This is a genomic window from Paenibacillus periandrae (assembly GCF_022458865.1).
Classification (GTDB): domain Bacteria; phylum Bacillota; class Bacilli; order Paenibacillales; family NBRC-103111; genus Paenibacillus_S; species Paenibacillus_S periandrae.
The window spans coordinates 1-57,671 of the sequence record NZ_JAJNMU010000005.1; the positions used below are offsets into that span (position 1 = coordinate 1).

The 57,671-nt window shown below is 47.9% G+C and carries 48 protein-coding genes, 1 rRNA gene, 1 other RNA gene, 1 pseudogene and 1 riboswitch (1 of these 52 running past the window's edge); of the genes and pseudogenes, 19 read left to right on the forward strand and 32 right to left on the reverse strand.

The genetic code is table 11. The features are described from left to right. The 17 genes and pseudogenes from LRL21_RS09055 to rpoE all read right to left on the reverse strand — a co-directional run. Nucleotides 1-130: ribosomal RNA gene (locus tag LRL21_RS09055) — 16S ribosomal RNA — on the reverse strand; the annotation flags it as partial. A 260-nt stretch (nucleotides 131-390) separates the two neighbouring features. Further along, nucleotides 391-660, reverse strand: a complete 270-nt coding sequence (locus tag LRL21_RS09060) for a pro-sigmaK processing inhibitor BofA family protein (RefSeq protein ID WP_076237243.1) — start codon at nucleotides 658-660, stop codon at nucleotides 391-393. Nucleotides 661-751: 91 nt separating this feature from the next. Further along, nucleotides 752-1,036: a DUF2508 family protein gene (locus tag LRL21_RS09065; RefSeq protein ID WP_240415456.1), complete on the reverse strand. Its 285-nt coding sequence runs from the start codon at nucleotides 1,034-1,036 to the stop codon at nucleotides 752-754. 225 nt (nucleotides 1,037-1,261) lie between these two features. Further along, nucleotides 1,262-1,858 (reverse strand): recombination mediator RecR, encoded by a 597-nt coding sequence (recR, locus tag LRL21_RS09070; protein WP_240415457.1) that lies wholly within the window; start codon nucleotides 1,856-1,858, stop codon nucleotides 1,262-1,264. 97 nt (nucleotides 1,859-1,955) lie between these two features. Further along, complete coding sequence (locus tag LRL21_RS09075; protein ID WP_076237237.1) at nucleotides 1,956-2,267, reverse strand: YbaB/EbfC family nucleoid-associated protein; 312 nt, start codon at nucleotides 2,265-2,267, stop codon at nucleotides 1,956-1,958. Nucleotides 2,268-2,341: 74 nt separating this feature from the next. Further along, complete coding sequence (gene dnaX, locus LRL21_RS09080; RefSeq protein ID WP_240415458.1) at nucleotides 2,342-4,132, reverse strand: DNA polymerase III subunit gamma/tau; 1,791 nt, start codon at nucleotides 4,130-4,132, stop codon at nucleotides 2,342-2,344. Between the two features lie 65 nt (nucleotides 4,133-4,197). Next, nucleotides 4,198-5,259, reverse strand: coding sequence for an ATP-binding protein (locus LRL21_RS09085; RefSeq protein ID WP_240415459.1), 1,062 nt, complete (start codon nucleotides 5,257-5,259; stop codon nucleotides 4,198-4,200). A gap of 168 nt (nucleotides 5,260-5,427) precedes the next feature. Next, nucleotides 5,428-5,691: signal recognition particle sRNA large type (ffs, locus tag LRL21_RS09090), an RNA gene on the reverse strand. Nucleotides 5,692-5,735: 44 nt separating this feature from the next. Further along, nucleotides 5,736-6,134, reverse strand: coding sequence for a hypothetical protein (locus LRL21_RS09095; protein ID WP_240415460.1), 399 nt, complete (start codon nucleotides 6,132-6,134; stop codon nucleotides 5,736-5,738). Nucleotides 6,135-6,228: 94 nt separating this feature from the next. Continuing rightward, nucleotides 6,229-6,426 carry a 50S ribosomal protein L31 gene (gene rpmE / locus LRL21_RS09100; RefSeq protein WP_240415461.1) on the reverse strand — a complete coding sequence of 66 codons (198 nt, stop codon included), beginning with the start codon at nucleotides 6,424-6,426 and terminating at the stop codon, nucleotides 6,229-6,231. A 76-nt stretch (nucleotides 6,427-6,502) separates the two neighbouring features. Beyond that, nucleotides 6,503-7,777, reverse strand: coding sequence for a radical SAM family protein (locus tag LRL21_RS09105; protein WP_240415462.1), 1,275 nt, complete (start codon nucleotides 7,775-7,777; stop codon nucleotides 6,503-6,505). A gap of 301 nt (nucleotides 7,778-8,078) precedes the next feature. Beyond that, nucleotides 8,079-9,425 (reverse strand): annotated as a pseudogene (rho, locus tag LRL21_RS09110) (transcription termination factor Rho); the annotation flags it as partial. 82 nt (nucleotides 9,426-9,507) lie between these two features. Further along, nucleotides 9,508-10,761 carry a UDP-N-acetylglucosamine 1-carboxyvinyltransferase gene (locus LRL21_RS09115; protein ID WP_240415463.1) on the reverse strand — a complete coding sequence of 418 codons (1,254 nt, stop codon included), beginning with the start codon at nucleotides 10,759-10,761 and terminating at the stop codon, nucleotides 9,508-9,510. A gap of 126 nt (nucleotides 10,762-10,887) precedes the next feature. Continuing rightward, nucleotides 10,888-11,742 carry a class II fructose-1,6-bisphosphate aldolase gene (fba, locus tag LRL21_RS09120; protein ID WP_240415464.1) on the reverse strand — a complete coding sequence of 285 codons (855 nt, stop codon included), beginning with the start codon at nucleotides 11,740-11,742 and terminating at the stop codon, nucleotides 10,888-10,890. Nucleotides 11,743-11,886: 144 nt separating this feature from the next. Further along, the gene (locus LRL21_RS09125) at nucleotides 11,887-12,276 is read right to left on the reverse strand and encodes a response regulator (RefSeq protein ID WP_240415465.1); all 390 of its coding nucleotides are present in this window, start codon (nucleotides 12,274-12,276) and stop codon (nucleotides 11,887-11,889) included. 250 nt (nucleotides 12,277-12,526) lie between these two features. Further along, the gene (locus LRL21_RS09130; protein ID WP_240415466.1) at nucleotides 12,527-14,131 is read right to left on the reverse strand and encodes a CTP synthase; all 1,605 of its coding nucleotides are present in this window, start codon (nucleotides 14,129-14,131) and stop codon (nucleotides 12,527-12,529) included. Nucleotides 14,132-14,520: 389 nt separating this feature from the next. Beyond that, on the reverse strand, nucleotides 14,521-15,111 hold the full coding sequence (rpoE, locus tag LRL21_RS09135) for a DNA-directed RNA polymerase subunit delta (RefSeq protein WP_240415467.1): 591 nt from the start codon (nucleotides 15,109-15,111) through the stop codon (nucleotides 14,521-14,523). A 366-nt stretch (nucleotides 15,112-15,477) separates the two neighbouring features. Between rpoE and LRL21_RS09140 the strand changes: the two genes are divergently transcribed. After that, nucleotides 15,478-16,656, forward strand: a complete 1,179-nt coding sequence (locus LRL21_RS09140; protein ID WP_240415468.1) for a S8 family peptidase — start codon at nucleotides 15,478-15,480, stop codon at nucleotides 16,654-16,656. A gap of 1 nt (nucleotide 16,657) precedes the next feature. On the opposite strand, the gene LRL21_RS09145 is transcribed toward LRL21_RS09140, so the two are convergent. Continuing rightward, the gene (locus tag LRL21_RS09145) at nucleotides 16,658-17,074 is read right to left on the reverse strand and encodes a YwiB family protein (protein WP_240415469.1); all 417 of its coding nucleotides are present in this window, start codon (nucleotides 17,072-17,074) and stop codon (nucleotides 16,658-16,660) included. 653 nt (nucleotides 17,075-17,727) lie between these two features. Here LRL21_RS09145 and LRL21_RS09150 point away from each other — a divergent pair. Both LRL21_RS09150 and LRL21_RS09155 read left to right on the forward strand, forming a co-directional pair. After that, nucleotides 17,728-18,558, forward strand: a complete 831-nt coding sequence (locus LRL21_RS09150) for an AraC family transcriptional regulator (protein WP_240415470.1) — start codon at nucleotides 17,728-17,730, stop codon at nucleotides 18,556-18,558. A gap of 162 nt (nucleotides 18,559-18,720) precedes the next feature. After that, the gene (locus LRL21_RS09155; RefSeq protein ID WP_240415471.1) at nucleotides 18,721-19,551 is read left to right on the forward strand and encodes a metallophosphoesterase; all 831 of its coding nucleotides are present in this window, start codon (nucleotides 18,721-18,723) and stop codon (nucleotides 19,549-19,551) included. A 151-nt stretch (nucleotides 19,552-19,702) separates the two neighbouring features. On the opposite strand, the gene speB is transcribed toward LRL21_RS09155, so the two are convergent. Further along, nucleotides 19,703-20,572 (reverse strand): agmatinase, encoded by an 870-nt coding sequence (speB, locus tag LRL21_RS09160; RefSeq protein ID WP_240415472.1) that lies wholly within the window; start codon nucleotides 20,570-20,572, stop codon nucleotides 19,703-19,705. A gap of 94 nt (nucleotides 20,573-20,666) precedes the next feature. Then, nucleotides 20,667-21,494, reverse strand: coding sequence for a polyamine aminopropyltransferase (gene speE, locus LRL21_RS09165; RefSeq protein ID WP_240415473.1), 828 nt, complete (start codon nucleotides 21,492-21,494; stop codon nucleotides 20,667-20,669). Between the two features lie 255 nt (nucleotides 21,495-21,749). On the opposite strand from speE, the gene LRL21_RS09170 reads away from it, so the two are divergent. Beyond that, a complete protein-coding gene (locus LRL21_RS09170) occupies nucleotides 21,750-23,834 on the forward strand; it encodes a transglycosylase domain-containing protein (RefSeq protein WP_420832433.1) in 2,085 nt (694 codons plus the stop codon). On the opposite strand, the gene LRL21_RS09175 is transcribed toward LRL21_RS09170, so the two are convergent. Beyond that, nucleotides 23,779-24,645 (reverse strand): alpha/beta fold hydrolase, encoded by an 867-nt coding sequence (locus LRL21_RS09175; protein WP_240415475.1) that lies wholly within the window; start codon nucleotides 24,643-24,645, stop codon nucleotides 23,779-23,781. The genes LRL21_RS09170 and LRL21_RS09175 overlap by 56 nt on opposite strands. A 214-nt stretch (nucleotides 24,646-24,859) precedes the next feature. Between LRL21_RS09175 and LRL21_RS09180 the strand changes: the two genes are divergently transcribed. After that, nucleotides 24,860-25,690 (forward strand): dienelactone hydrolase family protein, encoded by an 831-nt coding sequence (locus tag LRL21_RS09180; protein ID WP_240415476.1) that lies wholly within the window; start codon nucleotides 24,860-24,862, stop codon nucleotides 25,688-25,690. 136 nt (nucleotides 25,691-25,826) lie between these two features. Next, nucleotides 25,827-26,342: a hypothetical protein gene (locus LRL21_RS09185; protein ID WP_240415477.1), complete on the forward strand. Its 516-nt coding sequence runs from the start codon at nucleotides 25,827-25,829 to the stop codon at nucleotides 26,340-26,342. A 3-nt stretch (nucleotides 26,343-26,345) separates the two neighbouring features. On the opposite strand, the gene LRL21_RS09190 is transcribed toward LRL21_RS09185, so the two are convergent. The 3 genes from LRL21_RS09190 to LRL21_RS09200 all read right to left on the reverse strand — a co-directional run bounded on the left by LRL21_RS09190 (nucleotide 26,346) and on the right by LRL21_RS09200 (nucleotide 29,833). Continuing rightward, complete coding sequence (locus LRL21_RS09190; protein WP_240415478.1) at nucleotides 26,346-27,554, reverse strand: MFS transporter; 1,209 nt, start codon at nucleotides 27,552-27,554, stop codon at nucleotides 26,346-26,348. Nucleotides 27,555-27,810: 256 nt separating this feature from the next. Further along, complete coding sequence (locus LRL21_RS09195; protein ID WP_240415479.1) at nucleotides 27,811-28,830, reverse strand: aldo/keto reductase; 1,020 nt, start codon at nucleotides 28,828-28,830, stop codon at nucleotides 27,811-27,813. Between the two features lie 175 nt (nucleotides 28,831-29,005). Further along, complete coding sequence (locus tag LRL21_RS09200) at nucleotides 29,006-29,833, reverse strand: sugar phosphate isomerase/epimerase family protein (RefSeq protein WP_240415480.1); 828 nt, start codon at nucleotides 29,831-29,833, stop codon at nucleotides 29,006-29,008. 187 nt (nucleotides 29,834-30,020) lie between these two features. On the opposite strand from LRL21_RS09200, the gene LRL21_RS09205 reads away from it, so the two are divergent. Then, the gene (locus LRL21_RS09205; protein WP_338044598.1) at nucleotides 30,021-30,443 is read left to right on the forward strand and encodes an organic hydroperoxide resistance protein; all 423 of its coding nucleotides are present in this window, start codon (nucleotides 30,021-30,023) and stop codon (nucleotides 30,441-30,443) included. A 157-nt stretch (nucleotides 30,444-30,600) separates the two neighbouring features. On the opposite strand, the gene odhB is transcribed toward LRL21_RS09205, so the two are convergent. Together odhB and LRL21_RS09215 are read right to left on the reverse strand one after the other, a co-directional pair. After that, nucleotides 30,601-31,917, reverse strand: coding sequence for a 2-oxoglutarate dehydrogenase complex dihydrolipoyllysine-residue succinyltransferase (gene odhB, locus LRL21_RS09210; RefSeq protein ID WP_240415481.1), 1,317 nt, complete (start codon nucleotides 31,915-31,917; stop codon nucleotides 30,601-30,603). A gap of 76 nt (nucleotides 31,918-31,993) precedes the next feature. Continuing rightward, a complete protein-coding gene (locus LRL21_RS09215) occupies nucleotides 31,994-34,900 on the reverse strand; it encodes a 2-oxoglutarate dehydrogenase E1 component (RefSeq protein ID WP_240415482.1) in 2,907 nt (968 codons plus the stop codon). Between the two features lie 328 nt (nucleotides 34,901-35,228). Between LRL21_RS09215 and LRL21_RS09220 the strand changes: the two genes are divergently transcribed. Then, complete coding sequence (locus LRL21_RS09220; protein WP_240415483.1) at nucleotides 35,229-35,900, forward strand: SanA/YdcF family protein; 672 nt, start codon at nucleotides 35,229-35,231, stop codon at nucleotides 35,898-35,900. Between the two features lie 236 nt (nucleotides 35,901-36,136). Here the strand turns inward: LRL21_RS09220 and LRL21_RS09225 are convergent, their stop codons facing one another. Then, on the reverse strand, nucleotides 36,137-36,673 hold the full coding sequence (locus LRL21_RS09225; protein ID WP_240415484.1) for a YwhD family protein: 537 nt from the start codon (nucleotides 36,671-36,673) through the stop codon (nucleotides 36,137-36,139). Nucleotides 36,674-36,788: 115 nt separating this feature from the next. Between LRL21_RS09225 and LRL21_RS09230 the strand changes: the two genes are divergently transcribed. From LRL21_RS09230 to LRL21_RS09250, 5 genes are all read left to right on the forward strand, one after another. Then, complete coding sequence (locus LRL21_RS09230) at nucleotides 36,789-38,825, forward strand: M1 family metallopeptidase (RefSeq protein WP_240415485.1); 2,037 nt, start codon at nucleotides 36,789-36,791, stop codon at nucleotides 38,823-38,825. A gap of 13 nt (nucleotides 38,826-38,838) precedes the next feature. Next, nucleotides 38,839-39,654: a hypothetical protein gene (locus tag LRL21_RS09235; protein ID WP_240415486.1), complete on the forward strand. Its 816-nt coding sequence runs from the start codon at nucleotides 38,839-38,841 to the stop codon at nucleotides 39,652-39,654. A 383-nt stretch (nucleotides 39,655-40,037) separates the two neighbouring features. Further along, nucleotides 40,038-40,174: riboswitch (cyclic di-AMP (ydaO/yuaA leader) on the forward strand. 3 nt (nucleotides 40,175-40,177) lie between these two features. After that, the gene (locus LRL21_RS09240) at nucleotides 40,178-40,648 is read left to right on the forward strand and encodes a C40 family peptidase (RefSeq protein ID WP_240415487.1); all 471 of its coding nucleotides are present in this window, start codon (nucleotides 40,178-40,180) and stop codon (nucleotides 40,646-40,648) included. A 255-nt stretch (nucleotides 40,649-40,903) separates the two neighbouring features. Next, nucleotides 40,904-42,283 (forward strand): cryptochrome/photolyase family protein, encoded by a 1,380-nt coding sequence (locus LRL21_RS09245; protein ID WP_240415488.1) that lies wholly within the window; start codon nucleotides 40,904-40,906, stop codon nucleotides 42,281-42,283. 223 nt (nucleotides 42,284-42,506) lie between these two features. Beyond that, nucleotides 42,507-43,655, forward strand: coding sequence for a response regulator (locus LRL21_RS09250; RefSeq protein ID WP_240415489.1), 1,149 nt, complete (start codon nucleotides 42,507-42,509; stop codon nucleotides 43,653-43,655). Nucleotides 43,656-43,684: 29 nt separating this feature from the next. Here LRL21_RS09250 and LRL21_RS09255 read toward each other — a convergent pair whose 3' ends face one another. Next, the gene (locus LRL21_RS09255; protein WP_240415490.1) at nucleotides 43,685-46,786 is read right to left on the reverse strand and encodes a hybrid sensor histidine kinase/response regulator; all 3,102 of its coding nucleotides are present in this window, start codon (nucleotides 46,784-46,786) and stop codon (nucleotides 43,685-43,687) included. Nucleotides 46,787-47,103: 317 nt separating this feature from the next. Between LRL21_RS09255 and LRL21_RS09260 the strand changes: the two genes are divergently transcribed. Genes LRL21_RS09260 through LRL21_RS09270 form a run of 3 tightly spaced genes read left to right on the forward strand, consistent with a single transcriptional unit; the run spans nucleotide 47,104 to nucleotide 50,027 of the window. Next, on the forward strand, nucleotides 47,104-47,796 hold the full coding sequence (locus tag LRL21_RS09260; protein ID WP_240415491.1) for a response regulator transcription factor: 693 nt from the start codon (nucleotides 47,104-47,106) through the stop codon (nucleotides 47,794-47,796). After that, nucleotides 47,774-48,745 (forward strand): hypothetical protein, encoded by a 972-nt coding sequence (locus LRL21_RS09265; protein ID WP_240415492.1) that lies wholly within the window; start codon nucleotides 47,774-47,776, stop codon nucleotides 48,743-48,745. Before LRL21_RS09260 ends, LRL21_RS09265 begins: the two co-directional genes overlap by 23 nt. A gap of 46 nt (nucleotides 48,746-48,791) precedes the next feature. Continuing rightward, the gene (locus LRL21_RS09270) at nucleotides 48,792-50,027 is read left to right on the forward strand and encodes a HAMP domain-containing sensor histidine kinase (RefSeq protein WP_240415493.1); all 1,236 of its coding nucleotides are present in this window, start codon (nucleotides 48,792-48,794) and stop codon (nucleotides 50,025-50,027) included. 163 nt (nucleotides 50,028-50,190) lie between these two features. Here the strand turns inward: LRL21_RS09270 and LRL21_RS09275 are convergent, their stop codons facing one another. Then, nucleotides 50,191-51,027, reverse strand: a complete 837-nt coding sequence (locus tag LRL21_RS09275; protein WP_240415494.1) for a sulfurtransferase — start codon at nucleotides 51,025-51,027, stop codon at nucleotides 50,191-50,193. Nucleotides 51,028-51,209: 182 nt separating this feature from the next. Between LRL21_RS09275 and LRL21_RS09280 the strand changes: the two genes are divergently transcribed. Continuing rightward, complete coding sequence (locus tag LRL21_RS09280) at nucleotides 51,210-51,707, forward strand: GNAT family N-acetyltransferase (protein WP_240415495.1); 498 nt, start codon at nucleotides 51,210-51,212, stop codon at nucleotides 51,705-51,707. 46 nt (nucleotides 51,708-51,753) lie between these two features. Here LRL21_RS09280 and LRL21_RS09285 read toward each other — a convergent pair whose 3' ends face one another. Both LRL21_RS09285 and LRL21_RS09290 read right to left on the reverse strand, forming a co-directional pair. Beyond that, on the reverse strand, nucleotides 51,754-52,065 hold the full coding sequence (locus LRL21_RS09285) for a 4a-hydroxytetrahydrobiopterin dehydratase (RefSeq protein WP_240415496.1): 312 nt from the start codon (nucleotides 52,063-52,065) through the stop codon (nucleotides 51,754-51,756). 14 nt (nucleotides 52,066-52,079) lie between these two features. Then, a complete protein-coding gene (locus tag LRL21_RS09290; protein ID WP_240415497.1) occupies nucleotides 52,080-52,373 on the reverse strand; it encodes a hypothetical protein in 294 nt (97 codons plus the stop codon). A gap of 157 nt (nucleotides 52,374-52,530) precedes the next feature. Between LRL21_RS09290 and LRL21_RS09295 the strand changes: the two genes are divergently transcribed. Both LRL21_RS09295 and LRL21_RS09300 read left to right on the forward strand, forming a co-directional pair. Beyond that, nucleotides 52,531-54,156: an SWIM zinc finger family protein gene (locus LRL21_RS09295; protein WP_240415498.1), complete on the forward strand. Its 1,626-nt coding sequence runs from the start codon at nucleotides 52,531-52,533 to the stop codon at nucleotides 54,154-54,156. After that, nucleotides 54,153-57,245, forward strand: a complete 3,093-nt coding sequence (locus LRL21_RS09300; RefSeq protein WP_275900672.1) for a DEAD/DEAH box helicase — start codon at nucleotides 54,153-54,155, stop codon at nucleotides 57,243-57,245. Before LRL21_RS09295 ends, LRL21_RS09300 begins: the two co-directional genes overlap by 4 nt. Before the next feature lie 79 nt (nucleotides 57,246-57,324). On the opposite strand, the gene LRL21_RS09305 is transcribed toward LRL21_RS09300, so the two are convergent. Further along, on the reverse strand, nucleotides 57,325-57,671 hold the end of the coding sequence (locus LRL21_RS09305) for an EAL domain-containing protein (protein ID WP_240415500.1). It continues 844 nt past the right edge of the window; 347 of the gene's 1,191 nt are visible here — the last part of the coding sequence; its start codon lies off the right edge, out of view — the gene reads right to left on this strand; it ends in the stop codon at nucleotides 57,325-57,327.

Genomic DNA, 57,671 nt, shown 5'->3' on the forward strand with positions numbered 1-57,671 from the left:
GCAGGCAGGTTGCCTACGTGTTACTCACCCGTCCGCCGCTAACTGTTCCCGAAGGAACAATCCGCTCGACTTGCATGTATTAGGCACGCCGCCAGCGTTCGTCCTGAGCCAGGATCAAACTCTCCATGAAGGTAGAACTTTGATTTGTACTCATTCCTTGCTGACGAGAATTTACATTCTCTTGTACTGCTATTTACTCACTCGTTGATTCAGTTTTCAAAGGACAATTGCTACAAAAATCATTCATTTATAGCCTGCATTTATTACTTTAGCACGTTGCCGCTTTAATCGTTTTTCTTTTAGCGGCGACTTCTTTAATATAACACAACTTCAAAGATTAATGCAAGTCTTTTTTGAAAATAAAAATACTTACGATTTCCAACCACATTCTCACACAATCCACAGCTTTAAAGCAACCAACATAAGAAGTCCAGGTATCCCCAAAACACTTATTGTTCCTACAGTTACTGGGTTAATAGGCACTTCCAGCTGTGTATAGCCTTCAAGCAGATTTACAATATACAATAAAAAAGCAGCTAATGCAACATTGAAACAAAGATATCCAAGCCATTGGAAAGCTTGTCTATATCGAAATAAGATAATCATCAGTAAAATGACTGAAATACTAAGTATCCCCCACAATAAATACAGCTTTGTCATGTACTTTATTTCCCCCTCCCAAAGCTTTGCGCAACCAGCCGCTATATAAACGCCGCTCGAGCAAGCTATAGCATTTGCAAATCACATATCCTCATTTAAATGTTGCAACCTTATTATTCATGTTGCGTACATCCCATGCAGACAGATTCATCCTCTTGGCTTGTTTAAACAGCATGTCCAATCGCTTCTGAGAAGCTTCCAGGGCATATATCGCATAATCAATTTGATCATGTTCAATCACGATATCCAGACGATGCTGAGCCGTAAGCCATTCCAAGCGCGCCTTCTCGATTTCCTGCAGCAATTGTATCTTTTCACTGTTAAGAAGCTCCATATCCTTCCGTTGTTCACGAGTCACACGATCCCATATTCCCATGCGTTCCGTTCCCTCCTTAAGGCTACATATACAAGATATACAAGAGTTAAGAACCTGCCCAACAGCTTCTCAGTTGCTATTTAATATGTTTGTCCAATACTCTATAACTATGGATTCGTTAGCATTAATAGAACTATGGACAATATAAAAAAGCCTTGCAGGAAGGATCTGCAAGACTTTCGTTGTAACATTCTTTTATTATTAATACTCGCTTTCAACACAAGCTTATATTTCACGACGCCCTTCAAGCGATTTGGTCAGCGTTACTTCATCTGCGTATTCCAAATCTCCTCCTACAGGAAGCCCGTGAGCAATTCGGGTAACTTTGAGCCCAAAGGAACGCACTAATCTAGACAAATACATAGCTGTTGCTTCGCCTTCAATATTGGGATTGGTGGCCAGAATAAGCTCCTGAACCTGTTCATCACCCAAACGTTTCAACAAATCAGCTATACGAAGCTCATCCGGACCAATACCTTCCATTGGGGAAATAGCACCATGAAGAACGTGGTAGTAACCATTAAACTCCCTCGTTCTTTCCATAGCAACTAAGTCCTTAGGCTCCTGAACGACGCAGATAATGGATTGATCTCTGCTCTTGTCCTGACAAATGCGGCATGGATCCATATCCGTAATGTTACAGCATACCGAGCAGTAGTGCAGGTTTCTTTTGACATTGACTAAAGCTTTGGCAAATTCGATGCAATCCTCTTCCTTCATGCGCAGCACATGAAAAGCATGTCGTGCCGCTGTCTTGGGTCCAATACCCGGCAATCGGGAAAAGGCATCGATAAGTTTCGCTAGCGGTTCGGGATAAAACAAAGGGGTAGCTCCTTATAGAGCCTGATCATAAAAACAGGACGCTTCATAGAGAAACGCCTGTAAGATCACGCTCTTATAGTATGATCGGACTCGAGGACTAGAATAAACCTGGAATGTTTACGCCACCGGTTAAACGACCCATTTCTTTGTTAGCCAGCTCTTCAGCTTTGGTCATAGCATCGTTAATGGCAGTCAATACAAGATCCTGCAGCATTTCAACATCATCTGGATCAACAGCCTCGGGTTTAATCAAGATGGAGGTTACTTTCTTTTGGCCGTTCACGACAACCGTGACAACGCCACCACCTGCTGTTCCTTCAACTGATTTAAGAGCCAACTCCTCTTGAGTTTTCAGCATTTGCTCTTGCATTTTTTTTACTTGCTTCATCATTTGATTCATATTATTCATTCGATTCAGCTCCTCGGTCATGTAGGTGTCATTGTGTACCTCAAATGAGGTACCGTACCTTAATTAATTGCTCATCAGTCCGACTTGATCTCTACGAGATCGGCACCAAACAGTTTGATGGCCTCGTCGATCCATTGTTCATTGGCAGGAGCAGCAGGCTCCCCCTCAGGAATAAGCTTAAGCTCTTCTTTACTTCTGACTACATTCTTCGATTCATCTGAAGCAGCGTTCCAATCCTTAAGCATTATGGTAACCAGCTTCAGTGGTCTACCCATTACTTCAGCCATTACCTGTTCAATCATCGGTTTGTTAGCTGGCTTTTCGGTCGTCTCCCGATGCATGGCGCTTTTAAAAGCAACCAGTACGTTATCATTATGCAGCGAGACCGGCTCTCCGTCTACGAGCCAGGCATGAATCGTTATTTTCTGCTCTTTAACGCGGGACAATACTTGACCCCACTTTTGAAGCACGTTCTTGCATTCCGGTTCTTCCCTGCCAAGCAAATAGCCATCCAGCTTCTCAACGCTTTTCTTCATGGCTGCGGGATTGGAGGAGGTTCGCATGCCAGTTCCCGAAGGGCTACCGCCGCTGTTCGAACTGGCTGCTGACGACCCAACTCCCTGCTTCAACAGCTGGGCCAACTGCTCTTCAAGACGTTGAATCCGACTGGTTAGCTGGGTTACCAGCCCATCGGACGCACGATCTCTGGTTGCCGACTCTCCAGCCGCCGGCAATGCACCGGTGGTCGACTCCAAAGCTGCAGCTACGCCTGAATCGGCTGCCGATACACTGCAAAGCTTCATCAAGGCAACCTCAAGCAGTGTCTGCGGCTGAACGGAGTACTTCATTTCTGTCTGATAATAATTAAGCGAGTCGATCATGGCAATGAGCTCCTGCGACGTAAACGCCGCTGCCACGGAGACAAACGCTTTGACATCATGGATACGATCCGTGACAGCCTGTGAGTCAGGAACCAGCTTAACCATCAACAAATCGCGGAAGTAATAGAGCAGATTCTCCATACATTTATCCGCGCTTTTACCCTCTTGCATAAAATCCTCAATTAGTTGCAATACAGCCGGTACATCCCGGCGCTTGATGGCTTCAACCAATATTTGAAATTGATCTGAGGCCATTCCTCCGGTAATCGATACCACGTCTTCATACGTAACGCGTTTCCCCGAAAATGCCATAATTTGATCCAGCATGCTTAAGGCATCCCGCATCCCGCCATCAGACAAACGGGCAATGAAACGGAGGGCTTTTTCCTCAGCCTCTATTTGTTCTTCTTGACACACCAGATGAAGACGTTCAGCCTGTTCATCCAGCGAGACACGCCGAAAATCAAACCGTTGACAGCGGGAAATAATCGTCGCCGGCAGCTTATGAGGCTCAGTAGTAGCAAGAATGAACATCACATGCGGAGGCGGTTCCTCTAAGGTTTTGAGGAGCGCATTAAAGGCCTCAGTTGTCAGCATGTGTACTTCATCGATAATATACACCTTTTGGCGAACTTCGGTAGGTGCATATTTCACTTTGTCACGAATATCGCGGATCTCTTCTACCCCCCGATTCGAGGCGGCATCAATTTCCACTACATCCATCACAGCACCTTCCGTAATACGGATACAATTGGCACATTGGTTGCATGGCTCTTCAGCAGGACCACTCAGGCAGTTAACGGCTTTGGCCAATATTTTGGCAGCACTCGTTTTCCCCGTTCCTCGTGGACCGTTAAACAAATAAGCGTGTGTAACCCGCCCTTCGCGCAGCGAATTTTGAAGTGTTTGTACGATATGCTTCTGACCTACAATATCTCGGAAAGCCTGCGGTCTCCACGTTCGGTATAAAGCGATATGTGCCATAGCGTCAGCTCCAATAATGGTTCATCCTCTATAGTATACTACACTTGCCCGCGCGAATGAAGTACTTACGGGTACGGGATTCCTACCGTAAACGTAGTACCAAAGCCTTTGGAGGAAACACGGATATGTCCACCTACATCATGTATAATACGCTGACACACAGACAAACCCAGGCCGGTACCTTCATCCTTGGTCGTAAAAAAGGGATCAAAAATCTTATCAATAACAAACATTGGAATGCCGGGCCCTGAATCATGGATATCGATGCTAACAATGCGCTCCTCTACATCCACTCTTTCTGTCAACACCAGCTGTCCGCCATCCACCATGGCCTCGATGCCATTTTTGCATATGTTCAAAAAAACTTGTTTTAACAGCTCACGATCCGCTATTACCTGCGGCAGCTCTTCTGCAGCATCATATCTAACAATGACTCTATGCAGCACAGCTTCATTATTAATGATCGGCAGCATTTCCTTAATAACCTGAGAAATATCAAGCGATTGATATGTTACATTCTTCGGCTTGCTTAAAAGCAGAAATTCACTGACCAGTTCATTAATCCGGTTGATTTCACCGAGCATAATATCGGCAAATCCGCTCTCACGTTCCATTCCCTGAATTTGAAGTGTTTTGCGAAGCATCTGAAGAAATCCCTTAATCGATGTTAATGGATTACGAATTTCATGGGCCGTACCTGCCGCAATCTGCCCAATCATTGCCAACCGGTCACTTCTACGTACCTGCTCTTCCAATGAGCGCAGATTAGTGACATCTTTAAAAATGATATAGGCCCCGACAATTTGGTTCTGCTCATTACGAAGCACATTAGAATCCAGCAGCAGCTCGTATCGGTCTTGATTGTTAGTCCACGACAGCGCATGATTACGCACGACCATACCTTCCAATATATTACGATGCACTAAACGGTGCTCCGCTGGAAGCTCGACAAATATACTATCCATCGATTGGTTCATAACCTCTTCTTTTTTCAACCCTAATACACGGCATGCCATGTCACTAATATCCACCAATTCAAAATCGGTGTTTATTACAAAGACCCCCATATTGATATCCTTTAAAAAAGTGCCTGCAAACTGTTGTAATAAATTGAGTTCATGCTGCATCGCTCCACCCCTTACTACCAAACCAAGTTAACTTTAGTATACAATTCTCCTAAATATTTCATTTTCCTTCTAAAAACACAAAAAAACACTATGAAGCAACCTATTACAATGGCTGTTCATAATGCTCGTATGTTCGTACACCTTATTGGTTACATAAATTGAATATAACCGTGCACCTACTTTGATATTACGATCCAAGCGGAATTTTTAGTCTCGACTCAAGCCAGGCCACCCTTCGGCACATGAAACATCCCGCTTACGGCTGCTTCCTTCCGAACCTGACCGGATTCACAGGCATCCATTGCGAAGGACCCAGCTCTCAACACCGATTCTAAAACCCAAACCTCACATCGCAATACCGCATGTAGGCGATCAACCCCGCTGTAGCGGATTGCGGGTTACAGGGCACCGCTGCCTCCCCGTCTAGCACGGCAAACATAAGTATAGTCGATTCATTACAAAATAGCAACCCGTCTTTATTTTCGGGTAACCGTAACCTTCATCGTGTATCTTGGCATCGCTTTGGTTAATTTGTCTTGCGCATCTCGCGCCACAGCAGCCGTTTCCTCAGCTGAAAGTTCTGCCGGAACATGAATATTGACGGTAGCTACAGGTCCATTAATTCGAATATTGGAATCAATTACATGAGGTACCTGATCAATCGTTGCCTGCATCAGATTCGTGTCTTCCCCATACGTATGATAGGTTGGACTCATTGGCATGTTCGGATTCACGTCACTGATTCCAAGCAGCCCATCCTGAGCGTACGATTGCGCCTTGGGGCCCGCGTTTTGCTTCTGACAAGACGCAAGTGCGACAGGCATAACGAGCAGAGCACCTGTCAATACCCATGTAAATAAATAAGATTTGGACATAAAAACACCTCCTGCAGCATGATCTAAAAGCTTTCGCTCTTAGGTTTGCCACAGGAGGTGGGTTTATGCAATAAAATAGTGGAAATAGGCCAGATTATACGCCGTATTTCTTTTTGAATTTATCAACACGTCCGCCAGCATCGATAAACTTTTGTTTACCGGTAAAGAAAGGATGGCAGGAAGAGCAAATTTCCGTACGAAGATTAGCTTTAACCGAACCTGTTTCAATAACATTGCCGCAAGCACAAGAAATTGTTGTGTTGTGGTAAGTTGGATGGATAGCTTCTTTCATTTCTTTCACCTCTTTTGCCCTGAAACACCATGTGAATCAGAGTTCTAATTGAACACATGAGCAGATTATAGCATGACTAACGAGACTGATGCAAGTACCTTCTTTGTTTCAATGATTCAGGCAAATGTGTATAGGAGCCTAAAATCACATCCGGAAGCTCTTGTTCAAAAATCTCCAGCATTTGCTTCATACCAAATAGTTCACCCTGTGCCTTGGGGATCAGCTGTAAATAGCTTTCAGGATCAATATTTAAGTTGCGCAGCTGAATCAGCTTCAAATCGGTACGACGTACGAATTCGATCATCGCTTCAATTTCTTCCTCACGATCCGTAACTCCCGGGAAAATCAAATAGTTAATTGAAGTGATTACACCTTTATCGGCAGCATAGCGCAGCGATTTTTCCACATTTTTGAGTGAATAGCCGCGCGGCTTATAATAAGCATTATAGTGATCATCCAACGCGCTGATCGTGCTGACCCTCATCAGATTCAAGCCTGCATCCACAATACCCCGAATATGATCCGTTAGTCCGGCGTTGGTATTGATGTTAATATAACCGGCGTCCGTCTGCTGGCGAACCCGTTTGATCGCTTCAATAATGGTAGGCGCCTGGGTAGAAGGTTCCCCTTCACAGCCTTGTCCGAAGCTCACGATGTTATCAGGTGTCTTTAAGTGCTGGAGCATAACCTGTACGACTTCATCGACAGTCGGTTTGAAGTTCATGCGTGTCTGAGGCGCAAGAAAGCCGCTATCATCAGGTTGCTCCGATATACAGCCAAAGCAACCGGCATTACAGGAAAAGGAAACCGGAATTGACCCTTCCAAACGGTTTAAAAATGTATTCGATGCGGTCAGGCATTCATATTCCAACGCACATTTGGACAGATGCTGGAATACCCGATTGTCACCGTATTGCTGCAAAAACTGCTGTACCTGAACTTCCAGCTCCGCCGGATCACAGTTACGCGGATTCCACGGTTCGGGATCGTCTGTCGCATGCGCGGCTACATAAAACCCACCATCTTTCCATACAACGGCTGTATAACCGAATAAAGGAAGCAGCTTACTGGCATCCGACTTCACATAGCTTGGAATTAGCAGGCGTGTAAAACCTTGGGGTAACAGCGCCCCAACCGCCTGTACGTCGCCGGGAACAACCTGCATGTCTCCGGACTTCACATTAATCCCAATCGGCTTAGTAAAAGGCAAGCTAACCATGGTTGCCCCTTCAGGCAATGGAATTAACTCATCTTCCATAATATCAGTGACCATATCGCCGCTGCGGCCAAGCGCAATATAATCGGGATGGTCAAATAAGTTCCCGTCGAGGTCGGCGTAAACTAAATTCATAGCATTGTACTCCTAACCTGTTGAATTACGACGCAGAATTCTTCACACGTTTGGTAGTTGTACTCGGCGTTGGGGACAAGGTATCCTCACTGCTGGAAGACAACGGAGCCGAACCTGCTGTAGAACTGCTGGTGCTGGCGGATGACTTGCTAGCTGACGAAGCCGCACTGCTTCTGCCAGACGATGGCTTGCTTATTGCTGATGAGGTTCTGCTGGAGGTTGTCGGCTTGCTTGCTGCGGATGAAGTGCTGCTGGTTGATGGCGGCTTACTTACTGCAGAAGAAGTATTCATACTTCCATTGGATGATGGCTTGCTTACCGCGGAAGAGGCAGAGCCGTTAGCCAAAGGCTTATTTACAGACGACGAGGAATTACTGCTAACCGGTGGTTTGCTAGAACCATTACCCAGTTTTTCCAGTGTATCCAGGAACTCCTGATTCGTTTTGGAATCAACCAGCTTCTTGATAAAAGCTTCTACATATTCATGAGATTCATTCATGCTCTTGCGAATAGCCCATACTTTATCCAGCACATCTTTGCTCAGGAGCATTTCTTCACGCCGTGTACCTGAACGCCGCATATCGATCGAAGGGAAAATACGACGCTCGGCTAGTTTGCGATCCAGATGCAGCTCTAAGTTACCTGTACCTTTAAATTCTTCATAAATGACATCATCCATACGGGAGCCGGTCTCAACGAGTGCCGTTGCCAGAATCGTCAGGCTGCCGCCCTCCTCAATGTTACGCGCAGCACCGAAGAAACGTTTTGGGCGATGAAAAGCACCCGGGTCAATACCGCCCGACAAGGTACGGCCAGATGGTGGAACTACTAAATTGTAAGCACGAGCCAGACGTGTAATACTATCCATCAAAATGACGACATCTTTTTTGTGTTCAACTAAACGCATAGCCCGTTCAAGCACAAGCTCAGCGACTTTGATGTGATTCTCAGGAAGCTCGTCAAAAGTGGAGGCAATAACTTCGCCCTTAACCGAACGCTGCATATCCGTTACTTCTTCCGGGCGCTCATCAATAAGAAGCACAAACAGCTCGATTTCCGGATGATTGGTTGAAATGCTGTTGGCGATTTCCTTCAGCAGCAAAGTTTTACCGGCCTTCGGAGGTGCTACGATCAATCCGCGCTGACCCAGTCCTACAGGTGCCAGCAAATCCATAAGGCGAGTCGACAGGTGCGTCGGAGAAGTTTCCAACAAAATCTTCTTTTCCGGATACAAAGGAGTCAGTGCAGGGAAATGAAGACGCTCAGCTGCCGTTACAGGGTCTTCCCCATTGACGGCCTCAACCTGGAGCAAGCCGAAATAACGTTCGTTTTCCTTTGGAGGTCTGCATTTGCCAGATACGAGGTCACCGCTTCTTAAATCAAATTTACGAATCTGCGAAGCGGAAATATAAATATCCTCTGTACTGGGCAAATAGTTGATAGGACGTAAAAAACCGAAGCCGTCAGACAAAATTTCGAGTACGCCCTGCATGAACATCAGACCGCTTTTTTCTGCCTGTGCCCGTAAAATAGCAAATATGAGTTCTTTCTTTTTCAAAGTGCCATAGGAAGGAATTTGATGTTTTTTTGCTAACTGATACAATTCAGTCAGTTTCTGCGCTTCTAATTGCGCTAGAGGTATATCCATGATCTCAGCCACCAAACTATTAAATTTGTACTTTTGTGAAACTTATTCTAGCATTACCCAAAAAAGTAGAGGCTATACGATACTAATCCTGCTCACGCCAAACCTCTGCGCCCAAGCTTGATAGATTGCTGACCAAATGATCATAACCACGATCGATATATTCGACGCCCGTTATTTCAGTGACGCCATCAGGAACTGTCAGTGCTGCAATCACAAGTGCAGCTCCTGCACGCAAATCAGTTGCTTTCACTTTGGCTGCGCTAAGCTGACCGCCATCGATAACTGCCGAACGCCCTTCAACCTTGATTTTAGCACCCATTCGTGTTAACTCCGGAACATGCTTGAAGCGATTGCTGTATACATAATCACTCAAAATACTGGTACCCTTTGTTTGTGTCAGGAGGCTTGTCATCGGCGATTGCAAATCAGTTGCAAACCCCGGATATACAAGCGCTGTAACATCCACACTCTCATACTCGGGCTTACCGATCACACGTATGGATTCGTCCATTTCCTGAATCTCCACACCCATCTCCTGCAATTTGGCGGTAACAGCTTCCAAATGCTTAGGAATGACATTGTCCACAACAACATCCCCACGCGTTGCAGCTGAAAGGATCATATACGTCCCAGCTTGAATTCTATCAGGAATAATCGAGTGACGACAGCCATGCATGGAATCCACACCCTCAATACGGATGGTTTCGGTTCCCGCTCCTTTGATTCTCGCACCCATGGAATTTAATAGTGTAGCTACATCTATAATTTCAGGCTCTTTTGCCGCATTTTCAATCAAAGTGACGCCTTTGGCCCGAGAAGCAGCCAGCATAATATTAATTGTAGCTCCAACACTAACTACATCTAGATAAATTTTCGCTCCGCGGAGCTCTTTGGCTTGAATGCGTAAAGACCCATTTTCGGTACTTACACGCGCCCCTAATGCTTCAAAACCTTTAATATGCTGATCAATCGGACGCGGCTCAAAATTACAGCCCCCAGGTAAACCAATAGTTGCTTCTCCAAAACGGCCAAGCAGCGCTCCCATTAAATAATACGAAGCTCTCAATTTCTTAACATTTCCATTAGGCATAGGCTTGGATAACAAGGCGCTCGGATCTATAGTCATCTGATCTCCCTGCCAAATTACAGGTGCATTCAATTCTTCCAACAGTTCTGAATAAATGGCAACATCACTCAATACCGGCAAATTATCTAACGTAACCGTTGTTTCCGATAAAATCGCAGCTGGTATCAACGCTATCGCGCTGTTCTTGGCACCGCTGATTTGGACCGTTCCCCGCAAGGGACGACCTCCGGTGACCATCAATTTCTCCATTCGTTTATCTTCCCTCCAAATGACTGCTGTCAAGCTTTACATACTGAGTTAGGGCGGTAAATCCAGGTGGGTACTTTGCATATAGAAAGGAAACGCACCATGACGATGCATTTCCTATTGGAGACATTAAGCTTGGTTAGAACTTCCGAACAATTGAATTTTGGATTTAACGACTTCAACCATAGCTTTGCGGGCAGGAGTGAGGTATTTACGAGGATCGTAGATTTTCGCGTCTTTATTGAGAGCTTCACGAATGGCATCTGTACACGCTACTTGATTCTCGGTGTTAACATTGATTTTACCTACGCCAGCAGCGATTGCTTGACGGATCATCTCATCAGGTACGCCAGATCCGCCGTGAAGTACAACAGGTACAGGAATGGCACTTGACACCTTTTGAATAATGTCGAAACGAATGTTAGGCTCACCAGCGTACATACCGTGAGCAGTACCTACTGCGATAGCCAAGCAATCTACGCCAGTCTCTTCGTAGAAACGAATCGCTTCTTCCGGTTTAGCCAAGCTTGCATTTTCTTCGTCTACGCTGATGTCATCTTCCACGCCGCCGATCGTACCGAGCTCACCCTCAACGGATACGCCCATTGCGCGCGCAGCTTTAACAACTTCCTTCGTCAAACGGATGTTTTCTTCGAAAGAATGATGGGAGCCATCAAACATAACCGAGCTGAAGCCTGCGCGGATACATTTCATTGCTACTTCAAAGCTGCTGCCGTGATCCAAATGAAGTGCGATTGGCAAGCCGGATTTTTTCGCTGCTGCTTCCGCAAGGGCTACAGTAAACTCGATACCCATATACTTCAAAGCTCCTTCACTTACACCGTAAATAAAAGGAGACTTTAATTCTTCAGCCGCATCTACAATTGCTTGAGCAAATTCCAAGTTATTCATATTGAACTGCCCTACTGCGTACTTGTTTGCTTTTGCTTTTGGCAATAATTCATTCATTGAAACTAATGGCATGTTTCTTCCTCCTAGTAGTTATTGACCGAGTCAAGTATCAAAGACCGCTCTTCTGTCATACTGCGTTATTATATCATAGTTTAATTCAAATGATAACCAAGCTGGTTTGTTTTCATAGTCATAAGAAAAAAAGAGACCCTGTAATCAGGATCCCACTGCATACGAGCTATTCTTGGGCTTTCCCAAATGAATGTTAACCGCCTGCCGCAGCTCATCAATATCAAAAGGCTTCGTAAAATGCATAATCGCACCCAGATCCGTTGCCTCTTTGATCATATCCAATTCGCCATAAGCTGTCATCATAATGACTTTGATCGAAGCGTCGATACTTTTAATGTGCTTGAGAATGTCCAATCCGTCCATACCTGGAATTTTCATATCCAGTAAAACCAAATCAGGTGATGCAGTTCTGACAATTTCCAGTGCGAGCTTGCCGTTAGACGCTTGATAAGTCTGGTAACCTTCGGTGCTGAACACTTCCGTCAATAAAATCCTGATCCCATTCTGATCATCTACAATGAGTAACTTCTTCATCCATACAGCCTCCCAAGTCCACGATCGTGATTGTCGGAATTCCGGCCTGTCCCATCGAGCATATCAAGATAAATTCGATATAAGTATCGTGATTCCTGCTGCTTTTTTCGAAAAAGTTGAAATGTTTTACATTTCATGCATTTTCTGAATATCGAGTACATGCGGTATGCTGAAGTTTTGCTGCTACTTGCCATAGTTGGATATATGCTGTCGAAAGATGTTCTATGCTTACCATCAGGCCATATTTATATTAAACTCGGGATAATGTAAAAGCGGCTTCGACAAAATGCTTGAATAAACGCTGCGGACGATTCGGTCTGGAAGCAAATTCCGGATGGAATTGAACTGCCAAAAACCAAGGATGCGTCGGGCATTCGATGATCTCAACCAAACGTCCGTCCGGCGATGTACCACTGATCCGGAAGCCTGCCTTTTCCATTGCTTCACGATACTCATTGTTAAACTCATACCGGTGACGGTGTCTTTCGTACACAAGCTCATCATCGTAGCACTGCATCGCAAGAGATCCTTCCACCAGCTTGCATGGGTATAGACCAAGACGCATAGTACCGCCCAAGTTCTCAATATCTTTTTGCTCCGGCAGCAAGTCGATGACCGGATAAGGTGTTGCCGGATTAATCTCGGAGCTGTTAGCGCCCTCCAAATTCAGCACGCTGCGCGCATATTCAACGACAGCAACCTGCATACCCAAGCAAATACCGAAAAACGGAACATTATTTTCCCGGGCATAACGGATTGCAGATACTTTACCTTCAATCCCACGATCGCCAAAGCCCCCGGGCACGAGAATACCTTGGACCCCTTGGAACAGCTCCTCTACATTATGATCATAAACATCCTCCGCGTTGATCCATCGGATCTTCACTTCCGTGTTACAATCGATGCCAGCGTGTCCCAAAGCTTCAACAATGCTTAAATAAGCATCATGCAAAGCAACATATTTACCTACGATTGCAATTTCAGTCGTATGCTCTAAAGATTTGACGCGATGAACAAGATTTTCCCATTCGGTCATATCCGGTGGATTGCTTGTTAATCCAAGATGTTTAACTACGATATCGTCCATGCCCTGCTCACGCAGCATCATCGGTACTTCGTACAGCGTGTCCACATCATGACATTCAATAACCGCATTGGTGTCGATATCACAGAAAAGCGCAAGCTTACGTTTCATATCTTCACCCAGGGAATGCTCGGTACGACATACAATAATATGCGGCTGGATACCCAAACCACGCAGTTCCTTCACGCTGTGCTGTGTTGGCTTCGTTTTGGCTTCGCCGGCTGCTTTTAGATAAGGAATGAGCGTAACGTGAATATACATCACATTGTCTCGGCCAATATCGCTTTTAATTTGACGAATAGCCTCGATAAACGGCAAGCTCTCAATGTCGCCAACTGTACCGCCAATCTCGGTAATGACAACATCGGACTGCGCTTCACGGCCTGCACGGAATACCCGGTCTTTGATCTCATTGGTGATATGTGGAATAACCTGCACCGTACCGCCCAAATATTCGCCTCTGCGTTCTTTGGTAATCACGGAGGAATACACTTTACCAGTCGTCACATTGCTGCTCTTGGATAAATTAATATCAATAAAACGCTCATAATGACCCAAATCCAAATCGGTTTCTGCACCATCGTCGGTAACAAATACCTCGCCATGCTGATAAGGACTCATCGTTCCCGGGTCAACATTAATATAGGGGTCAAATTTCTGAATCGTTACTTTTAATCCGCGGTTCTTGAGCAGCCTTCCGAGCGATGCCGCTGTAATGCCTTTTCCCAGTGAGGAAACCACGCCCCCCGTAACGAATATATACTTCGTCATGTATGTAATACCTCCCTTAGTTTGTACCCTCCCAAACCCTCCCTACAGGGAGGGCCCCAAAGGGCTGTGCCCTCTGGACTCCCAACTTGAATCCAGACTGCCGTGTATTGTGCTCGCTTCTGTCCCCTTGGGACACGCTTTACGTTAGGCGCACTGACTGTTCATGATAATGTGTTGTATTCGGGTCGCTTTCGTCCTGACGGACACGCTTTACTTTAAGCGGTACGACACAAAGCAATAACATGACAAAATTCCGTTGCAAAAAAATAAAAAGTCCCCCGGCAAAAGCGGGGCACTTTATAGTCATAATTGAATAGCTTTTTCAAAAGCCCAGAAGATAGTTTACTCTCATCGGTGGGTTGCTGTCAAGTAGATGGTACCGATTCAAACTATTTATCCTCGTCTTCGTCGTCCTCAAGCTCTTCCTCGATTAGCGTGTCCAAATCGGTCTCAAGATCGCCGTCTTCATCATCCAGATCCTCATCGTCACTATCATCGTCATCGTCGATTTCTTCTTCAGGCAGGAACTCGCCTTCCTCTTCGATTTCTTCCTCAGCTTCGAAATCTTCTTCAGCCGGTTTATCGAAGGAATCGAAATCTTCTTCCTCTACAAATACATCTTCTTCCTCGGCAAACATGTCATCGTCGTCCATGTCATCGTCTTCATCGTTAATAATACGCGGACGTTTGCCACTACCCACCGTATCCTCCGATTTCTCGATCGGGTACCAGCGCTTCAACCCCCACAGGTTCGATCCTACACAAGCAAATCGGCCATCGATATTGATTTCCGTATATAATTGAGCGATTACCTGCATGACTGCCTCTTCAGACAGACCTTTAATTTTTGAAATTTCCGCCATCAGGTCACGATAATAAAATGGTGTATTCGCTGCTCTCAATACTTCAAATGCAAGGTCGACCATTGGCATCTCTTTCGCCTTATCCATACCGACCTTTAGAGTGTACTGCGCACTCATTCAAGCACATCCCCTCGAACATTTTCACAAATCTAACTGCGTGTTCCCTTATACTCCTAATAGTAAACCTTATTTTATGTAAAAAAGCAACTGCTTCCGGGTTGTCCCCTATAAATTTTAAAAGCGAAGGGAAAACCCTTCGCCCTGACTGTATCCGTGGGGACTTAAACAGCGTCCGCCCTACTGCCCTTATGGAGAAAGGGAAGAGAACCATGGGATTCTCTCTATGTATCCTATGATGCCCGTTGCTTTCTGACACGGGTGTTAACCCATTTATTTCTACTAGGCTATACGCACATGCCACATCACATTTTTTTTCATAAGATTAGGTAGGGCATTTACGATGTGCAGGAGGGCCGATGACTATTGAAATCATCCACTTTTATCAATTGGCTGGAAGCAGCAGCCATGCAGGACACCGAAAACGTCGACTGTAAGCATATCATCCGATTCTCAAGCCGCCGTGATTATTATAAGTGCATCCGACAGCTTGACGCTGCCGCCAAATATTCCGTTCACTTACCTGATATTCAACCGCTTGCTATCATTAATGCCATTTCCTGTACCTTGAACACAACAGCCAAACCTCCGTCCATCCCTTATATAAAATCCATTGAAACCGATAGAATCATGAGTGTTCATGCCGTCAAAGTTGTCAATGCGGTGCAGCCGTCGAGTGGTACAGCGCAAAGCCATGCGTCAAGCATCCCATGGGGAGTTAAACATATTCGCGCGCCTCAAACATGGAGCAAATCGAAAGGTGATCGTATTCGCGTAGGGGTCATTGATACCGGGGCCGATTATTCGCATCCTGATTTACGGCATTGCCTTTCGTACGGAGTCAATCTGGTCAATCGACATTTACTGCCAAATGACGATAACGGACACGGCACCCATATCGCCGGTACGATCGCCGCCGCATCAAGCCGCCAGCAAGGCATTGTTGGTGTAGCGCCACAAGCAATCATTCATCCGGTCAAGGCTTTTGATCACCAAGGGAGCGCCTTTGTGTCTGACATTATTGGCGGTATCGATTGGTGTGTCAGAAATCAAATTCATATTATTAATATGAGCTTTGGAATGAAGACCTACAGCAAGGCTTTGGAGCTCGCCGTTCTGCACGCTTTCCGATCCGGTGTGATTGTGGTCGCTTCCTCGGGCAATGAGGGCAAGCAAAAAATTATCGATTATCCAGCCCGCCTGCGGCAGGTGATTGCTGTCGGAGCCTCAACACGTCGAGGCAAAATCGCACCCTTCAGCAACGTCAGCAAAACAATCGATATCTATGCACCAGGTGAAAAAATATATTCAACCTGGTTAAAAGGCAAATATCACGAGCTCAGCGGCACCTCTATGGCAACCTCCCATGTGTCCGGTGTCGTTGCGCTTATGCTTTCCCGAAAACCAGGATTGAACCCGACTCAGATCAAGACGATAGTAAAAAGGCATGCCCGCCTATTGACGAAACCCGGTATGAATATTCGAGAAATCCATGCACTCAGAGCTGTTAACGCCGTGATCAAACCCAAACTGGCTGTGAAATAGCCTATGCCTTGTCACTAATAATCAGCCTCAGGCGATAGGTCCCGGCTCTTTCTCCCATGACAAAAAGTTCATAACTCCAATCCACAGTACCCAGCCCTTGCTCCAATTGAATGTTTAATTGTTCGGTAACTGCCTCCAACTCCAGCTTGCCGTGCGGCGCCTCGTAATAACCCTTGAGCCGCTGACCGGCAACAAAGGTTTGCTCTGAGCGTACATTACCCTGCCGTATGATTCGGACAAGCCCTGTCTCCAGCTTGATTAATGTGGACGTCCCCGCCATCTCGGGATCTGTATCCTTATATCGCAGATAGTAATGATCCCCCTTTGGGTACAGATCCCCTTCAACGCTGTGGCGGGTGAATGGATCCTCATCTATGCGACTTTCTATCTGTATGTTCACTTGTATGGATTGACTCATCGTATCCTCCTAAATCATAACCGCAGCAACTGCAAGATTTGTACATTCTAGTCTAGCGAACGAAATCAAATTATTCAAACTTAAGTTCGGAAATCAGGTGAATGCGTTCCGCTGCGCGGCCAAATATCCTTCCGATCGCTGTTGTTCCCCTATTTTTTTGATTGTATAAAACATTTTAAAGATAAAAATACGGGAACAAAGGCGAACGCTACTGCTTCTCCAGGACCATTTGGCCGCTCCGCTCATGATTCACCAAGCATCCAACACCTTTGAGGAGGCAACTGTTGAGTTCTTGAATACTTAGTAAGTAGTACACTGTCCCGTAAACACCAGCGAGTCACGTAGGGACGATGCGACTCCCATTCCACCACAAGTCACTCACCCCTCCCTCACCGACAGTTAAGCGTGTCCCGTAGGGACGAAAAGCGAGTCCAACCCTCCACAGTCACTCCATCCTCCCTCGCACCAACAGTTAAGCGTGTCCCGTAGGGACGAAAGCGAGTCCAGAACCACTAAACTCTGCGCACGGCCATGGGAGTCCAGAGGGCAGCGCCCTTTGGGGCCCTCCCTATAGGGAGGGTTTGGGAGGGTGGCAATACTGTTATTTTATTGTTACCATAAGAATATGCTTAGGGAATTGAGGGCACAGACAGATGAATATGAATATATTTGCCGTTATGACCGAGATGGAAATGCGGCTGCCTGTGTATGTCACGGGAGCAGGTGGCTGGCACAATCAGAATATGATGAAGCGGGAGCAAGGTTTTCCCGACTATCAGTGGATTCAAACTTTGAACGGTACCGGGCAGTTAAAGGTCGATGGAAAAACTTACACCATGCATAGCGGGCAAGGCATGCTGCTATTCCCTGGAGTCATGCATGAATACGAACCCATCACCCCGCCATGGACAGTGCGCTGGGTTACCTTTAATGGGGCCTGTATGGCCAGCCTGATGGAATCGATGCGTGTACAGGCTTCAACAGTGCTTTATTTACCGAATCCCGATGTGACGCTTGCCGTTATGCATTCGATCTTATCCACCCTGCAGTCGCAAAATCCGCTGCGCAGCGCAGAATGCTCTGCACTTGCTTACGAATTGCTGCTTGATTTATTTCTACATGCCTCTTCTTCGGAGGTACGCTCCAAGCAGCAGCACATGGAGCAGTTGGCGCCTGTGTTTGCTCTCATAGAAGAAAGCTTCGACCAGCCCATTACCATGCAGCAAATAGCAGATAAACTTGGAGTTACTCCCCAGCATACGTGCCTGTTATTTCAACAAACGATGGGGATAAGACCGATTGCTTACCTTACTCGTTATCGGCTAAGCAAAGCCAAGGAACTGTTATTGCAGCCGCTGGAGCTGGAGGTCCGCGAGGTTGCCCGTCAAGTCGGCTATGAGGACTGCAGTTACTTCATTAAGCTGTTCAAGCGCCAGGAAGGGATTACACCGAGCGCCTTCCGCAGCATGCACCGGCTGCTATAAATACAGAATCGAATCCATAGTGTACAGTTGTAACTCAGAGCAATTGGGTGTCCCCCTCGGTGAATTCGCAGCACTTATACGCAATACCAGCCAAACAGTAAATTGGGAATAACGCACCTCTACAATGAACGGATGAATGCTTATATGAACCGGAGAGCTTTTATGAAAAAATGCTTATTTACGCTGGCAGGTCTCGTTCTAACACCAACTGCTGGATATACGTATGCCCGATTTGCAGAACCTCACTGGCTTTATACAAAGGAGATAACTTTACAGCTGATGAGACTGCCCTCGGTTTTTGATGGCATGCGTGTAGTCCAATTCAGCGATGTCCACCTTGGCTTCCACTACACCGTCGAGCAGTTGAATAAGCTGGTGGATCATATTCAGTCACTGCAGCCGGACCTGATCTGCTTTACAGGCGATTTATTTGATTATTCGGTTGGCAGCGATGCTGCCCCTGCCGTACAAGCACTCTCTCGTCTGGAGGCCCCTCTTGGCAAAGGCGCTGTGCTTGGTAATCATGATTACTATGGGAAGGAAAGCGAAAAGATAAAGCGCATTTTGCAGGACAGCGGATTTGCTCTGCTGATGAATCAATCCATTCCCCTAAAACGCGAAAAGTCAACGATCTGGCTAAGCGGTGTCGACGATATGTGGGATGGCAAGCCTGACCTCCCAAAAGCACTTCGCAACGTGCCGAGTGATGCCTTTACACTGCTGCTCTCGCACTGTCCTGACTTTGCAGATGTGGCTCTGAAGCATCCAATCGACTTGCAGCTATCCGGTCACAGTCACGGCGGACAGGTTCGCCTGCCTTTCTACGGACATTTGTTTACCCCTGCTTACGGCTCCAAATATCCAGATGGCTACTACTCACTTGGCGATGGCAAGCTGCAGGTATACACAAACCGAGGTATTGGCGTATCCGTACTCCCAATCCGTTTCTTCTGCCGACCTGAGCTAAGCGTATTTACGCTCCGATGCAGTTAAATGCAAGCCGTACCGTGTCTTGTCGATTGCATAAGACCCCTGAAGTCGAGTCCCCCCATACACAGCAAACAGCCTGTTTCGCATCAGGCGAACAGGCTGTCGGATGAATGCTTCCAAACTAATGTCTGGAAATGTTTGAAATCAAGAAAAGCTACTTCACAAGCCCAAGCAAAATTTCACGGATCAGCTTGGCAGCCACAATCTGGGTTTGCTCCGTCGGATCATAAGCGGGAGCTACCTCCACGACATCAGCACCAACCACATTCAGGTTGGCAGCAGCCATCGCATGGATCGCACCGAGCAATTCCTTGGAGGTGATGCCCCCAGCTTCGGCTGTACCTGTGCCTGGTGCGCAGGAAGGGTCAAGCACATCAATATCGATAGTTAAATAAATCGGACGACCAGCCAACTCCGGAAGCACCTTTTTCAACGGCTCAAGTACTTCAAACGGGTGGAAATTAATATGTTCACGCGCATATTGGAATTCTTCACGTGAGCCGGAACGGATACCGAACTGATAAATATTGCGGCCCCCGATCAAGCCTGCTGCTTTACGAAGCGGTGTGGAATGGGATAACGGCTCGCCCTCATACTGCTCACGCAGGTCAGCATGGGCGTCAAAATGAACGATCGCCAGATCGGGATATTTGGCATACATTTCACGGAACACCGGCCATGAAACCAAATGCTCGCCACCCAAACCGAGTGGGAATTTATTATCCTTCAGCAAGCCTCGCACGTAATCACCGATAATTTCCAAGCTCCGTGCTGCATTACCAAAGGGAAGCAGCAAATCGCCCGCATCGAAATACGTCATTTCATCAAGACTTTTGTCCAAATAAGGACTGTACTCTTCCAACCCAATCGAAACTTCGCGAATCCGTGTCGGTCCAAACCGCGAGCCCGGACGGAAACTGACGGTATAGTCCATTGGCATACCATAAATAACAGCACGGGAAGATTCATAGTTATCGGAGCTTAATATAAATACATTGCCGGAGTAGGCTTGATCCAAACGCATACTTTACACTTCCTTCATTAAAATAAGCAGTATAGCCGATTGTGAAGAAGCGGACTGCTGACAAATTCAAGACCACTATTGCGATCCAAATGTCTTACTTACACAGATCTTCAACAAATTTCGGCAGTGCAAAAGCCGCTTTGTGCAGTCGAGGGCTGTAATATTTAGTATCGATATCAGGAATTTGAGTTTCATCAACCTGCAACGGATCATACTTTTTGCTGCCCATTGTGAAGGTCCACAAACCGCTTGGGTAAGTAGGAATGTTGGCACAATAAACGCGGACAATCGGGAAAATTTCTTTCACATCACGATTTACGCTTTGAATCAAATCGGCCTTAAACCACGGATTATCCGTTTGTGCAACAAAAATCCCGTCTTCCTTCAAAGACTCGTAAATCCCTTGGTAAAAGCCTTTGCTAAACAGTTCTACCGCTGGTCCTACCGGTTCGGTCGAATCGACCATGATCACGTCATATGTATTTTTGTGATCGTGGATATGCATGTAGCCATCGTTAACAATGACTTCCACGCGTGGGTTATCCAGCTCACCGGCAATTTCCGGCAAATACTGCTTGGAATATTCGATAACCTTGCCATCGATATCAACAAGAACCGCTTTCTCCACGCCCGGGTGTTTCATCACTTCACGAACAACACCACCATCGCCGCCGCCCACAATCAGCACTTGCTTTGGATTCGGGTGCGTGTACAGCGCAGGATGCGCCACCATTTCATGATAAACAAACTCGTCTTTAACGGTCGTCATAACCATACCATCCAATACGAGCATACGACCAAATTCTACTGTATCAATGATAGCAAGATCTTGAAAATCGGTTTTCTCCGTTACAAGCGTCTCGCGAATTTTCGCGGTAATCCCGTACTGCTCCGTTTGTTTCTCTGTGTACCATAATTCCATGTTCATCTCACCTTTCTTGTTTACGAATCTCAAGCCGATATAGCCCCAAAATCCGGGTCGATTGGCTTCGTCAGCCAATAGCTATGCGTCAAGTTGTATTATAGTGTATCTACTCGAAAATGCAACCTTAAACGGCCCAAAGGAGCCGTGTTCAAAATAAATTAACATTATAACGGTTTCCGATGATTAGCGGTTTGCGATTTTTTCCATACTGGTGTTATAGGCAATCAGGATCGCAAATAACCGAAAGGATGGATGACCGTGTCCCAAGAGCCCAGCAACCGCCCCTCCCGTGTCGAGCAGCAAAGCTCCAATAGTAAACCGGGTCTCCATGGCTTTCAACGCTTCAAAACGTTCTGCTCGTTAACATTTTCAACTATCTTGATGTGTGCGGCTGTACTCTTTGTAGCGCTCTTGTACATGCGCTCCCAGGCACTTCCGGTATCGAAAATGGCACCTGCAACCGAAATCTATGATATTCATGGGCAAGTCCTGGATACGTTGAATGGCGGAAAAAACAGCCAAAGCGTTACCCTCCAGGAAATATCCCCGTATTTGATACAGGCGACACTAGCCGTAGAAGACCGGAACTTTTATCATCATGTTGGCTTTGACTTGAAAGGGATCGCACGCGCTGCGGTCGTTAATATACAGCACATGTCCAAGGTGCAGGGCGCCGGCACGATTACTCAGCAGTTGGCGCGTAATCTGTATTTATCGCATGAGCGCACATGGACGCGGAAGCTGAAGGAAACGTATTATGCCGTGCAGATGGAGCTGCAAATGAGTAAGGATGAGATTTTGGACGAGTATCTGAATCAAATCTATTACGGGCACTCCACCTACGGTATACAGGCTGCCGCCAAGCTGTTTTTTGGAAAAGATGCGGCTAATTTAACATTGGCGGAAAGCGCCATGCTGGCCGGTATTCCCAAAGGTCCGCGTTATTTCTCTCCTTATTATGATTTGAAGAGCGCCAAGGAACGGCAGCAAACGGTACTCCAGACCATGGCTACAGCAGGTATGATCACACAGCAGGAAGCCGATGATGCTGGCAAGGTTCAGCTGAATATTTTAACACTTGAGCCGCGTAAACCAGCGATTGCCGGTTATTTCCGGGATTATGTGCGAAGTCTGGCTACTGAGCAGTATGGCATAACGGAGGAGCAATTTGATGAAGGCGGACTTCGAGTGTACACCACGCTGGATAGTTCGTCACAGCAGATTGCCGAGGAGGTCGTCGCCGCTCAAATGGAACCGTATGGAGACATGCAGGCAGCGCTGATCGCAATCGATCCACGTAATGGTTATGTACGCGCCATGGTTGGAGGACGGAGCTATGCGGACAACCAGTTTAACCGCGTGTTCGCCACAACACGTCAGCCCGGCTCAGCATTCAAGCCGATTGTGTATGTGACCGCTATGCAGCAAAAGCAATTCACACCGCTTACCCGCTTTAAAAGCGAACCGACCACCTTCACCTACGATAATGGCCGGCAGACCTATACACCCAATAATTTTGGCAGCGTCTATTACAACTGGATTGATCTGCGGCAGGCGATAGCCAAATCAGACAATATATTTGCTGTCCACTCCATCATTGAAACAGGAGCAGAAAACGTAATCGCAACGGCACGCAAAATGGGAATCACCAGTCCGATGAAGCCGCTGCCTTCATTAGCACTAGGAACCTTCCCTGTCAGTCCGTTCGAGATGGCTTCGGCTTTTGCCGTCTTCGCCAATGGCGGTGTGCGTGTTGAACCGACAGCAATACTTAAGATTGAGAACCGCAGCGGCCGGGTGCTCTATGAAGCCCAGCCCAAACGAGAGCAGGTAATCGAGCCTCCGTATACGTATGTCATGACCCAATTGATGGAAAGTGTGTTCGAGCAAGGGGGGACTGGCAACCGGGTATCAACCGTGATCAAACGGCCCGTAGCTGGTAAAACCGGCACAACCAATACCGATGCCTGGCTTGTCGGGTATACACCTGAGCTCTCTACGGCCGTCTGGGTCGGCTATGACAAGGATCGTAATATCAGTACGCTAGAGTCTCATGTCGCGGCGCCGATTTTTGCTGAATTCACCGAGCGGTCGTTAGAATCGGTTCCGCCGAAGCTGTTTCCTGTCCCGGATGGCGTGGTGACTGTTAATATTGATCCCGTGAGCGGCAAGCTTGCCAACGAGGACTGCCCCAAGTCGCGACCTGAGGCTTTTGTCCAAGGTACAGAACCTACTACGTATTGCACAGAGCAGCCTGCGAAAAAGGACGGCAACGCACCTGTTAAACCGAAGGGTAGATCATGGTGGGAAGATCTGAAGCGCTGGTGGAACGACTAGTAGAATGATCTGCCAAAAATCCGGTCAGCTCTTCACTGAATTTGTCCGGCTCATCGAACAGCATGGCATGTCCGCTTTCTTCGAAAACGACCAGTTTGGAGTTGGCAATAGCCCGATTCGTCAGCTTGGCCAGCTCGAAGGAACAAATCTGATCCTTCTCTCCGTGAAAGATAGCGGTAGGTACCCTGATGCTTGCCAAATCGCCGCGCAAGTCCTCATCCCGCAGCGATTCCAACGCCCGCAGGGTGCCTTGTGCCGAAGCATTTACCGCATGCTGGTGGAGCCAATCCTCAAAGCTTGCACTGCCGTCTTTGTCGGTAAATATTTTACTGAAATCCGTCACCATCTGCGGGCGGTCTGCAAGTGTAGCGAGCATCAGTTTTTCAATCTGCTCTTCAGGAGCTCCAAACGGAAAGTTGTTACGTTGGATAAACGAGGGTGCTGCGGCGCCCATCAGCAGCAGCTTGGCAATACCGTGACCCTCATGGCGGGACATGTATCGTATCGCAACCGCACCACCCAGTGAAAATCCGGCCAAAACTGCGTTGTCCAGCTTAAGCTCATCGATTACCGCACGGATATCGTCAGCCAGCCGATTATAGGAATAGCCCTCCCACGGGCTGTCAGATCGGCCAAAACCGCGCAAGTCGATCCCGACACAACGATAGCCCTGACGTGGCAGCTGCATAAATTGGTATTCAAACATGGTGTGATCTAAAGGCCAGCCGTGAATAAACAACACAGGTGTCCCTTCACCGATATCCTCAACATATATCTTAACCTTGTCATCAACCTGAATATATTGTCCCATTCTCTGTACCTCCGGTCATTAGGATTGGCATGATATGCTGAACATGCGGCATACCTGCTACTATTTCTTACCCGAATGGCTTCCCCTTTCAAACGATTCGTCAAAATTGTTTAACAATCGTTGGCTTGTATTCCCAGCCCTACTCGCTTATTCTGAAGGTAAAGGCGGCCGTAACGCCGTCCATTGCCAACTCAATAGAGGAGTGTGTACGCATATGGGTCTGCATGGCGAATGGGTACAATATGGTGATCATCAGCAATATTCGGGTTATTTGGCGCTTCCCGAAGGTCCGGCACCGCTTGCGAAGCCTGCGGTCCTGGTTATTCAGGAAATATGGGGTGTCGACCCCCATATTCAGGATTTGACGAGACGGTTCGCGCAGGCCGGCTTTATCGCTTTTGCGCCGGACCTGTTCCATCAGGCAGGCGGCAAACCGCCTCGGCTGCAGGAGCAGCGTATCGAGGACGCGAAGCGGTTTCTCGATACACTGCCCCCGGCAGCATGGCGTGACCCACAAGTGCGCACAGCAGCGCTTGGCGCTCTGCCCGAGGCACAGGGTCAAGCCATCGGCGAGACGCTGGAGGAGATCCTCGCGGCCGGGACGAAGACGGCCGCGTATGTGGCTGTGCTCGAGGCCAGCGCAGGCTTTCTGCGCGAGTACGAGAGTGGGTCGCGGCGGCGCCCGGTTGCCGCGGTAGGCTATTGCCTGGGCGGGATGCTATCCGCCCAGCTGGCCACGCGCGACGCCGAGCTGCGCGGCGCGGTCGTGTTCTACGGCAACCTGCCGCAGGCGGAGCAGGTTGCGCAGCTGAACTGCCCTGTGCTTGGTTTCTTCGGTGAATTGGATACCCGAATCACGGATCAGGTTCCAGCCTTTGCTGAAGCTATGAAACAGAAGGGCAAGTCATTTGACTATCGGATCTACGAAGGCGCTCCACATGCATTTGCCAATGATACACGAGCCTCTTACCGAGCCGAGCCGGCTCAGGACTCGTTTGCCAAGACCTTGACCTTTATGCGGGAGCATCTCACCACTCTTGAATAAAATGAATAACAGCCAAGCATCTCCCTACCACCTGAGTGGCTTTGAGGCTGCTTGGCTGTTATGATTATCAATGTATCATAGCATCTGTAGGCTGCGAACATACAAATATGAGATATGGATAGGAGTCATTTGAACAATGAATCTAGCATCTGTTCAGCAAATCACACAGCGGTTTGATGCAGCTGGAATTACCTATGCAACAGGCGGAAGCGGTTTGTTATACGCTCTGGGCCTTACGGAACGGGTTAGGGACTGGGACTTAACCACCGAGGCTCCATTTGAAGCTGTTGCTCAAGCCTTGCAGGACATCGACTTTATTAGCTTGCCAAGCGGTGATTATCCGTTTGCCAGCAGCTTCCGTCTGTCTGTGGAGGATAACGATCTGCCTGTCGATATTATAGGCCGATATGCCATTCACAGTGAATCAGGAATATGTCAACTGACTACTTGGGTTACAAGTAACTGGAAAAGCCTCAACATGGGAAGCCCCGAAATCTGGGCAGCAGCCTATACTCTGATGAAACGTGATTCTAAAGCCGAGCTGCTATTCAGCTATATCATTGAAAAAGGCGCGAATCGCGAAATCGTGCACAGCCTGCTGGATGAACCGCTACCGTCTGCTCTCCGCAGCCGCCTTCAATCGTTGCTTTAACTATTACAGGCTCCCTGAAGCTCCCTGGGAGTGTGCGGCTGCTGATTTATTTTGCGACCATACCGCAGCACCAGCCGAACAAAGCAGCAGCAGACCCGTCACCCAAAATACACTGTGTATCGAGAAAATGCCGCTTATATATCCCCCAACGAGGGGCCCCAGCATACCTCCGAGCATACTCGCCGTCTGATTAAGCCCGAACGCCCGTCCGCGAAAGTCTGCAGGCGTTGTACGGATAACCAATCCATTCAATGCCGGGAACACCGCACAGAAAAAGGCCCCGTACACAAAGCGAATAATCGAGAAGCCCCAAATTCCATGAAATAGAACTTGCGCCAGATTGCCTAATCCACCGGCGATCAGACCAATGATCAGCACTTTATGGAAACCCACTTTGTCTGCCAGCTTGCCCCATCGCGAAGCAAACAGAATACCCGCAATACCCACCAGCGAAAATACAATTCCCGCCATTAACGATGCATTTTTCACAGACCCGCCGATCTGTACGATGTACAAAGGCAGCACAGGTTCAATCGTCATTATCGAAAACTGGGTGATCAGCGTAATGCCAAGCAAGGTTAAAAACGGTCGGTTCTGCACAGCCATGCGCATGGACCCGCTTATCGAGCTGCGCTCCTTGCTTCGCACTACCTTTTCTTCCTTTACCCAAAGCAATACCAGCAAGGCGCTCATCAGCACCAGCACACCAGCACTTGCGAAAGCTACGCGGCTATCAAACAAATTGGCAATCACACCGCCCAGCAGGGGTCCAATAATTCCTCCTGTAGCCGTTGAGGTGGATATCGTGGCCATCGCATAGCCTACCTTATCTTCCGGTGTGTTCGTTCCGATCAGAGCGATCGATCCCGGAATAAACCCGCTAAGCAGTCCCTGCAAAATACGCAGTCCCAATAATTCATAGGGATTCGTCACCAGAGAAGTCAGCAAATAAATCACACAAAGCACAATACCGGCGCGCACAATCATCGGCTTGCGTCCGTACTTGTCGCCCATTGCCCCCCAGAAGGGTGAAGCGATAGCACCTGCTAAAAAAGCGGAACTGAATATGAGTCCCGACCACATCTCAATATGATCCTGAACACCAATATGAAGCAGGAACAGAGGCAAGAAAGGAATCACCATCGAAAAGCTGGCCGATGTAATAAAGCACCCGACCCACAGAAGCCATAAATTCCGTTTCCACATTTCCACTTGCATTCACTCCTTAATGCCCGATCTTATGAAGTCTCGCTCATCGAAGGATACAATGAAACTCTTCATTAATAATTAACAAAGTAAATGGTAGCACTCTTATACGGGTGTGTAAACCATTGTCGCTCGTAATTTCTAGATTCAATAGAACATTTCATAATCAACAATGCAAACAAGCTTTCCTGCTGCCGAGGCTCAGGAAAGCTTTCATTCATTTGCCTATCGAATATCAATTTCTATGGTCATGTATCCTCTTTTAGCTTAATCGGGTAACTATCGGTGCGCGACCTCTTCTTTGTTGGTTCTCGGCAGCCAAATCGTACGGATAGCTGACAGGCAGTTCACTAACATCATCCAAACGAGTGATCTGCTCTTCTGTTAAATACCAGCCGCTGCCACCCAGATTATCATCCAACTGCTCCACATTCCGTGCACCAATAATTGGAGCTGTAATGACATTACGGCTCAGCATCCAGTTCAGTGCAACCTGAGCCGGAGATTTATCGGCTTCCTCAGCAATTGCATGCAGAGTATCGATAATATTCCAGGTAAATTCGTTATTATAACGATCCCATACTTCCTTGTTGGTTCCTACGCGGGTGTTTTCCTGAGGCTGCTGTCCACGACGAAACTTGCCGCTGAGCCAGCCCCCACGAAGCGGACTCCAAGGAATCACACCAACACCCTCATGTGCACATAACGGCAGCAGCTCATACTCCGTTGCACGGCAAAGCAGATTGTACTGAGGCTGAAGACTGACAAACGTTTCCCAGCCGTTCTGGCGGCTCGTATAAATCGCCTTTTGCAGCTGCCATGCCCGAAGGTTACTAGCCCCTATATAGCGAACCACGCCTTTGCGAACCAAGTCATTCAGCGTACTCAAGGTTTCCTCAAGTGGAGTTAGCAAATCCCAGGCATGAATCTGATATAAATCAATGTAGTCCGTACCCAGGCGTTTCAGGCTATCCTCGACAGAGGCTAATATATGCTTGCGGCTAAGCCCGTTATCGTTGTGCCCCTCTCCCATTGGAAAACGAACCTTGGTCGCAATTACATAGTCATCACGTTTTTGGCTGCGCAGCCAGTTACCGACGATCTCCTCCGATATACCCTGTGAGTACACATTGGCCGTATCGATAAAGTTACCGCCTGCCTCAGCAAAACGGTCCATCATTCGAAAGCTTTCTTCCTGACTCGCTGCAGCTCCAAAGGTCATCGAACCCAAGCATAATTCACTAACCCGCAAACCGGTTTTACCCAATGAACGCACATTCATTCACAATTCCTCCTTAGAGTGTTGCTTTAGATAAACTGAGCATGGCAATTTTAAGTATGCAGCAAACGATGTACATAAGCGACATTATGTCCATTATAAAAAGGTTTTGCGATTTACGAAAGGGCTTACAATGGATTAACCTAGTGATGTCTGGGTAAGTATGCTGCCGTATGGGTTACAGGTATGGCTCTACAATACGTCGTATTCGCTCCAGTCCTTCCCACATATCGCCGGGACCATCATAGATTAGCACGATCGCACAGTTGCAGCCTGCTGCACGTACCGTTTCCAGACATTTGATAAATTCTGCCTCATCCGGCATGCCATTTTCATCGTAATGGGCTTTGGCATGGACCGAAACACTGGATGGCAGAATCATGCCAAACTCATCATATTTGGTTGGCGGATTGAAATTTCCGAAATCCGTAATCATCCCGACCTGATCACCAATCTGATCAAGAAGCCGTGTGCAGCTGGTACCCGTTGAGGTCAGCGAACGAAAATTTTCAGTAACGACACGTACCCCTTGGCCTGCTGCGTACTCTGCCAGCTCCAGAAGTGAGGCGGCTGACTGCTGAATCGCTTCTTCGTCTGTAGGAATAGCCTCACCGGCAATTACACGGATTTGCTTTGCCCCCGCTCCCGCTGCGATATCGATCCAATTGCGTATTAATTTAAAGTCAGCTTCCCGCCGCGTTACATCCTGTGCAGTTAAATCTCCGTAATCCAGCAATATGGTATCAAACGAAACCCCTGCCGTTATAAAAGCTTGCCGCAAGGTTGCCAAATACTCGGGCTCCGTCGAAGGAAAATGGAAATGACATACTTCCAGGGCCTGGTATCCCCGCTGTGCGGCTTCTGCAGGTAATTCAAGCAAGCTCAAAACTTGTGGCTGCTCCTGTTCCTTGATCTGATGTGTACCTTTTTCAGCATCCCAAACGGTCCATCGAAGCGGACCCAACAGACGGTGCAAACTCCATGTACTTACGGATAAGTATGACATTCAGCAAATTCCTCCCTCAGCTCATTCAAACGCTCTCATCATAACATAACTGTATGATTGGTGCGACATCTGCCTCTATGGTATCCTCAGCTGCGGTTCAATTTGAGGTACAACGGGTATGTATACCATGCAAGGTATCATGCTTTGGATATCCCATGAAGGATTCGGTACGATGAAAGGAGAGATCATGATGGGATCCCCGTATACGGCTCATGTCACATCACATGGCGGAAGAAACGGCTTTGTTCGTACGTCGGACGGTCAATTCGATCTAAAGGTCGGAACGCCTAATGAGGGTGAGGCGGCAGGTACGAACCCTGAGCAGCTATTTGGAGCGGCATATGCCGCATGTTTTCACAGCGCACTTAAGAGCATCGCCAAAAGTAAAAATATCGACACTTCCAACTCACAGGTTACCGCACATGTCACCCTACACAGTGAAGGCACACAATACCATTTATCTGTGGAGATGGAGGTTACCGTACCAAAGCTTGAAGAAGCCCAGGTCATGGAGCTTGCCGAAGCTGCTCACAAGGTGTGCCCTTACTCCAAAGCGACCCGCGGCAACATCGAAGTGACCTTAAAGGCGCGGGCTCCGGCACAGAAATAAACAGAAACATAGCGGAGATACCATGTGTTATCATGACACCTATGAGCATGTCCATGAATATTCTGAAAACACAAAAACCGTTCAGAGCGCTGCGCCTCTCAACGGTTTTTGTTCATATTATGAACGATTTGTTTGAAGCCGAAGCTCCGTCTTTGGCTTAGCCTTCCAGCAGCAGTGTTTCCGGATCCTCAAGCAGCTGCTTGATCGTTACCAGAAAACGTACCGCTTCGCTACCGTCAACAATCCGGTGATCGTACGAAAGCGCCAAATACATCATCGGACGGTTCTCGATTCCATCTACGCCAACTGCTACAGGACGCCGCTGGATCGTATGCATACCCAGAATACCGACCTGTGGTGTATTCAAAATCGGCGTCGACAGAAGCGAACCGAACACGCCTCCGTTTGTGATTGTGAACGTACCACCCTGCAAGTCAGCCAGCGATAGCTTGTTATCGCGTGCTTTAACAGCCAACTCACCGATATTGCGCTCAATCTCGGCGAAGCTCAGTCGGTCCGCGTCACGTACTACCGGAACGACCAGACCTTCCTTAGCTCCTACCGCGATTCCGATATCATAATATTTTTTAACGATAATCTCTTCCCCTTCGATCTCTGCATTCAATAGAGGGAAAGCTTTTAACGCGCCAACAACCGCTTTGGTGAAGAACGACATAAAACCTAAACCTACGTTATTCTTCTCCTGAAACGACTGCTTGCGGCGCTTGCGGACATCCATGATGGCAGTCATATCGACTTCGTTAAACGTGGTCAGCATCGCAGCAGTACGTTGTGCTTCCACCAGTCGGTTGGCAATGGTCACCCGACGTCTGGACATTTTCTTCCGTTCAGTCGGCTTCGAGGCATCCACAGCTGCGCTTTCCACAACAGCACGTTTTTCAGCCTGCACCGGTAGTCGCTGTGCAGCGGCCGGCGATACACTGCCTGCTGATGATCCCGTAGAGGAGTATGCTTCGATGTCACTGCGAGAAACCCGATTGGCATCAATTCCACCAGCAGCACGTACCTGGCTCAGATCGATTCCCCGTTCTCTCGCCAGCTTACGCACGGATGGAGAAGCTGTGTAAGGCCCTTCCTCGTCAGAGGAAGTACCATTAGAGCCAGCCACTTCCTTATTCGCTGTACCAGCGTCTGTGGAGGCTTGGACAGCCTCAGATGCTGACTGGATTGGCGATGCCGCCGCTGGCTGTTGTGCTGATGGTGACTGTGCGTCTGCTGCCTGACCTGCGCTGATTACACCAACGCTCTCGCCAACCTGCACCGTTTCTCCAGCTTGTCTGTTAATTTTCGCCAAAATGCCATCAGCTTCAGCGTTAATTTCCAAATTTACTTTATCGGTTTCCAATTCAAGCAGCAAATCGCCGAATTTAACGGAATCCCCTTCTTTTTTCATCCAGGAAGAGATCGTTCCTTCCGTGATCGATTCTCCCAGTTCCGGTATTTTGATGTCCATTGCAGCTAGCGCCTCCTGTATTTGTTGTACCTGTTTCGATTCATATTTCATGCTGCATCCGCAGCTGCTTGGCTTGTTATTCGCCCAATACCGCGATCATTTCCTTACTCATTTCGATCGGCTTCAACGCTTCTGCAAGGATGCGCTGCTGTTCGAAGCTGTGAACGTTCTGATAACCGCTGGCCGTACTTGCCCGTTCCGGTCTGCCTACATGACGCAAGCTAGCTCCTTCTGGCAGCAGTTCACGAATACGCGGCTCCATATAAGTCCATGCGCCCATGTTTTTGTTCTCTTCTTGAAGCCAGATAATTTCCTCCAGATTGGAAAAGCGCTCGATAATCGCGGACAGCTCGGCTTTTGGAAATGGATATAGCTGTTCGACACGAGCCACATGCAGCCATTCCAGATCTTTCTGCTCAGCAACAGCATCCTCCAGATCAATCGCTACTTTACCGCTGCACAGAATCAGACGCTTCACCTGATCCGGCTTTGCTCCAAGTCCGCTTTGCTCCAGTACGCTTTGGAAGGAGCCTTCACTGAAAGCAATGCCCGGCGAGGCCACACGTTGATTACGAATCAGGCTTTTGGGAGCCATCAAAATCAATGGACGAGCATATTCGCTTTCGGTAATCGCAGCTTGGCGTCTGAGCAGATGGAAATATTGAGCTGCGCTGGTCAGATTCGCTACAGTCCAGTTGTCTTCAGCAGCAGCCTGCAAAAACCGTTCCAGCCTTGCGCTGGAATGCTCCGGTCCTTGACCTTCCGAGCCGTGCGGGAGCATCACAACCAAGCTCGATTTCTGCGCCCATTTCATCCGTCCAGCAGAGATGAACTGATCAAATATAACTTGACCCGCGTTGGCAAAATCACCATACTGCGCTTCCCAGATTACCAGTGTTTGTGGCGAAAACACGTTGTAGCCGTACTCGAAGCCAAGCACCGATGCTTCGGATAACGGACTGTTATGAATCGCAAACGAAGCCTTGACTTGTGGAATCTGATGCAGCGGTGAATAGGTGCGCCCTGTAATAGGATTGTGCAGCATCAAATGCCGATGGGCAAATGTACCGCGTTGAGAATCCTGGCCGCTTAAACGAATCGGCTTGCCTTCTGCCAAAATAGTGGCAAAAGCCAGTGTCTCCGCCAGCGCCCAGTCAACCTTTCCGTTAGCCTCCAACGCATTGGCGCGGCGCTCCAATATCCGCTGCAGCTTTGGATACACCTGGAAGTCCGCAGGAAAGTTCAAGAGCTCCTTGTTAATAGCCTGCAATTGTTCCAGTGGAACAGCTGTCGGAAGTGTCGTTGGATCGATCAGATCTCCAAAATGCTCGCTGAAATTGTTTTCCTTGCCATTACCTTCGTTGTTCTTCACTTGATCATAAGCATCCTGCATAACCTTCAACGCATCCTGCTTCATCTGGGCCGGCAGGTCCTGTGCGATAACACCTTCATTTTTTAGCTTATTCGCATAAATTTCACTTACAGTCGGATGTTTATGCACTTTACTGTACATAATCGGCTGTGTCGCTTCCGGGTCATCGGTTTCGTTATGCCCATAACGGCGATATCCAACCAGATCTATAAGAAAATCCTTTTTGAAACGAATTCGATATTCACTAGCCAATCGAATGGCCGCTACGCACGCCTCTGGGTCATCTGCATTAACATGGACGATCGGCATTTCAAAGCCTTTGGCCAAATCACTGGCATAATGAGTCGAGCGTGAATCGGAGCTCTCCGTCGTAAAGCCCAACCGGTTGTTCGCAATAATATGGATCGTGCCTCCATTGCTGTAGCCCGACAAATTATTGAAATTCAAGGTTTCAGCCACGACGCCCTCACCCGGGAAGGCTGCATCGCCATGGATTAATACCGTAACCGCTTTGCTAACATCCTGCTTAGGGAATCCCGGTAAGCTGCGATCATCCTGAGCGGCACGTGTAAAGCCCTCAACTACCGGATTGACATATTCCAGATGACTTGGATTGTTCGCCAGCGTCAAACGGGTCTCGCCCTTTTCGCCGTCCGTTACCGAACGATAAGCGCCTAAATGATATTTAACATCACCTGTCCAGCCAAAATTGATTCCCATGGAGCCCTCGGAAGGAATCAAATCCTTGTTCGGTGAATGATGGAACTCTGAAAAAATCTTGCTATAAGGCTTGCCAAGCACATGCGTAAGTACATTCAATCTGCCGCGGTGTGCCATTCCCATCAGAATGTGGCTGGCACCATCCTTCGTAAAGCGGTTGACAATCTCGTCAACGACCGGTACGAGAACATCCAGACCTTCAATAGAAAAACGTTTTTGCCCGACAAAGGTCCTTTGCAGGAAATGCTCAAACTGCTCAACTTGAATTAATCGTTTCAAAAGCGACTTGCGCTCTTCAACGGCGAGCGGCGCAGGCCATGTATTCGACTCCACCTGTTTGTTCAGCCATTCCCGTTCCTCTTGCTCATGGACGTGACTGAATTCATAGGCGATTGTTTTTGTATAAATTTCTCGCAGACGCTGAATCGCATCCAAGCCGCTTACGACTGCACCCTGCGCGTTTTCCCAAATCAGGGATGCCGAAATTTCTTTTAGATCAGCTTCGCTCAAATCATAAGTAGCCGATTCCAAAATTCTTGTGTCCGACGGCGCACGCAAGCTGAGCGGGTCGGTATCTGCAGCCAAATGCCCATAAGTACGAATATTCCAAACCAGTTTGTCAGCGGCAACTACTTTCCTCATTAACGCCAACTGTTCTTCCTGTGAGGTTCCCGTTGGAACGGAAGCTCTTGAAGGAACGCTTGCTGAATCCTGTTCAGCATGGAATGCTGTCTCAGATGGCGGCGCACCAAAAAGATCGAATAGTTCCCGGAAGGTGGTCTCCACAGAATCAGGATCGATTACGTATTGATCATATTGTTCATACAGGTAACCCAGGTTGGGACCAAAGTAGGCCTCCCACGGCCCGCGCTTAGTTTCGCCAGGTGTCATTGACATATCTCTCCACTCTAATGTTTATTAGAAACAAAAAGCTGTTTACTTAAAAGACTCAATACCCTATATTAACCCCATATGAGTGAAGTTAATAACTTGAACAAAGCATTGTGCACATATATTAAATTATAATGGATATTTCCATATCGTAAATTGCTTAATTTATATTACACCAATCTATTCTTGATATCAATTTTCACTGGATTCGATTCCCATTTATTAGCAATCATCTCAATATTGCAACTTCTTAACCAATCAGACGTACAAACAATAAAGCCATATAAATGTATGCAATGTACTTATATCCAATTGAGGGGCTGTTCCTGTGAAGCATTTATTAAAATTCAAGCTGATGCCGCTGCTCCTGATTGTCCTCGCACCCATCTGTTGGATTGTCGGTGTGGATGCGTATGTCAAAAGCAAAGCCTCGCCTTATATTTACCAGGCCCAAGATGCCCCCACGGCAGACGTGATTGTCGTGCTTGGAGCAAGAGTATATCCTAACGGCTCGGTTTCAACGATTCTCGCTGACCGTCTGCAAGCTGCGCTAGAGCTTAAAAATGCCGGTAAATCGGATCGGTTCCTTGTAAGCGGCGATCACGGGCAAATCGATTATGATGAGGTTAATGCCATGCGCAGTTTTTTGGAGGAACGGGATGTGTTGCCTCAAAATATTTTCATGGATCATGCCGGCTTCAGCACTTATGAGAGTATGTATCGTACGCGGGATGTTTTTCAGGCACACAAGGTGCTGATCGTGACCCAGCAATATCATCTGATGCGTGCTGTCTATACGGCCCGGCAAATGGGATTGGACGCTTACGGAGTTGCTTCGGACAGGCAGGAATACCCGAATATGACGCGTAATCGGGTGCGTGAGGTGCTGGCGAGAAACAAGGATTTCGCCTATGTGAATCTGCTCCACCCCAAACCAGCCTATCTCGGTAAGCCCATTCCTATTACGAGTGATGGACGACTGACCGCAAATGGACTTTAATGATTACCCAAAAACAGCTCAGGAACTGCTGCATTCGTACCGACAAATAAGCAACACAAGAAGGCAGATCCAGAGGATCTGCCTTCTTGCTGTCCTAGTATATGTTATATACTAGCGTTCAGTATACAACCAACCCGCCTGCTTGCACAATGCGCTTCACATAATCGCCATAAATAAGCTGTGATCTTGCAGGTAAACCTGCAGCTGGTCATCCTCTATTGAAGTCAACCCTGAAATCAAGCCAAAGCTGACTTCAGATCCTCGTTCGAATTTGCCCACATTTCGGGGTTATATTCCATCAGCAGCTTCTTCAAAGCCACTTTCTCCTGATCACCCAGATTGTCAAGCATGATGCGGCGTTTGAGCGCATAGTCCATCCGGTTTACGTGATCGGCAAGAATTTTCCAGCCGCGGCGCGCTTCCCTGTCGATCAGCATTTCACACGAGGTCACACCAGCGTAATACATCCCTTCTTCCTTGCGGTCTGCGGCCACCCATACAATCCAGCTGGAGACACCATTTGGCACATCCTCCTTGTTAACTGAGAATTTGATGCCCTTCTCCACCTTACTCTTGGCATGCAGCGCACCCATATCGAGATACGCTTCGCCTTCTTCAATAATAACACTCGACATCTGGCTTAAATTAATCGCACCCGCACCAAAGCCGCGATGCTCAACCTTGCCGCTGACGATATTCAGTGCCAGCTTCTTCGGTTTATCCGCAGGCTGTGCTGCAGCCTGTTCCTGAGATTGATCTTTATTTATATCCATGAAAGGCACCATCCTATTACAAATAAAGTTTGTCTTACTTGTTTATTTTAGCTAATAATCCTCGTTTTGCAAACATATACATGCTGTAGATGCTTGTCAACGGGGTGAAAATGAGATGAAGAAACAATTTGGCAGCCGAGCTGCGCAATGGTGCTTACTTATTGTACTAGCTTGTGGACTCACATGGGGCAGCTATGCTCTGCAAAACAACAGCCCAACCGTACAAAATCAGCCGAAGGCCCTGACTGCCTCGGCCCTGCTCTCAGCGATGACCGAAGAACCAACCGCACCACCCCAGTCAACCCCTGCGCCGCCAAGTCTACCGGCCAAGCCTGTGGAAACACCAGCCCAAAGACCGCTCAGTAACCGCATCGTGGAGTATCACATGAATGTTCAGCTGGATGCCCAAAGTAAGCTGCTCTCTGGAACACAATCGATAACCTGGAAAAACCCCGGCTCGCAGCCGGTGCAAGAGCTGTATTTCCATATGTATCCCAATGCATTCAGCTCCAAAAAAACAACCTTTATGAAAGAATCCGGAGGCAAGCTGCGCGACGATTCCAGCAAGGAAGGCAGCTATGGCGGCATGGAGGTCAGTTCCATCAAAACACTCGATGGCGAAGAGCTCATTGGCAGCCTTCAGTACGTCCAGCCGGATGATGGCAACAAAGAAGACCGCTCACTCATGAAGATCACGCTGCCCAGGGCCATTAAGCCAGGTCAGAAGATAACGCTTGAAGGCATATTTTCCGTCAAGCTGCCAGCCGTGTTTGCTCGTATGGGTTATGCGGATGACTTCGTGATGGCAGGGCAATGGTTTCCCAAACTAGCGGTCTATGAGCCAGCAGGTCAACGAGGCCGTACAGCAGAGGGCTGGAATCTGCACCAATACCATGGCAATTCGGAGTTTTACGCTGATTTTGGTATTTTCGACGTTCGCATTCAGGTGCCCTCCAGCTATACGGTGGCTGCAACCGGTTTTCCGCTCAAGCCTCCTGCAGACGATGGCAAAACCAAGACTTATGCGTTTTACGCAGATGATGTGCACGATTTTGCCTGGTCGGCCTCACCACATTTTATTTATTACGAGGAGCCTTATGCTACACCGCAAATACCCGGGGTGCGCATCAAGCTGTACCTGGACCCCAAGCACGAGGAGCTAAAAGCACGCTATATGACCGCAGCCAAGAAAGCTTTGGCCCGTTACTCACAGTGGTACGGCACTTATCCGTATTCAACTCTCTCCATCATCGTTCCGCCAGAAAACGCCAATGGTGCCGGTGGTATGGAATATCCGACACTGGTTACAAGCTGGGGGGCATCCGAGGATCAGCCGGACCTCGATCTGGAGCGCGTAATCGTGCATGAAATCGGCCATCAGTTCTGGTACGGAATGGTAGCCAGCAACGAGTTCGAGGAAGCCTGGCTCGATGAAGGCTTCACCTCCTATGCCGAGGATAAGCTGATGGAGCAGGAATATGGAGTCAAGCCGAACCTGACACTGGAAGCCAGCTACATCACCAATCCCAAGTCACTGAAGCTCGACTCCTGGAGCTATGGAAAACATGAGGCCTACGCCGAAAATGTATACACGCGAGCCAAGCTCGTGCTGCGAGCCATCGAAGCCCAGATCGGCAGTGAAATGATGCAGAAGACATTAAAATCGTATTTTCAAAGCTGGAAATTCAAGCATCCCACCACATCCGATTTTCAAAAAACACTTGAGGATACGACTACAAAGAGCTGGTCAGAGTTTTTTGACCAATACGTCTATGGCGGACAAATGGTCGATTACGCTATAACAGCAATCCACACGAAACAAATCATCGCTGAAGGACAACCGCGCTATGAAAATACAGTAAGGATTCAAAAGCTTGGCGGAACCTATCATCAGGTACCGATCCGGTTTCACTTTGCAGATGGCTCGCAAATCGATCGACTTTGGGATGGCATCGATAGTGATGTTACGTTCAAGCTGCAGCATCCGACACAGCTGCAATGGGCAGTTATCGATCCTCAGCATACCATTGTATTGGAAAACAAACGCATGAACAGCTTTATGAAAACCGACGTGGACTCAAAGCTTGTGATGCGTCTGCAGACAGGTATCGTCAAATTAATCGAGGCCTTGCTGGACGGGGTCGCTTGGTGAGGAGGCACAAAGGATGTGGAAGCTGCTAAAATCCGGTTTAATGAATGCTTGGAATCAGCCTTTTGCCGTCTGTGCATTGTTTACTTATAATTTGTTGTGGGGCCTGATCCTGTATACTGCAGTACGCTCGATTGTCGTTCCGCTGCTGCACCGCTACCCCAGCCCCGAGCTGACTCGTGAGGCCGTTCAATTATTTTGGCTGGAGGGTCAATTCCAAATTACAAAAACCGATCTGATCGTGCCGTATCTATGGTGGGCACTCGTGCTGCTGCTCATGCGCATGGTCCTGAGCCCGCTCCTGAGTGCTGGCATCTACTATTCGCTGGAGCATACGGAATTGAATGCTGGATATCGCTTTGTACGCGGAGTCCGCAAGCTCGGTCTGTCCTTTCTCGGCTTGTATTTGCTGCAAATTGTTCTGACAGTCGCTCCCTTATACCTACTGGGAACGAAAGTCATCGAGGGCTATCACTCCCATGCCTCCTTAACGGCGATCGGCTGGCATCTGATGCCGTGGTTCGGTATCTATGTAGCTTATCTGATATTGATACAAACTTTATTTATGTATATGCAGTTTGGGCTTGCCAGCGGCAAATCGATTCTCATTTCTTGTCGGCTGCTTGTTCGTAACGTGCTTACCATCCTGCTGCTGGCTATCGTCACACTGTCCGTCACCTTCACAATCTCTGCTCTTGTCATGACTTCAGCTATGATATGGGCGGGTTTCGCTGCTCTTGCGTTGGTTCAGGCTTATCGGCTGCTTCATATGTTTTGCAAGATGTGGACGATCACCTCACAGCATGCCTTGTGGAATGCCAATCACGAATAAATCAACGTTCTTGAGTTAGGAGATTTTCGTAATGTATCGAACTAAACTAAATAAGCCTCGCTGCCGCGTTTATGTGGCCGAGGTTTTTTTGATGTGCAAATAAATGATATGACTATAGTCCTGATTTCGTCAAAAAAACCTTTTTTTATTTATCAAATTCGACATAAATTTTACTAAATACATTTAAAATGTCGAATTTAATTATTGGAATACGCTTTCAATTACAGCTCCAGATAGGAAAAAAACCATTCAAACCCTTGCTGTATAAGGTTTATAATGATTCTGAAGAAAGTTTCATGTTTCGACCGTTAAATGTGTACATTTTGTGACTAAAGGAGGAATTTTAAGGTTAACGCCGAATTCATATTAAGTCTAACAAAAAAATTATGCATTTGCCGAATTTCCGACATACTGGAAAACGGGGGATCCAATCTGGGTGAATTGATCTCGTTTCAGAGTGATCATAGGGAACCTTCAACCGAACCCTCAGCTAACCTCGTAGGCACCGGAAGGGGAAAATTTTTTGAAGAAGTTTTTTGGTATTGCATTAGGTTTAGCACTGTTTTGCAGTGTGCAAGTAGGCAGTGTTTTTGCCGAAACCCCTTTGAGCCAAGCTGTTAACGATGGCGTGGGTGCTCCTTACAAGTACGCTGGTACGACGAAGAACGGATTTGATTGCTCTGGTTACACAGCTTTCGTTTTTGCCAAATTGGATATCAAACTGCCGCACCAATCCAAAGGGCAAGCAGAAGTTGGTACAACAGTTGAAAAAGACGATCTGCGTCCTGGGGATCTTGTGTTTTTCAAGACAGACGGTGTAGGAATTTCTCATGTTGGCGTGTATGTTGGTGGTGGTAAGTTTTACCATTCAGCTACCAACATAGGCGTTACTGTCAACAAGCTTAATGAAAATTACTACTCCAAGACTTATGTAACCGCTAAACGTATTTTGTCTGACGAGCAGTACGAAGCTTTTATGTCAGATAATCAATAGAATGAAGTGAAAGAAACCTACTTTCTTACACCATACTTCTACAGTTGAGCGAACCATTTTGTATGGAGCCCTCAGTGCTTGCTTCCGTTACGCACCTCATGCGTCGGACAAGGCTGCAGGGCTTTCTTCATTATATTACCTCTATTTACCCTACAAAATATACGCTGAATCGCTATTATACACCTTCTACGGTCCAAGAAGCACCAAACGGGCTTCATTGCTATTAAACACAAGCTGTAAACGAGGTGCCCATTCATGATTATATTTTTACATCGCAAGGATCTGCGTGTTGATGATATGCTCGCCTTTAACTATATCCACGCTATGCGCAAGCAAAGCCTGCATGTACTCATTCTGGATCCCTTTTTGCTGGGGCATGAACGTTCTCTGGAGCACAGCGGTGTCAACTTTCTCCAGCATGCGGCACGGCTCCGACAGCTGTATCTGGAAGCTGGCCAGCAGTTGCATATTGTGTATGGCGAGCCGTCTGCAGTCTTAGGTACGCTGCTGTCGACACATCCGGTGGAGGAGCTTGTATTTCACGAGGATAGCACCCCTTATGCCAAGCAGAGAGACCGGCTGCTTCGCGCGACTGCAGAGGCTGCTCGGGTAAACGTTACCACCTTTGACGAGCAGGCGCTCCTGGACCTGCAGGACTTTCACCGATGGAGCGGACGCAGCGAGCCGTACAAGGTGTTCACGCCCTTTTACCGGAAGTGGAGCGATTACCGGCTACGCTTCTATCGCCCGGCCGCAAGCTTACATGTGAGCCAGCTTGCCACGATCCCGCTGGCTCCTGACGCAGCCGCGGCGTATGCACTGCCGCCGCAGCTCGAGGCGGCGCTGGCCGTGGGCTCCGCGGAAGCCGCGGACGGGTGCGGGTCGGCGCCTGGGGCGCCCGACCCGCACAGCGTGCTGCGCAGCTTCCTCGCGGAGCGGCTAAGCGGCTACGCCGATGGGCGCGATCGCTTCGCGCGCGAGGGGACGAGCCGCTTGAGCCGGCACCTCAACGTCGGTGCCGTCTCTGCGCGCACTATCTATGAAGCGCTGCTGGAATCAGAGCAGCGCGAGGTCTGGTTGCGCCAGCTCGCCTGGCGCGACTTTTACATCTATCAGTCACGACTCGACAGCAACTATTTTCTTTACGAGAAACAATACGATCTGTCACCGTTGGACAATCGTTACTTCCAGGCTTGGCGCGAAGCACGCACCGGTATCCCAATTATCGATGCCGCCATGACAGAGCTCCATGCAACAGGCTGGATGCCAAATCGGCTGCGAATGGTAACCGCGATGTTTCTGACCAAAAACCTGCTCTGTCCGTTTACCTACGGTGAACAATATTTTCGCTACAAGCTGAGCGATTATGATAATGTACTGAACCGTGGAGGCTGGTTGTGGTGTGCTTCGCTTGGGTTTGACGCTGCGCCTTATTTCCGGATCATGAATCCCGCTACCCAATCAGCTGCACACGATCCTGGCGCAGACTATATACGGCGCTGGCTGCCAGAGCTTGCAGGTTTATCGGACAAGCAGATCCATCTGCCGCAAGCTCATGCCCTTGTCGACCTGACAAGCTCACGAGCCCGCGCTATCGAGGTTTATAAGGGTATTTTGCAAGGCGGACTTAAGTAATACCATATGCCCGTTGCAGGAGCGTACAGCACCCATACAGTCGCTTTCACGAAGGGTAAGCCTCGTGACAGCGGCTTTTTCAACCATGATTTCGACAATTATGGGGCTCAGTTGACAAAAACAGAGAATATTCGGCGTAAACGTGTGTGTAAAGTGAGGTTCATTATCACCTATCATGATATAATTGGAGACGGCAACTATCTTGTTACGAGGAGTGATTACGATGAAAGCCATTCTGATCGACGACGAGCGACCCGCACTGCGGCAGCTGGAACAGCTGCTTCAGGATGTTGATGGCATTGAAGTCACTGGAAAATTTCTTTCAGCGAAAGCAGGATTGGAGCACCTGGCTACTGAGCAGACCGATATCGTATTTCTCGATATTGGAATGCCCGAAATGAACGGCTTGACTGCCGCGGAATATATCCAACAAATCGACAATAATATCCAGATTGTATATATCACTGCCTATGCGCAGTATGCGCTTGAAGCCTTCGAGCTTCATGCGCTTGATTATTTACTGAAGCCTGTTGATCCCATCCGATTTTCCAAAACATTGAATCGTATTAAGGCCTATTCACCGGTTAAAGAGCGCAGCACAAAGCTACCAACCGAACAAGAGCCTCTGGTATTTTGTTTTAACAATCTAGCCATATCCCCCCGTATAGATCCTTATGGCAAGGTGAAATGGAGAACAGCCAAAACCAAGGAGCTGTTTGCCTTCCTGATTCATCATAAAGGCAGTCGGATCACCAAGGATGTGCTGCTTGAGGAGATCTGGCCCCACTTCACTCCTGATAAAGCCATGATTCATTTGCATACCTCCATCTATCAAATTCGAAAAATTATCAAGCAATCCGGTTTACCGACGACGCTGGATTTTTCATTAGAGAGCTACCGTCTGAATAGCGATAATTTAACGATTGATGCCGACTTATTTGAAAGCAAAATAGCACCTGTCGAAGAGCTGGATACACTGAATGAGAGCCAATGGCGTCAAGCCGACCTTGCCCTGAAGCTTTATACGGGCCACTATTTTGATGAGCAGGATTATCAATGGGCCAAAGCGAGAAGAAATCAGCTGCTGCAGCGCTATTTGAACCTGACGCTTCGAACCGCAAAATTTGAGCTTGCCACGGGTCGTGAGCGTCAAGCAATCGGGAGACTGGAACAAGCACAGGAGAAGGAACCCTATTCCGAGGAAATAACGGAGCTGTTAATGAACGGTTTAGCCAAGCTAAAAAATTACACGGCACTGCAAAGCGTGTACGGATCGTTCGTCCAGCTGCTGCGTAACGATTTGTCCATCGCCCCCCAGCCGCAATTACAGGAGCGTTATAATCAATTCATGCAAGAAGACAAGATGGGGTAGCAAGAAAACCGGCTCGCTTTGAATGATGCTTAATGCTCTGTATTCTTGATGTCAGGACCCTGCAGCGGTACTTCAAAGCTGACGGATGTTCCCTGCCCCCATTCACTCTCGATCTTCAAACCTTTCCCGTAGAGCATGAGCAGCCTTTTATGTATGTTTTTCAGTCCGACTCCTCTGGTGTCATTGTCGGATAAGACAGCAGCCAGCTGCCCGGATGGAATCCCGACGCCATTATCCGTAACAATCACCTTGATCCCCATCTCATGACTTTGGATGGTGATTTGGACCTTACCGCCTTCACTGCGCTGCATAATGCCATGTCTGACCGCATTTTCAACAATCGGCTGGATACAGAGCGGAGGAATCATAATAAAGCCTTGTTCGACAATATCGTATTGTACCTCCAGACGTTCCTCGAACCTCGCCTGTTCCAGAAACAAATAGGCCTGTACCAGCTCCAGTTCCTTATGTAAGGGAACCAGCTGATCACGGTTCTGAAAATCAAAGCTGCTGCGTAAATAGCGGCTTAGCTCAAGGAGCAGCTGCATCGTTTTATTCGAATCAAGGCGGCAAATGGCGATAATGGTATTAAGGGCATTGTATAGAAAATGTGGTTTGATTTGCGCTTGTAAAAAAGCCATCTCCGTACTTATCAGCGTCTGTACGGATTGGCGCAGCTCCAGCAGTGTGCGGACCCGTGCTCTTAACTCACCTGCATCCACAGGCTTCGTAAGAAAGTCATTCACTCCAGCCCGGAAGCCTGCGACAATTTCTTCAGGACGGCTCCTCGCCGTTAACATAAGCACAGGCAGCTCCGATAGCATGTACCGCTCACGGATCACCTTGCACAGCTCCAGTCCGGATAACCCCGGCATCATCCAATCCGTAATAACCAGATCGACCTGCGGGTTGCGGCTCATGATATCGAGAGCTTGAGCTCCATGATGGGCTGCAAGCACACGATAGTTTTCCAGGGTCAGCAAGTTCATCAGCACTTGCAGATTGACAGGGTCATCGTCGACGATCAATACGGTTCCGTTGGCACTTTCATTCGTCTGCACTCCCTCAACAAACACCTCTGCAGAAGCAGATATTTCAGTGAACACGATTTGTTGCTGCTTTCCTTGTACTGCTTCCGGCTTACCCAATGCTGCGGGAAGCGTAAAATAAAATAGCGATCCCACACCAGGCTCTGACTCTACCGCAAGCTTGCCGCCACCGAGCTCGATCAGTTTTTTGGTAATATGCAGACCAAGCCCGGTTCCCATATACGCCTGATTGTCATCGGCTGCCAGCTCGACATAAGGATTGAAAATATCGTCCAGCCGATTTTTGGCAATCCCTTTTCCGGTGTCTGATACGTAGATCTTTACCTCCCCGTCTTCCACCTCGGCATAAATCCGAATCTCTCCCTCCTGGGTAAACTTGACTGCGTTTCCGAGCAGGTTGTAGAGGATTTGCCTCAGTCTGTCTTCATCCGTATCCAACATCGGCAGGTCATCCGGCCATTGTTGGACAAATCGAATGTTTTTCCCGTCCCTGACATGATGTACTACTTCCAGCACCGATTGAACGACAGAAGGCAGATTTACCTTTTGACGCTGCATCTGCAGCTGCCCGTTTTTCAGCTTGTTGAAATCAAGAATATCATTAATCAGAAATTTCAATCGTTGCCCCGTAGCAACAATCATCGATAAATGTCTGGCCTGCTCCGTGTTCAACGGTCCCGCTACCCCACCGAGCAGTGAGTCTGCCATATTGACGATTCCATGCAACGGAGTTCTCAGCTCATGTGAAGTGCTGGCCATAAACTCATCCTTCATGTCGTCAAGGGTAAGCAGCTTGCGTGAGAGCTGTTCCACCTTGTTGAACAGGTTCGTGAACCGTTTGGCGAGCAGTAAGGCCTGTGCAAAAATAAAAACGAGAATTTCGTAAGGAAAAAATATGTAATCCTCCAAGGAGCCAAAAATATTGAATAAATTGATCGCCAGCATCATCAGAATGCTTTGCAAGCCTGCCAGAATAGCGAGTGAATTATCCTCACCCAGCTTCAAGCCTTTTAACATCAAATAAAGGATATAGCCCACGCTGATAAAGCCGAACACATAATAAACAATTTCCCCCTCTGAGAACAGGCGGCTCGGCAAAAAAATAGCCTCAAGTGTCAATAATGAGACAATCACCTTTAACCATGGCATTATGGTACGTTGATGGAATCTCGGAAATAAACAGACTGTATATAAAATCAAGCAATAGTAGACAAATGTGGAAGCTATCAATTGAAGCTTCATGACCAACTCATAAGGAATAAAGGGCAGCTCCGCCAGTATCAGCTTCTCTCCATGTGTCAATACATACATAAGACCCCAAAAACAGAACGCACCAAGGTGCAGCAGGGAAGACTCCCTTTTACGCAAGCGGAATAACAGAAAAAAGTATACGGATAATATTAAAAATCCTGCTGTCGTAAGCAAGTACCCAAAGATATGATATTCGCGGTTTTTCAATATGGACGTCTGATCACCAAACAAGAGCGGATAAATCATCCCACCCGAGGAATAGCTGAAATTGGATACCTGTACGACGATCTCAATTTCATTTCCATTAACAGCAAAAAAACGGACATAAGGCACATTGTTCGGAGTGCTTTCCTCGGCCGTCAAACCCGGGATACCGCTTGCACCGATCAATTGACTATTAACGAACAAGCGATTGGCCATACGAATGTTGACGGTCCGAATACCGTATACAGCAGACTCCTTGTGTGTCAGCACCAGACGCAGTCGATAGGTACCTGCACCATCTGCAGTCGATTCATCCTGCTCGTTTTTCATATATTCATTCCACTTCCCAGGCACAGATACCATTTCGGTTTGAACCGGCTTTTGCTTATCTGTACTTGCCGATTCGATAAAATCCGCGGGAGTCAGCAGTTGATTGCGATAAAATTCCCATTCGCCGGCTAGTTGAACAGGTCCGTCCGCCGTAAAGTTCCATTCACTTAGATCCATCCAGCCCTTGTTGGCTTGAGGAGTGATCTGGGAACTATCCATATTGCGAATAATCCCATACAGCGGCAGCAAGGTAATGAATATAATCCCCAGTAACAAAGCAAACCCATACTTCTTCATCCAGCCGCCCTCGCTCTATACATGTATGTGCTAAATCATATCATGGATTGCCAGAGAACGACATATAACCTCCCAGGTTCGACAGCATTTTATATCCTTTAACCAGACCACAGCGGCAACACTTTGTTTCTTTCTCATGGACAGGACCCTGCAGCAGTCAAACTAAGTGTTGTGATAACATGTGAATAGACGTTTTCTTAAGAGAATTGTAAGAATTGTCAACGTTTATTTGTAAATAATGCTTGGTATTATTTAACCAGCAGCAGAAGCCTGAGCTGCAATCAGACAAAAACATGTACACATGAGGGGGAAGTTGTTTGTCCACATACAATCTAATCGTAGTTGACGATGATGCGGATATACGAGATGCCATTGAGATTTATTTAAGGAGTGCTGAAATCGTCGTCTATAAAGCGGGGAATGGCCTGGAGGCTTTAAAGATGCTGGAGGAACAAGAGATCCATCTGATGATACTCGATATCATGATGCCGCAAATGGATGGGCTTCAAACCGCGTTTAAAATCAGGGAAAGTCGCAACATCCCTATTATCATGCTGTCGGCCAAAACGGAGGATGCGGATAAAATTATTGGCTTACATGTAGGTGCAGATGATTATATGACCAAACCTTTCAACCCGCTGGAGCTGATCGCCAGAGTGAAGTCACAGCTGAGACGCTATACGAATCTGGGCAATTATATCGCCGATGCGGATGTTATTCACGTACGAGGTCTTACCCTGAACCGAAAATCCAAGACGGTAACCGTGGATGATGAAGACATCCGTGTTACACCTACCGAATACAAGATTTTAGAGCTATTAATGGAGAATAAGGGAAGCGTATTTTCCATTAATGAGATATACGAAAAGGTATGGAAGGATCCGTCCTTTAATGCCGAGAATATCGTAGCCGTTCATGTGCGCCGTATCCGGGAAAAAATCGAAATCAATCCGAAGGAACCCAAATACTTGAAGGTGGTGTGGGGTATTGGCTACAAAATCGAGAAATAAGACGATCACTTCGGCATTGGTGATCAGCATGCTGCTCCTGGGGGCCGTCTTCTTGCTGTCCGCGATTGACTTCTTCAAGTATAAGAAAGACTTAATGACCGATTCGTATTACCAAAGCACCAAACTGAATTACGATATCTATATGTTCTATAGGCTGATCCAGCTGTACTCGATAGATCCCTACTACAAAGATTATTTAAAGAAATCTCCCGTGGATAAGATCGGTCTGTACAATTATAACGAGCTCAAGGCACAATCAGATCAAGAAACACAATCTATAGAAGAGAGCCTCACACAAAGCTACATATCAAAAATCGATCAGGCTCAGATGGCTGGCAGCAAGGAATCCATCAACCTGCTGATGGAAGAACGTAATCAGAAGCTGGCAGAGGCGAGAAAAACCGGCGAACGGGCTTTTGAAGGACGCATTAGGCAGAAAGTTGCTGAATTGGACGACAACTATGCGAATATGCAGCGCATTTTGGACAAGTACAGTGGTTTCTATAGGTATTACATTGTCGATAGCAGTGGCCAGGATGTATATACTAATATGTATCCTGCTCCTGGAGGCCTTGAAGATTTGCAGAAGCAGTCTTTATACAAGGATGCCGGACAACGGCTTCATTTCCCTTTATCACCCAACCAGCTCCATTCCTTGCCCTATACAACGTTTGAGACCTCCTTGCAATTTATGAGCCGCTCGTTTGAGTTATTGCATTTAGAGGGCATCTTTATCATACCTGAGGCTAGCATGAACACCGTATTTCAAAATGAGGATTACGGCTACTATAAAAATATAAGAGAAGGTATTATGAAGGAAAGCCTTGCTGGAGTTGTATGTCTGGCAGTTGGAATAGCTATTTTTTTATATGTACGAACCCAGGGCCTTTTGAATCTTCTTTCCCCAAGCTTTGTCTTATATCAAAAAGCGTGTGCCCTTGGATGTTAGAGCTATCTTCTGCTGCAGCATGATTTACATACTTATGATGGAATGTATGAATAACGCAGAGGGCTTGTATATGAATGATTCTTCCATTTACATCAACCTGGCGCAGGCTGCCATTCTATTGGGTCTCGTTCTGATAGCTGGAGGCACAGCTTTTCGTTTACTGCGTAACCGGGAGGAACTGCTGCAAGAATGGGATAGAACTTTCCTCGCCACCTTATCTCGATTGGTCCAGGAAAGCGCAGCCAACAAAAGCATGCTGCTTCAAGTATTCGTCATTATAGCGCTGTCCGTGTTATTAGGTTTATTGCTGGGCTTTATGTTTACAGATTACCAATACCTTACATACCCAACGCGAGTGGTTAGCATTTATTTGGCGCTGTATCTGTTGCTTGTCATTCCGCTTATTCTGAGGTTTGTTGTATCGCTAAGCGCTCTTAACCAGGGCGCCCGACAGTTAGCAGCCGGCAACTTCGATGTTGCTATTCCTGAAAAAGGACAATGGATGCTTTCTTCGCTAGCACAGCATTTGAACCACATGCGGCTAACCATCCAGCAATCCGTCGAGGAACAAACGAAAAATGAACGGCTCAAGTCCGAGCTGATTACGAATGTCTCTCATGATTTAAAGACGCCTCTGACTTCCATTATCAATTATGTGGATCTGTTAAAGAAGCATAGTATCACCTCAACGGAAACGTTACCTTATATAGAGGTTTTGGAGCAAAAATCACTAAGACTTAAAACATTGATCGACGATCTGTTCGAGGTATCCAAAATAGTAAGCGGGGCTGTAAAACTTCACTACGAAAAAGTAGATATGGCTGCATTATTACAGCAGGCACTAGCGGAATTCAGCGATGAAATTCAAGCCTCCACCCTAACCTTCCGGGTTCAGAACCATCAGCCTCCTATATTTGTACAATTGGATGGAAAACAAACATGGCGTGTGTTCGAGAATTTAATCAGCAACGCTTTGAAATATTCTCTACCCAATACTCGGGTATACATATCATTAACCGAGCTTACAGATCGGGTCATGTTTACCATGCAAAATGTATCCGCGTACGAAATCGATTACGAGGTAAATGAATTATTCGAGCGATTTAAGAGAGGTGATCCCTCACGAAGTACGGAGGGATCTGGTCTGGGGCTTGCCATTGCGAAAAGCATCATCGAGCTTCAGGGTGGCCAACTGAGAATAGAGCTTGACGGGGATCAATTTAAAGTGATCCTCCTGCTTCCCAAAAACCAGCAAAAGGAACCGTGCATCTTAACAGTCTGACAGCGGTTTTATACCGCTTCCCCATTTACACACTTGGGTTCCTACAGCAAGTTGCTTCTGTGCCTATTGCAGCGTGCATAAAACGATAAGGGACTGCAGCAGGCCAGCAAATTGGCAGCCTGTCACAGTCCCTAAATCAATCAACCGTACAATCCTCAGCTTGTTACTCTTCTCCTGTCGCTATCGGATTTCCCTCATAGCTGATCCAGTCGCTCCATGAGCCCGGATATAGCAGCACATTAGAGAAACCGGCTTCCTTGAGCGCCAAAACATTAGGGCAAGCTGTAACTCCCGATCCGCAATACACGATAATCTCATCGGCAGACGCAAGATCAGCGAATCGTTCTTTTTGAGCGGCAGCATCTTTCCAGCCACCCTGATCATTCAGACCCTGCTTCCAGAAGTAAGATTTTGCTCCCGGGATATGTCCGGCAACGGGGTCAATCGCTTCTTCGAGGCCAAGGTATCTCGGTTTCTCACGTGAATCAACCAGCACTGTACCTGGACGTCCTATACGATTTTTGACTTCCTCCATCTGAAGCAGCAATCCCTCTTGCAGCTTCCCTTCATAGATCGTTGCATGCATCACCGGAGGCTCATCGGTAACCGGGTAGCCTGCTTGCTTCCACATTGAGAAGGTTCCTTCCAATACATATACCTTCGAATGCCCCAAAGCCTGCAGCAGCCACCATAAGCGTGAAGCCATTGCTCCACCCTGATCATCATAAGCGATAACCGTCGTTTCCGAATCAATACCGACCTCACCTAGCCGGTGCATAAAATCTTCCCAGTTAGGCAGCGGGTGTCTGCCGCCATGCTCACCCTTGGGAGCGGATAAATCCTGCTCCAGATCCAGATAAACGGCTCCGGGAATATGATCGATGCCATAAGCAATGCGTCCCGCTTCGGGTTGACCGAGAGTAAACCGACAATCGACGATAACGATCTGTTCGTCCGTTCCATGCTCAAACAACCAATGCTGAGCAACGATGTGCTGCATCCTCTTACACTTCCTTTATTTATCTTTTGTGTTCATCTTACCATTATATGGTTAAAAATTACCATCTTAATTATCAAATAACGGAGCGCCTTAAGTCGACAGTCTGCAGAAATACGGTTAAAATGGAATGACCCCATAAGGTAACCATGATGTGCCCAGACTCATTGAAGGAGGCTTTCTGTATGCCCACACACGCTGCATCCATGTTTCAAATTATTCCCTTAACCGAAGCCCACTGCCGGGATATATGTACGTGGTCTTATCCCGTGCCTTACCATACGTACAACTGGCATTCCTGGGAGACGATGCTTGCTCAGCAGGATGAATTTGCTGATGAACAGCTTCGTGAGGAACAGTATCGTGCCATTGTGGACAACAGCGGCTTGATGTGGGGCTTCGCGCAATTTTTCCCGATAGTAGGGGTGACTCGAATCGGACTGGGCATGCGTCCCGAGCTATGCGGACAAGGCCACGGCGTCTCCTTTGTTCAAGCCATTACAGCCGAGGCCAGAAGGCGAAATCCAGCCAACGAGATTGATCTGGAAGTGCTCGCCTGGAATGTTCGTGCTTATCGTGTGTACCAGCAAGCAGGCTACGAACAGACTGATACGTATACGAAGATGACACCTACTGGCAAGGAACTATTTTACTGCATGGTATGGAAGCCAAGAAAGACATAAGCGCTATCAGCGCAATGCTGCATAGACTCTCCAAGCCATGAGCCCGTTACGTTGTCCGACCCATAATCCTCGTCTCAAAAGCAGTGTCAAATCTGGCTGCAGCCGTAAAATCCAGCTCCGTTAATCCACCTGCGCTCCATGAAGTCAGACGTAGTGTGACCAGCTTATAATCAATGGCGATCATAGGGTGATGGTTCAATTCCTTTTCGGCCATATTCGCCACCTCCTGAACAAATGCAATGCCATCGAGGAAGTGGGAAAAACGATACTTTTTGGAAATCCACTTACTATCCTCACGGCTCCAGCCCTCCGCCTTTTCCAGTCTCGCTGTTACCGCTTCCTCCGAAAGCTTACTCATTCGTCCCCACCCTCTCACACCAGGTAAATGACATTAATTAACTTTTCTTCGTGATAGATAACGATTACATGTTTCTCCTTATCGTGACTCAGCGTACATCTGCCTACAGGAATTTTGGGATCGGTGCCCAAGCCATAAAACAAATCGTCAGCCAAGGTCTGAATACATGCCCTCTGCTCTTCTGGTTCAAGCTCTTCCCATTCTCCTGCTGTCATCTCCAAAAAACTGTAGCATTCGTCGATGCTAAGCAGCGCCTCTGTAAAATCACTAATGATATCCGGGTATTCACGGCCAAATCTGATGCCCACCTCTACCACTCCTTCGGGTTCACAACCACATGGAAATACTTACTAAACATTTTAACCCGAAAAAAGCTCTTCATGCAAATATCCAAATTAAGCATTTCGTTTCAAAATCTGTTACACTGTAAGGATAGACAAAAAGTTCGGAGGCGGAACGTTTCTTATGTTGAAGCTGCAAATTCCAAAAAACCGACTGAATTATTTAATAGAACGGATGCAGCAGGACTTCGAACTGTCGGCTCTGGAGCGCGGATGGCAGTACGTACACAAAGGGCGGGTTAAGGACATTGAGCTGCGTCACGGTATGGAGATACATGCTCAAGCTCATGGTGCCGAGCTATATGAAGTCATTCTGGATCTCGAACAATTTGCCAAAAGCTCCTGCACCTGCCCCAAGGGTAAATACTGTCAGCATAAGGCAGCGGTTATTTTTGCGCTTTATGCACCGTATGCCAGACCTGAGATCCTGCTGCAGCAGCTAAAACAGGCGATTCTGGTTAAAAGTCGTCAGCAGCAGACACGGGCAGCCACAGGCTCCACAAAGGCTGAGAAAAAAGCCGAGCGGCTGGAACCCCCGCAAGCGGACCAGTTGCCCGCTCAGTGGCAGCGTTTCTTTGACCAGCAATTTTACGGATATTCATTATCCCAGCAAAATTCAATTGAATTGTTTTATCATGCTGCCCAGGACTCTTTGCGACCCATCGCCAGCAAATGGGAGACTTCCATACGGCAATTATTCGAGCTGCACGTCCTGTTATTTGTGATGCGTAAGGTCGAACAATTTATATCCGATTCCAAAGCCTCCTATCTGGCCTCGTATATGGATTCCGGCAGCAAGATCATCGCCAAGCTTTGTCAGGAGCAGCTCGATTTGCTGCTGCCTCAGATGGACTGCAAGCAAATAGCAAGTAGTTATCCGGAGGCACTCGATGAAACTCTGGCTCTGCTTGGTGAGCTTGCGCTCAATGGCAACGCTTCGCCTATGCAATGGCTTGTCGTATACCGCAGCCTATGGTGGAAGCTTGAAGGACAGCCGAAGCGGCTGACCAAGGAACGCAAGCGGCTGGAGCAGTTGGCTGCCAAAGCGTCCGCTGCCAGCCAGACCGGGAAAAGCGATCCCGGCAATCATGATTCCATTTTGATGGCTTTGGCGCATTTCCAGGTGATGGAGCAGCATGACGAAGAAGCCAGAGCTCTGCTATCACCGCTGGCCAAAAAAGAGGCACGCGATTTCTTCTTGTATTTACACCGATTTTATGAGGAGATGCAATGGGAGCGCATGCTGGATTGGCTTCGCTGGCTACTGCCAACGATCCAGCGGGCACAGCAGGAGGAGCTGCGAATATTTTGTACGTACTGGATGGAAGCTGTCAGTCGCCAGCCGGATGACAATGAATGGGTTGAGGTTATGATTGCGCTGCTGCCGCGGACCTATTATTTTTATACTTCCTATTTAATGAAATCGGAGCGCTTCAGGTCATGGATTGATCTGCAAATTGCCAATCGCGTCTCCCCTATCGACCTGTATACTGCGGATTTGAAGATGGTGGAAGCGAAAGACCCATCGTTGCTGCTGCCCCTTTACCATCAAGCTGTAGAACGCTGCATTGCTGAGAAAAACCGGAATTCCTATAAGCTCGCGATGAAATATTTAAAAAAACTTCAAGCGTACTATACAAAGCTCGGTAAGCCCCAAATCTGGGACGAATATATATATTTGCTCTCTACACGATATTCCCGTCTGCGTGCACTGCAAGAAGAGCTTCGGAAAGGGAAGTGGATTCCATGATTGAACCTTCAGCGATCACCATTCATATCCGCCCCATGACGCCCGCCGGTTTTTTCTTGTATGGTGCGCGTCCCAATGGGGGTATTTGTGACGCTTACGACTTGAAGCATCTGCTCTTCGCCTGGCATCAGCCATCCTTTTATGGAACGTTTATCGAAATTACCGAGTTTATGAACATGGAGGGACTGCATCTGCCAGCTTTGACAGCACTCGACTATTTGTGCAATCCAAGTGCTGTCATCCATACGAAGCTCGATTGGAGCCGGGATCTGCGCGAGCTTATGCGTCTTGCCCCACATGTGAAGGAAGCTCTGGTACAGGGTAGCTGCATGCCCGATTTCACCAAATGGAAAGCCGGTGAACTGAGCTGGAAGCTGGATCTTCCCGACACGATCGCCGCAGCTGCGTTAACACCGCTCGCTTCAGCATGGATAGACCAGCTCATCCCCGAATGGGGGGTGGAGGACGGCGCTCTGCGCCAAAGCATTCTACAGCTGGAGCAGAATTATCCGCTGATGCTGCGCGGCAAGCTGCCCTCCGATATGTGGATGGATGAGGAGGACTGGCTCTTTTCGATCGGCTGGCAGACGGATGGCACTCCTTTTCGTACTTGTCTGCAGCTGAGCGAGCCGACTCATGGTCAGGGCACTTGGCCTGTCCATGTTATTTTACAGGATCGCTCCAATAAAGATCTGCTGCACGAAATCGATGCTGCGGCTTTAGCTAATTTAGATGACATCCAACAAAGCAGTCGGGATCGTGCCCAAGACAAAGATGCGACCGGGAGCGAGAATGGCTCCGAGAGCATAACAGCAAGTTTAGCACCAAGCTCAACTACAAGCTCTGATACAGATACTGACAATGGTTATACGGCTCAAAGCCTTGCACCTGATCATGTCGCCGATTCCGTTCAGCCTCCACTCCCCCCGGCACTCGACCTGCTGCCCGAGGCTTGGCAGCCTCATCTGGCAAGAGCTGCAAGGGATCTGGCCAAGTGGCAGCGTATTGTCCCTGTGCTGCAGCAGCAAGACGAATCCGCCAGCGTCATACGCACTGAGCTCTCATCCGATGAAGCCTGGGAGCTGATGACCAAGGGGAGTCTGCGGCTGATGGAGGCTGGTTATTCTGTCTTTCTGCCTGCCTGGTGGGAACGAATTCGCCGTTTTCGCCCGCGCCTTAAAGCCAAAATCAAGTCGTCCGTCGGCACCGCGCCGCAGGCGATGTTTGGGCTGCAGCAATTGATGCAATTCGACTGGAAAATAGCACTTGGCGACATCGATCTAACCGAGGAGGAATTCCGCGAGCTGCTGGCCGAGAAGCGCAGATTGGTACAAATCCGCGGCCAATGGGTCCAATTGGACCCGGTTCATCTTGCTCAGCTGGAGCAGGTAATGAAGCAGGTGCAGAAGAAGCAAGGCCTTACGCTGCGCGATGTGCTGGAGCTGCATCTGCTCGGCTCCTCCGCAGGCGAAGAGGATTTGGGGCTGCAGCGGTCTCTGCAAATGGAGGTTGAGCTGAACGAGCAGCTGGAGGAAATGGCACAACTGCTCAACCATACGAAGCGACCGCCTCTGATTGAACCCCCGGCCTCGTTTCAAGGAACCCTTCGTCCTTACCAGCTAGAAGGCATGTCCTGGCTGCTTTTCTTGCGTCAAATCGGGTTGGGCGGCTGTCTGGCCGATGACATGGGCCTCGGAAAAACGATCCAGATGATTACTTATTTACTCAACATGGAGGAGTTAGAACCTCATACAGCAGAGTCTAATGCTGACGAAATGGCAACCGAGCGTACGCCGTCCTTACTCATCTGTCCAACCTCTGTACTGGGCAATTGGCAAAAGGAGCTGCAGCGGTTCGCACCCAAGCTGAAAGTCCATCTCCATTATGGTCCCAATCGAGCCAAGGGGGTGGCATTTAAAGCTGCCTGCGAGGGTCATCATCTCGTGCTGACCACCTACACGTTGTCTCATTTGGATGAGTCCGAGCTGACACAGTTCGAATGGAATTCGATCTGCCTGGACGAAGCACAAAATATTAAAAATGCCTACACCAAGCAAGCGACTTCTATCCGCTCTCTCAAAGGTCGCCATCGGATTGCCATGACGGGAACACCTATCGAAAATCGCTTAACCGAGCTTTGGTCGATATTTGACTTCCTGAATCCAGGTTATCTCGGTTCGCTTCGAGACTTCACACAGCGTTATGTCAATACGATTGAGAAATCGAATGATCCCGAGCTCGTGGAGAAGGTGCAGCGGTTAATTCGCCCCTTCCTGCTGCGCAGAGTGAAGAAGGATCCGGCGATTCAGCTCGATTTACCAGACAAGAACGAATACAAAACCTTCGTGGCCCTTACCGCGGAACAAGGAACATTGTACGAGAACTATATTAAGGATATGTTTGAAAGACTGGACCGCTTAACGGCGATGGAACGAAGAGGATTAATATTGGCAGCCTTAACGAAGCTAAAGCAAATTTGCAACCATCCCTCACTCATGCTGAAGGAGGCGGCCAATTCACCTTGGCAGCAGCGCTCCAATAAGGTAGAGCGTCTGCTTGAAATGGTGCAGGAGCTGCGTCAAGAAGGAGATAAGTGCCTCATATTCACGCAGTTCGTGGAAACGGGGCATTTGCTTCAACGTATTCTGGAGCAGGAGTTGGGGGAGCCTGTCATTTTCCTTCATGGCGGTACGCCCAAAGCGGGCAGAGACCGAATGATTGCCGAATTTCAGGGTGATGTCCCTGAGGCGAAGGCACAGCCGAGCATATTTTTATTATCACTGAAAGCAGGCGGTACTGGACTGAATTTGACTGCTGCGAATCATGTGTTCCATTTTGATCGATGGTGGAATCCTGCCGTTGAGAGCCAAGCGACGGATCGTGCCTTCCGAATCGGCCAAACCCGTCATGTGCAGGTGCACAAATTCGTCACACTCGGTACGCTTGAGGAACGAATTGATGAAATGATTGAGAAGAAGCAGGAGCTGAGCCAGCAAATCGTCGGCAGCGGTGAGCAATGGATTACTGAGATGTCGACAACCGATCTGAAGGAGCTGTTTTCCCTGCGCAGCGAATGGCTGGAGGGCTAGCACTTCCGGCTCACGACTTCAATAAGATATTGGGCCTGGCAACGCGGAGTATTCATCAGACTTCTCGCAGCCCGCGCCCTTACACATTGAGATCCAGAAAAATATAATGAGTATCCCCGACAGGACACGAAAAGGTTTGCATCAATCTAGCTGTATCCAGATCGGTATACACCTGGGACAGCATGCCTTGACGCTTGCTGTTCATCCGCATCATATTGGGAATAAAGTACGGGCGCCAAATCCAGTTAGAGCCTTGGAATTGCGCGTCCCGCTGCCACCCATCCTCCGCATGTCTTGTATAATTGGACGACACCTGTGATCCGTCCTCACGACATATATAAATGCGCATCACATTGTCATTCACATTCGTAAGCAAGCTCCCAATCATCGCATCCGCTTCGGATGCCGAGGAAATCATCATATCGG

Coding starts and splice junctions, on each gene's coding strand:
- LRL21_RS09060 (WP_076237243.1), bottom strand. CDS start 660: ATGACAAAGCTGTATTTATTGTGGGGGATACTTAGTATTTCAGTCATT.
- LRL21_RS09065 (WP_240415456.1), bottom strand. CDS start 1,036: ATGGGAATATGGGATCGTGTGACTCGTGAACAACGGAAGGATATGGAG.
- LRL21_RS09075 (WP_076237237.1), bottom strand. CDS start 2,267: ATGAATAATATGAATCAAATGATGAAGCAAGTAAAAAAAATGCAAGAG.
- dnaX (WP_240415458.1), bottom strand. CDS start 4,132: ATGGCACATATCGCTTTATACCGAACGTGGAGACCGCAGGCTTTCCGA.
- LRL21_RS09085 (WP_240415459.1), bottom strand. CDS start 5,259: ATGCAGCATGAACTCAATTTATTACAACAGTTTGCAGGCACTTTTTTA.
- LRL21_RS09095 (WP_240415460.1), bottom strand. CDS start 6,134: ATGTCCAAATCTTATTTATTTACATGGGTATTGACAGGTGCTCTGCTC.
- rpmE (WP_240415461.1), bottom strand. CDS start 6,426: ATGAAAGAAGCTATCCATCCAACTTACCACAACACAACAATTTCTTGT.
- LRL21_RS09105 (WP_240415462.1), bottom strand. CDS start 7,777: ATGAATTTAGTTTACGCCGACCTCGACGGGAACTTATTTGACCATCCC.
- LRL21_RS09115 (WP_240415463.1), bottom strand. CDS start 10,761: ATGGAGAAATTGATGGTCACCGGAGGTCGTCCCTTGCGGGGAACGGTC.
- fba (WP_240415464.1), bottom strand. CDS start 11,742: ATGCCATTAGTTTCAATGAATGAATTATTGCCAAAAGCAAAAGCAAAC.
- LRL21_RS09125 (WP_240415465.1), bottom strand. CDS start 12,276: ATGAAGAAGTTACTCATTGTAGATGATCAGAATGGGATCAGGATTTTA.
- LRL21_RS09130 (WP_240415466.1), bottom strand. CDS start 14,131: ATGACGAAGTATATATTCGTTACGGGGGGCGTGGTTTCCTCACTGGGA.
- rpoE (WP_240415467.1), bottom strand. CDS start 15,111: ATGAGTGCGCAGTACACTCTAAAGGTCGGTATGGATAAGGCGAAAGAG.
- LRL21_RS09145 (WP_240415469.1), bottom strand. CDS start 17,074: ATGAGTCAATCCATACAAGTGAACATACAGATAGAAAGTCGCATAGAT.
- LRL21_RS09150 (WP_240415470.1), top strand. CDS start 17,728: ATGAATATGAATATATTTGCCGTTATGACCGAGATGGAAATGCGGCTG.
- LRL21_RS09155 (WP_240415471.1), top strand. CDS start 18,721: ATGAAAAAATGCTTATTTACGCTGGCAGGTCTCGTTCTAACACCAACT.
- speB (WP_240415472.1), bottom strand. CDS start 20,572: ATGCGTTTGGATCAAGCCTACTCCGGCAATGTATTTATATTAAGCTCC.
- speE (WP_240415473.1), bottom strand. CDS start 21,494: ATGGAATTATGGTACACAGAGAAACAAACGGAGCAGTACGGGATTACC.
- LRL21_RS09170 (WP_420832433.1), top strand. CDS start 21,750: ATGACCGTGTCCCAAGAGCCCAGCAACCGCCCCTCCCGTGTCGAGCAG.
- LRL21_RS09175 (WP_240415475.1), bottom strand. CDS start 24,645: ATGGGACAATATATTCAGGTTGATGACAAGGTTAAGATATATGTTGAG.
- LRL21_RS09180 (WP_240415476.1), top strand. CDS start 24,860: ATGGGTCTGCATGGCGAATGGGTACAATATGGTGATCATCAGCAATAT.
- LRL21_RS09185 (WP_240415477.1), top strand. CDS start 25,827: ATGAATCTAGCATCTGTTCAGCAAATCACACAGCGGTTTGATGCAGCT.
- LRL21_RS09195 (WP_240415479.1), bottom strand. CDS start 28,830: ATGAATGTGCGTTCATTGGGTAAAACCGGTTTGCGGGTTAGTGAATTA.
- LRL21_RS09200 (WP_240415480.1), bottom strand. CDS start 29,833: ATGTCATACTTATCCGTAAGTACATGGAGTTTGCACCGTCTGTTGGGT.
- LRL21_RS09205 (WP_338044598.1), top strand. CDS start 30,021: ATGATGGGATCCCCGTATACGGCTCATGTCACATCACATGGCGGAAGA.
- odhB (WP_240415481.1), bottom strand. CDS start 31,917: ATGGACATCAAAATACCGGAACTGGGAGAATCGATCACGGAAGGAACG.
- LRL21_RS09215 (WP_240415482.1), bottom strand. CDS start 34,900: ATGACACCTGGCGAAACTAAGCGCGGGCCGTGGGAGGCCTACTTTGGT.
- LRL21_RS09225 (WP_240415484.1), bottom strand. CDS start 36,673: ATGGATATAAATAAAGATCAATCTCAGGAACAGGCTGCAGCACAGCCT.
- LRL21_RS09230 (WP_240415485.1), top strand. CDS start 36,789: ATGAAGAAACAATTTGGCAGCCGAGCTGCGCAATGGTGCTTACTTATT.
- LRL21_RS09235 (WP_240415486.1), top strand. CDS start 38,839: ATGTGGAAGCTGCTAAAATCCGGTTTAATGAATGCTTGGAATCAGCCT.
- LRL21_RS09245 (WP_240415488.1), top strand. CDS start 40,904: ATGATTATATTTTTACATCGCAAGGATCTGCGTGTTGATGATATGCTC.
- LRL21_RS09250 (WP_240415489.1), top strand. CDS start 42,507: ATGAAAGCCATTCTGATCGACGACGAGCGACCCGCACTGCGGCAGCTG.
- LRL21_RS09255 (WP_240415490.1), bottom strand. CDS start 46,786: ATGAAGAAGTATGGGTTTGCTTTGTTACTGGGGATTATATTCATTACC.
- LRL21_RS09270 (WP_240415493.1), top strand. CDS start 48,792: ATGAATAACGCAGAGGGCTTGTATATGAATGATTCTTCCATTTACATC.
- LRL21_RS09275 (WP_240415494.1), bottom strand. CDS start 51,027: ATGCAGCACATCGTTGCTCAGCATTGGTTGTTTGAGCATGGAACGGAC.
- LRL21_RS09280 (WP_240415495.1), top strand. CDS start 51,210: ATGCCCACACACGCTGCATCCATGTTTCAAATTATTCCCTTAACCGAA.
- LRL21_RS09285 (WP_240415496.1), bottom strand. CDS start 52,065: ATGAGTAAGCTTTCGGAGGAAGCGGTAACAGCGAGACTGGAAAAGGCG.
- LRL21_RS09295 (WP_240415498.1), top strand. CDS start 52,531: ATGTTGAAGCTGCAAATTCCAAAAAACCGACTGAATTATTTAATAGAA.
- LRL21_RS09300 (WP_275900672.1), top strand. CDS start 54,153: ATGATTGAACCTTCAGCGATCACCATTCATATCCGCCCCATGACGCCC.